The 57,671-nt window shown below is 46.5% G+C and carries 46 protein-coding genes and 1 tRNA gene (1 of these 47 running past the window's edge); 29 read left to right on the forward strand and 18 right to left on the reverse strand.

What is annotated here, in order from left to right; all coding sequences use genetic code 11:
- Window positions 1–171: 171 nt before the first annotated feature.
- Together EMM73_RS01165 and rraB are read left to right on the forward strand one after the other, a co-directional pair.
- A complete protein-coding gene (locus EMM73_RS01165) occupies window positions 172–912 on the forward strand; it encodes a 1-acylglycerol-3-phosphate O-acyltransferase (RefSeq protein WP_127684633.1) in 741 nt (246 codons plus the stop codon).
- 4 nt (window positions 913–916) lie between these two features.
- The gene (gene rraB / locus EMM73_RS01170; RefSeq protein ID WP_127684634.1) at window positions 917–1,318 is read left to right on the forward strand and encodes a ribonuclease E inhibitor RraB; all 402 of its coding nucleotides are present in this window, start codon (window positions 917–919) and stop codon (window positions 1,316–1,318) included.
- Window positions 1,319–1,639: 321 nt separating this feature from the next.
- Here rraB and EMM73_RS01175 read toward each other — a convergent pair whose 3' ends face one another.
- Entirely contained in the window at window positions 1,640–2,449 is an 810-nt protein-coding gene (locus EMM73_RS01175; RefSeq protein ID WP_127684635.1) for an isocitrate lyase/PEP mutase family protein, read from the reverse strand.
- Between the two features lie 141 nt (window positions 2,450–2,590).
- Complete coding sequence (locus EMM73_RS01180; protein WP_127684636.1) at window positions 2,591–4,993, reverse strand: TonB-dependent receptor plug domain-containing protein; 2,403 nt, start codon at window positions 4,991–4,993, stop codon at window positions 2,591–2,593.
- Window positions 4,994–5,205: 212 nt separating this feature from the next.
- Between EMM73_RS01180 and EMM73_RS01185 the strand changes: the two genes are divergently transcribed.
- Complete coding sequence (locus tag EMM73_RS01185; RefSeq protein ID WP_127684637.1) at window positions 5,206–6,495, forward strand: dicarboxylate/amino acid:cation symporter; 1,290 nt, start codon at window positions 5,206–5,208, stop codon at window positions 6,493–6,495.
- Between the two features lie 3 nt (window positions 6,496–6,498).
- On the opposite strand, the gene EMM73_RS01190 is transcribed toward EMM73_RS01185, so the two are convergent.
- The 3 genes from EMM73_RS01190 to EMM73_RS01200 all read right to left on the reverse strand — a co-directional run bounded on the left by EMM73_RS01190 (window position 6,499) and on the right by EMM73_RS01200 (window position 10,342).
- Window positions 6,499–7,662 (reverse strand): trans-sulfuration enzyme family protein, encoded by a 1,164-nt coding sequence (locus EMM73_RS01190; protein WP_127684638.1) that lies wholly within the window; start codon window positions 7,660–7,662, stop codon window positions 6,499–6,501.
- A 386-nt stretch (window positions 7,663–8,048) separates the two neighbouring features.
- Window positions 8,049–9,479: a Na+/H+ antiporter NhaC family protein gene (locus EMM73_RS01195; protein WP_127684639.1), complete on the reverse strand. Its 1,431-nt coding sequence runs from the start codon at window positions 9,477–9,479 to the stop codon at window positions 8,049–8,051.
- Between the two features lie 461 nt (window positions 9,480–9,940).
- Window positions 9,941–10,342, reverse strand: a complete 402-nt coding sequence (locus EMM73_RS01200; RefSeq protein WP_127684640.1) for a hypothetical protein — start codon at window positions 10,340–10,342, stop codon at window positions 9,941–9,943.
- A 256-nt stretch (window positions 10,343–10,598) separates the two neighbouring features.
- On the opposite strand from EMM73_RS01200, the gene EMM73_RS01205 reads away from it, so the two are divergent.
- The 8 genes from EMM73_RS01205 (at window position 10,599) to EMM73_RS01240 (ending at window position 21,632) form a co-directional block, all read left to right on the forward strand.
- Window positions 10,599–10,997 carry a BlaI/MecI/CopY family transcriptional regulator gene (locus EMM73_RS01205; protein WP_127684641.1) on the forward strand — a complete coding sequence of 133 codons (399 nt, stop codon included), beginning with the start codon at window positions 10,599–10,601 and terminating at the stop codon, window positions 10,995–10,997.
- Window positions 10,998–10,999: 2 nt separating this feature from the next.
- Window positions 11,000–12,532, forward strand: a complete 1,533-nt coding sequence (locus tag EMM73_RS01210; RefSeq protein WP_127684642.1) for a M56 family metallopeptidase — start codon at window positions 11,000–11,002, stop codon at window positions 12,530–12,532.
- Window positions 12,533–12,652: 120 nt separating this feature from the next.
- On the forward strand, window positions 12,653–13,888 hold the full coding sequence (locus EMM73_RS01215) for a serine hydrolase domain-containing protein (protein ID WP_186435087.1): 1,236 nt from the start codon (window positions 12,653–12,655) through the stop codon (window positions 13,886–13,888).
- A 158-nt stretch (window positions 13,889–14,046) separates the two neighbouring features.
- Window positions 14,047–15,105 (forward strand): HlyD family secretion protein, encoded by a 1,059-nt coding sequence (locus tag EMM73_RS01220; RefSeq protein WP_127684644.1) that lies wholly within the window; start codon window positions 14,047–14,049, stop codon window positions 15,103–15,105.
- On the forward strand, window positions 15,102–17,840 hold the full coding sequence (gene rbbA / locus EMM73_RS01225; protein ID WP_127684645.1) for a ribosome-associated ATPase/putative transporter RbbA: 2,739 nt from the start codon (window positions 15,102–15,104) through the stop codon (window positions 17,838–17,840). The genes EMM73_RS01220 and rbbA overlap by 4 nt, the downstream gene beginning before the upstream one ends.
- Before the next feature lie 2 nt (window positions 17,841–17,842).
- Window positions 17,843–18,967, forward strand: coding sequence for an ABC transporter permease (locus EMM73_RS01230; RefSeq protein ID WP_127684646.1), 1,125 nt, complete (start codon window positions 17,843–17,845; stop codon window positions 18,965–18,967).
- Window positions 18,968–19,000: 33 nt separating this feature from the next.
- The gene (locus tag EMM73_RS01235) at window positions 19,001–19,192 is read left to right on the forward strand and encodes a hypothetical protein (protein ID WP_127684647.1); all 192 of its coding nucleotides are present in this window, start codon (window positions 19,001–19,003) and stop codon (window positions 19,190–19,192) included.
- Between the two features lie 127 nt (window positions 19,193–19,319).
- On the forward strand, window positions 19,320–21,632 hold the full coding sequence (locus EMM73_RS01240; RefSeq protein ID WP_261373299.1) for a winged helix-turn-helix domain-containing protein: 2,313 nt from the start codon (window positions 19,320–19,322) through the stop codon (window positions 21,630–21,632).
- Window positions 21,633–21,713: 81 nt separating this feature from the next.
- On the opposite strand, the gene EMM73_RS01245 is transcribed toward EMM73_RS01240, so the two are convergent.
- From EMM73_RS01245 to pepA, 4 genes are all read right to left on the reverse strand, one after another.
- Window positions 21,714–22,334 (reverse strand): porin family protein, encoded by a 621-nt coding sequence (locus EMM73_RS01245; RefSeq protein WP_127684649.1) that lies wholly within the window; start codon window positions 22,332–22,334, stop codon window positions 21,714–21,716.
- 281 nt (window positions 22,335–22,615) lie between these two features.
- Window positions 22,616–25,495 carry a valine--tRNA ligase gene (locus EMM73_RS01250; RefSeq protein ID WP_127684650.1) on the reverse strand — a complete coding sequence of 960 codons (2,880 nt, stop codon included), beginning with the start codon at window positions 25,493–25,495 and terminating at the stop codon, window positions 22,616–22,618.
- Window positions 25,496–25,536: 41 nt separating this feature from the next.
- A complete protein-coding gene (locus EMM73_RS01255; RefSeq protein ID WP_127684651.1) occupies window positions 25,537–25,986 on the reverse strand; it encodes a DNA polymerase III subunit chi in 450 nt (149 codons plus the stop codon).
- 2 nt (window positions 25,987–25,988) lie between these two features.
- Complete coding sequence (gene pepA, locus EMM73_RS01260; RefSeq protein WP_008897651.1) at window positions 25,989–27,494, reverse strand: leucyl aminopeptidase; 1,506 nt, start codon at window positions 27,492–27,494, stop codon at window positions 25,989–25,991.
- Between the two features lie 203 nt (window positions 27,495–27,697).
- Between pepA and lptF the strand changes: the two genes are divergently transcribed.
- The gene (gene lptF / locus EMM73_RS01265; protein ID WP_127684652.1) at window positions 27,698–28,807 is read left to right on the forward strand and encodes an LPS export ABC transporter permease LptF; all 1,110 of its coding nucleotides are present in this window, start codon (window positions 27,698–27,700) and stop codon (window positions 28,805–28,807) included.
- A complete protein-coding gene (gene lptG, locus EMM73_RS01270; protein WP_127684653.1) occupies window positions 28,800–29,864 on the forward strand; it encodes an LPS export ABC transporter permease LptG in 1,065 nt (354 codons plus the stop codon). The genes lptF and lptG overlap by 8 nt, the downstream gene beginning before the upstream one ends.
- Window positions 29,865–29,943: 79 nt before the next feature.
- Here lptG and EMM73_RS01275 read toward each other — a convergent pair whose 3' ends face one another.
- Window positions 29,944–30,441: an RDD family protein gene (locus EMM73_RS01275; protein ID WP_127684654.1), complete on the reverse strand. Its 498-nt coding sequence runs from the start codon at window positions 30,439–30,441 to the stop codon at window positions 29,944–29,946.
- Between the two features lie 173 nt (window positions 30,442–30,614).
- On the opposite strand from EMM73_RS01275, the gene EMM73_RS01280 reads away from it, so the two are divergent.
- The 6 genes from EMM73_RS01280 (at window position 30,615) to EMM73_RS01305 (ending at window position 36,038) form a co-directional block, all read left to right on the forward strand.
- Window positions 30,615–30,701 (forward strand) — tRNA-Leu (locus tag EMM73_RS01280).
- A 699-nt stretch (window positions 30,702–31,400) separates the two neighbouring features.
- Window positions 31,401–31,844, forward strand: coding sequence for a translesion error-prone DNA polymerase V autoproteolytic subunit (gene umuD, locus EMM73_RS01285; RefSeq protein ID WP_127684655.1), 444 nt, complete (start codon window positions 31,401–31,403; stop codon window positions 31,842–31,844).
- 1 nt (window position 31,845) lies between these two features.
- Window positions 31,846–33,123: a translesion error-prone DNA polymerase V subunit UmuC gene (umuC, locus tag EMM73_RS01290; protein WP_127684656.1), complete on the forward strand. Its 1,278-nt coding sequence runs from the start codon at window positions 31,846–31,848 to the stop codon at window positions 33,121–33,123.
- A gap of 197 nt (window positions 33,124–33,320) precedes the next feature.
- Window positions 33,321–34,019, forward strand: coding sequence for a hypothetical protein (locus EMM73_RS01295; protein WP_127684657.1), 699 nt, complete (start codon window positions 33,321–33,323; stop codon window positions 34,017–34,019).
- A gap of 104 nt (window positions 34,020–34,123) precedes the next feature.
- The gene (locus EMM73_RS01300) at window positions 34,124–34,351 is read left to right on the forward strand and encodes a hypothetical protein (protein ID WP_127684658.1); all 228 of its coding nucleotides are present in this window, start codon (window positions 34,124–34,126) and stop codon (window positions 34,349–34,351) included.
- A gap of 211 nt (window positions 34,352–34,562) precedes the next feature.
- Window positions 34,563–36,038: an ATP-binding protein gene (locus EMM73_RS01305; protein ID WP_127684659.1), complete on the forward strand. Its 1,476-nt coding sequence runs from the start codon at window positions 34,563–34,565 to the stop codon at window positions 36,036–36,038.
- A 150-nt stretch (window positions 36,039–36,188) separates the two neighbouring features.
- On the opposite strand, the gene EMM73_RS01310 is transcribed toward EMM73_RS01305, so the two are convergent.
- The 4 genes from EMM73_RS01310 to EMM73_RS01325 form a co-directional block, all read right to left on the reverse strand.
- The gene (locus tag EMM73_RS01310) at window positions 36,189–37,172 is read right to left on the reverse strand and encodes a hypothetical protein (RefSeq protein WP_127684660.1); all 984 of its coding nucleotides are present in this window, start codon (window positions 37,170–37,172) and stop codon (window positions 36,189–36,191) included.
- 3 nt (window positions 37,173–37,175) lie between these two features.
- The gene (locus EMM73_RS01315) at window positions 37,176–38,339 is read right to left on the reverse strand and encodes a hypothetical protein (protein ID WP_127684661.1); all 1,164 of its coding nucleotides are present in this window, start codon (window positions 38,337–38,339) and stop codon (window positions 37,176–37,178) included.
- A gap of 329 nt (window positions 38,340–38,668) precedes the next feature.
- Entirely contained in the window at window positions 38,669–40,018 is a 1,350-nt protein-coding gene (locus EMM73_RS01320; RefSeq protein ID WP_127684662.1) for a tyrosine-type recombinase/integrase, read from the reverse strand.
- 12 nt (window positions 40,019–40,030) lie between these two features.
- Window positions 40,031–40,810 (reverse strand): site-specific integrase, encoded by a 780-nt coding sequence (locus tag EMM73_RS01325; protein WP_261373300.1) that lies wholly within the window; start codon window positions 40,808–40,810, stop codon window positions 40,031–40,033.
- Window positions 40,811–41,415: 605 nt separating this feature from the next.
- On the opposite strand from EMM73_RS01325, the gene EMM73_RS01330 reads away from it, so the two are divergent.
- The 10 genes from EMM73_RS01330 to EMM73_RS01375 all read left to right on the forward strand — a co-directional run bounded on the left by EMM73_RS01330 (window position 41,416) and on the right by EMM73_RS01375 (window position 49,091).
- Complete coding sequence (locus EMM73_RS01330; protein WP_127684663.1) at window positions 41,416–41,661, forward strand: EF-hand domain-containing protein; 246 nt, start codon at window positions 41,416–41,418, stop codon at window positions 41,659–41,661.
- A 284-nt stretch (window positions 41,662–41,945) separates the two neighbouring features.
- Window positions 41,946–42,854: an alpha/beta hydrolase gene (locus tag EMM73_RS01335; protein WP_222422567.1), complete on the forward strand. Its 909-nt coding sequence runs from the start codon at window positions 41,946–41,948 to the stop codon at window positions 42,852–42,854.
- Window positions 42,854–44,098, forward strand: a complete 1,245-nt coding sequence (gene kynU / locus EMM73_RS01340) for a kynureninase (RefSeq protein WP_127684665.1) — start codon at window positions 42,854–42,856, stop codon at window positions 44,096–44,098. Before EMM73_RS01335 ends, kynU begins: the two co-directional genes overlap by 1 nt.
- Window positions 44,099–44,586: 488 nt before the next feature.
- Window positions 44,587–45,561: a DnaJ C-terminal domain-containing protein gene (locus EMM73_RS01345; RefSeq protein WP_127684666.1), complete on the forward strand. Its 975-nt coding sequence runs from the start codon at window positions 44,587–44,589 to the stop codon at window positions 45,559–45,561.
- Window positions 45,558–45,875 carry a chaperone modulator CbpM gene (locus EMM73_RS01350; protein ID WP_127684667.1) on the forward strand — a complete coding sequence of 106 codons (318 nt, stop codon included), beginning with the start codon at window positions 45,558–45,560 and terminating at the stop codon, window positions 45,873–45,875. The genes EMM73_RS01345 and EMM73_RS01350 overlap by 4 nt, the downstream gene beginning before the upstream one ends.
- Before the next feature lie 232 nt (window positions 45,876–46,107).
- Window positions 46,108–46,371, forward strand: coding sequence for a DnaJ domain-containing protein (locus tag EMM73_RS01355; RefSeq protein WP_127684668.1), 264 nt, complete (start codon window positions 46,108–46,110; stop codon window positions 46,369–46,371).
- A gap of 242 nt (window positions 46,372–46,613) precedes the next feature.
- Entirely contained in the window at window positions 46,614–46,985 is a 372-nt protein-coding gene (locus EMM73_RS01360) for a PA2779 family protein (RefSeq protein WP_127684669.1), read from the forward strand.
- A 39-nt stretch (window positions 46,986–47,024) separates the two neighbouring features.
- Window positions 47,025–47,966, forward strand: a complete 942-nt coding sequence (locus EMM73_RS01365) for a PA2778 family cysteine peptidase (RefSeq protein ID WP_261373301.1) — start codon at window positions 47,025–47,027, stop codon at window positions 47,964–47,966.
- 404 nt (window positions 47,967–48,370) lie between these two features.
- Window positions 48,371–48,778, forward strand: coding sequence for a hypothetical protein (locus EMM73_RS01370; protein WP_127684671.1), 408 nt, complete (start codon window positions 48,371–48,373; stop codon window positions 48,776–48,778).
- A gap of 4 nt (window positions 48,779–48,782) precedes the next feature.
- Complete coding sequence (locus EMM73_RS01375) at window positions 48,783–49,091, forward strand: helix-turn-helix domain-containing protein (RefSeq protein WP_127684672.1); 309 nt, start codon at window positions 48,783–48,785, stop codon at window positions 49,089–49,091.
- A gap of 185 nt (window positions 49,092–49,276) precedes the next feature.
- Here EMM73_RS01375 and EMM73_RS01380 read toward each other — a convergent pair whose 3' ends face one another.
- The 4 genes from EMM73_RS01380 to EMM73_RS01395 form a co-directional block, all read right to left on the reverse strand.
- The gene (locus EMM73_RS01380; RefSeq protein WP_127684673.1) at window positions 49,277–52,219 is read right to left on the reverse strand and encodes a TIM-barrel domain-containing protein; all 2,943 of its coding nucleotides are present in this window, start codon (window positions 52,217–52,219) and stop codon (window positions 49,277–49,279) included.
- A gap of 35 nt (window positions 52,220–52,254) precedes the next feature.
- On the reverse strand, window positions 52,255–54,018 hold the full coding sequence (locus EMM73_RS01385) for a DUF5597 domain-containing protein (RefSeq protein ID WP_127684674.1): 1,764 nt from the start codon (window positions 54,016–54,018) through the stop codon (window positions 52,255–52,257).
- A 132-nt stretch (window positions 54,019–54,150) separates the two neighbouring features.
- Window positions 54,151–57,009 carry a TonB-dependent receptor gene (locus tag EMM73_RS01390; protein ID WP_127684675.1) on the reverse strand — a complete coding sequence of 953 codons (2,859 nt, stop codon included), beginning with the start codon at window positions 57,007–57,009 and terminating at the stop codon, window positions 54,151–54,153.
- 142 nt (window positions 57,010–57,151) lie between these two features.
- A protein-coding gene (locus EMM73_RS01395; protein WP_127684676.1) for a glycoside hydrolase family 95 protein crosses the window boundary here: on the reverse strand, window positions 57,152–57,671 show its 3' end. 1,919 nt of this gene lie beyond the right edge of the window; 520 of the gene's 2,439 nt are visible here — the last part of the coding sequence; the start codon falls outside the window, past its right edge; its stop codon occupies window positions 57,152–57,154.

The raw sequence follows: 57,671 nt of genomic DNA on the forward strand, positions 1-57,671 counted from the left end.
TCTCAGGGAGGGGAGTCCATACATCTACAGTAATTAGGGTGGGCATTGTAGGGGCGGGGTTTACCCCCGCCCGTTTACTGCAGCGTCAAGTGCGACGGGGAAACAGATCAAACCAGACAAAAACACTAATACCGTTATACTCAGGCCCTTGTAACATACAGGGGCTTTTTAGTGTTAGCTATTCTACGTTTGGTGCTGGTCGCCGTTTTTATTGTATTCAGTGCCTTAGTGGGTTTGCTGATCTGTCTGGTTCGTCCTTTTTATGTCCCGAACGTGGCATTATTTTCCTGCTGGTATGGCTGGGCGGCCTGGATCTTTGGTTTAAAAGTAGAGGTGCGTCAGGCTCCTGAAGTGACTGCTGCTATGCCTTGTGTGTTTTTAGCCAATCATCAGAATAACTATGATTTATTCACCATCAGCAAAGCCTTGCTGCCTGGTACTGTCACCATAGGTAAAAAAAGCCTGAAATGGATCCCGTTTTTTGGCCAGCTGTATTGGCTCAGCGGTAATATCCTGATCGACAGAGCCAATAAATCTAAAGCTGTAGGCACTATGCAAGGCGCTGTGGATCGTATAGTGCAGGACAAGGTATCGGTCTGGGTATTTCCTGAGGGTACCCGCAGTTATGGTCGCGGTTTATTGCCTTTTAAAACCGGCGCTTTTCATATCGCTCAACAAGCCAAAGTGCCGCTGGTGCCTATCTGCATGAGTAACACCAGCAAAGTCCGGTTAAACAAATGGAATAACGGCAGAGTCATTATTGAAATTATGCCGCCTATTTATCCTGAAGCCGCAACTCCGGCTCGTGAACTGGCTGAAACAATACGGCAACAGATGGCAGATAAGATTAAGCTGCTTGATAGCGAAGTGGCAACCGACTACACTGCCGACTCATTGACTGTCACGGGGTAATATCATGGAAAACTGGCAAGAATTTACTGAAGACACCATAGCTGCACTGATGGAAGACGGCAGCGATCCGGATGCGGAATACACCATCGAACACCATTTTTACCATGAAGATTTTGCCCGCTTAGAAAAACTGGCTGTAGAAGTCTTTAAATTAGGCTACGAAGTCACAGACGCCGAAGAAGTCGAATTTGAAGAAGGCGGCACTGCCTGGGTCTTCGACGCTATTCGTGAACAATCGCTGGACGGCGCCAGCATCACAGCAGACGCGATCAAACTGGAAGCCTTAGCGCAGAAGTTTGGTGTCGAATACGACGGCTGGGGCACCTACTTTGAAGGTGGTGAAGACGAAGACGGCGAAGACTTCGATGATGACGAAGACGACGGCGACGAAGCTCCACGCCACTAAAACCTGTTTTTACCTATTTAGATATCTACTCTGTTGGGATCAAACAAAAAGGCCAAAGCGAAAGCTCTGGCCTTTTTCTATCACCGTCGTATATTTTCATTTCGTATAAGATAGCTGCTTTAAAGTGTTTTAAGTTATTAATTGGCTCGGCTTTAATGCTTAAAGAGATAAAGATGTCTTTAAGGAAAACAGAGATGGCGGCGAAACAGCTGGTACATTGGTTAGACTTTTGGCTGGATAAACTTGAATTGCTCGTTAACAAGATTGAACTGGGCGAGTAGGATCCTTCACGAGCTGAAATCAATCAAAACCAACCTTAATCTACTTATTCGGTTGCGAAACGGCTGCACCACTTTCATACCATTGCTCCAGCTTTGAGCCAGTTAGTTGCTCCGATGGCTGCACAGTTGAACCCAGTTGTTGTGCCATTTCATTTTGTAAGCTTTGATAGCAATGTAAAAACAAGGCCGGACCGTAACTCAATCGTTTGACGCCGAATGCTGCTAATTGTGTTTTATCCGGCAGATTCGCCAACCACATCAGATTGATCGGCATTTGAATGGCCTGACATAACTGCTGTATAGCCAAGGGTTCTACCAGACATGGAATAAAGAGCCCATCAGCTCCCGCGGCTTGATACAAAGCGGCGCGTTCCATACAAAACTCAACAGCAGTTTGCCCCTCCGCCAAACGAGCCAGATAAATATCAGTTCTGGCATTAATAAATAATTCTTTACCAGCCAGTGCTTCACGGCAGCAGCGAATTTTGGCGCAAAGTAACTCCGGGCTATCATTGCCATCTTCCAAATTGATACCTGCAACACCTAAAGCCACAAGCTGTAAAACCAGTCTGGCAATCTGTTCAGGATCCTTGCTGTATCCCTGCTCAATATCAACAGACAAGGGCAACTTATTCACCCTTTGGATCCGTTTTATAGCGGCCAGAAGCTCGCTAGCAGGTAGATGTTCGCCATCTTTATATCCCAAAGACCAGGCTAAAGCTGCGCTGGATGTGCCGATGGCTTTGGCACCTTGCTGCTGCGCTAAGACGGCACTGGCCGGATCCCAGATAGTGGATAAGATCAAAGGGACATGGTGTTGGTGCAGTTGTTGAAAGTATGAGGCGGGCATGATGCTTATCCTGTTCAAAAAGAAGTCCTCATACTAAAGAGCCTTTACTGTTTTGTCTGGCCAGTTCCGGCACTGAACAGTAAATCCTGCGAATAAAAAAAGGCAGCCGAAGCTGCCTTGAAGATACTGATATTAAGCTGCTTAGAAGCGATAACTCAGGTCGGCATAATATGAGCCGCCATTAAAGCCAAAAGGCGCATTGGTGTTCGGGTAAATAAAGATCCCGTTGAAGCTGTTGATGGTCGGTTGTTTATCCGGATAGGTATCAAACAGGTTGTTGGCACCAAAACCAAAACGTAAGTCATCAGTCAGTTCGTAGTGGAAAGTGACATCTACAGTGGTTTTACCGCTGTAAGTTTTATCTCCGGTGGCGTAACCAATAGTGTAAGGACCAAAGTAGTTCAGTCGCAGGTTAGTTTGCAGCTGCTTATAATCCTGAGTCAGGCTCCAGACAGCTCCTTTGTTTGGATTGGCTTTGGTTAAGCGTACTTGTTCAACCCGATCAAAGAGTTTGCTCTCCAAACCATCCAACAAGGCAGGCACCCGAATCGCATCTATGCCGGTATCGTTATACTGAGCACTGAATGAGGTTTTCCATTCACCCCATAAGCCCGCGTCCCACTGGTAGGCAGCTACAGCTTCCAGACCTTGAGTGGTGGTATCTACTGCATTGGTGAAGAAGCGTACTGAGTTAGCTCCTGAATCGCCTAAAATAGCGGCCAGAGCAGAGCTGTCGGCCCGGCTCACGCTGCCAGTCAGTATCACACGGTCGTCCAGTTCAATACGGTAAGCATCCAGCGTAAAGCTAAAGCCATCGTCGCCCTGAAAGGTAATACCGGCACTAAAACTTAAGGCCGACTCAGCTTGTAAATCGCCTTGACCTATAGCGCGGGTCACAGCTGAAATATTGTTAAAAGTGCCGGACTCAGTTGGAGTCAATACACCGGTTTGTGGATCGGCCACAAAAAGTGTCGACAGGTTAGAGAAATACAGTTGCTGCACACTAGGGGCACGGAACGCATCGTTTGCTGTGGCGCGCACTGCCCATTGCTCAGTCAGTTGATAACGGCCTGACAATTTCCAACTGGTGTCGCTGCCAAAGTCAGAATAGTCTTCCTGGCGCAGTGCTGCACCCCAGGTGAAATCATCGGTCAGGGCGTTTTCCAGCTCCAGATAAAGCGCGGTATTGTGACGCGATTCATCCACTTCAGATGCTGGTGTAAAACCACCAAAACCCTGAATACCACCGGCTTTATTTTGATACCCATAATTGCGCCATGATAACTCTTCGCCTGCATTGATCTGATAGCTGTTGTGACGACGGCTAAGACCTGTGGATACCACTAACTCGGAGTCGTTGATAAAACTGTATCTTTTGCTGGCATCTATATTAAAGTTTTGCTCGGCATTCACCAGCTCTCCGGCATAGGCGCTGGTTGGACTTTGCGGCCCAAAAGACGCGTTCAGCGAATTATTGACATAATATTGGAAGCTGCTTTCGCCTGTGCCTGCAGACAGATCCAGACGCCAGTCGGCTACATCAAATTTAACGCCAGTAGTGATTGAGTAATCGTCTGATTCAGGCGCTATTTCCGGCAGATAACCGTCAGGGTAAATTTCCGGGATGTTACGGGCATCTTTCGCTATACGATAAAAGGCGCCAGAAGCTGACTCTCTGTGGCTTACACCACCAAAGGCATACCATTCTGTAGTGCCGTGTTCGTAACCAGCATTGATAAATAAAGACTCTTGCTTAAATGCTGCATCACCCACTTTGTGGCTTAAGCGGTTAAAGCTGGCTTCGCGCGGGTCAGGAGCGCCATTGATTGGTGCGTATTGCTCACGTGGATCTAAACCCGCTCTGTTGGTGCCGTTTTTATGTTGTTGCTCAACACTGAAGTTAACAAAACCTGTGTCAGCAAAACGAAAGCCTGAATTTACAGATGCTTTGTAGTATTCGCCATCGCCTTCATAGGTTTGGCCGCCGCTAGCTGCGACTTCACCTGAGCCTGCCTGATCCTTCAGTACTATGTTAATGACACCTGCAATGGCATCTGAACCATACTGAGCCGCGGCGCCGTCACGCAATACTTCAATGCGCTTAATAGCTGACACAGGGATAGTATTCAGATCCACGTTGGAACTACCACGGCCCATAGTGCCGTTCAGGTGAACCAAAGCTGTGCCATGCCGTCTTTTACCATTGACTAATACCAGCGTATGGTCAGGTGATAAACCACGTAAGCTGGCTGGTTTTACTGCATCTGAACCATCAGTAATAGAAGACGTTGGGAAGTTAAAGCTTGGCACCAGCATTTGCAGCGCTTTTGCGGTTTCCAGAGCTCCTGTACCTGCCAGTTGAGCCTCATCAATAATATCTATGGGTGAGCTGGTTTCAGTGGCCGAACGAACTGACAAACGGCTACCAATGACAGAAATTTTTTCTACATCAGCCTGCGCCTGCTGCGCCAGAGTGCTACCGCTGTAGGCACTGCTGATCAGTGCCAGACTAATAGCAGATGCCAATGGTTGTTTTATCGTCATATTAAATCCCTGGGTAGATAGTGCTTAAGTCAAATCATACCGAATCTTCTATGTAAATATTTCAATAATTTGTGATTTTATATTTCAAAACAGTATAAGGTGCTGTTACGGCATCTCGCTTTGCTGCTTTTAGTTCTTGCTTAGAACAGAACTGAATAGGTTAGAACAGGCACAGCCACTATACTGGCGGCCATTACAGCGTGGAATTAGCTATGAAAAACATCAATTTAAAATTGGCCCTCTGGCAGCAGGTGGTTCTTGCTCTGGTAGTGGGCGTGATCGCAGGTTTAGTCTTAGGCGGCGATGCTTTGGTATTAAAACCTCTGGGTACCGCCTATATCAATGCCATTAGAATGTTGGTGATCCCACTGGTGTTTTTTAGCCTGATTTTGAGTATCACCTCACTGGGGCAAGGCAAGGGCTTAGGTCGTATTGCCAGCAAAACTGTAGGCTTGTTTTTACTGACAGCGCTGATTGCCAGTCTGATCGGCCTTGGTGTGGGTACTGCCTTTCAATTTGAAACCGGCCAAAACTTAGTGGCGGCACAAGTGACTGAAAAAGTCATACCTCCTGTCAGTCAGGTGTTAGTGGATTTAATACCGGCCAATCCTATTGCTGCTATGGCTCAGGGCCAGGTTTTACCTGTGATGTTGTTTGCTATTTTACTTGGGCTTGCGCTGCGTAATATTGGTGAGAAGGGCGCTGCTATGCTTGCTGTGGTGCGCTCTGGCGCCGATATGATGTTTGAAGTCACTCGCTTGGTATTACTGTTTACCCCTATCGGCGTATTTGGTTTGATCGCCTGGGTGGTTGGCACTTATGGCTTAGAAATGCTGCTGCCGCTGGGCAAGTTTATTCTGGCTATTTATGTTGGTTGTTTGCTGCATATCAGCCTGACCTATGGCGGTTTTGTGCACTTTTTCAGTTCAATGAAAGTAACAGACTACTTTAAAGCTATCTTCCCAGTGCAACTGGTGGCTTTTAGTACCTGCTCCAGTTATGCCTCTTTACCTGCCAGTTACAAAGCTGTGACTGAAGATCTGAAAGTCTCCAAAGACTACGCTGGTTTTGTGTTGCCTTTAGGTTCGACCATTAATATGGATGGTTGTGGTGGTATTTATCCGGCCATAGCCGCTATTTTTATTGCCAGCTTATATGGTATTGAACTGCAGTTTATTGATTATCTGCTGATTGTAGGCACTGCTACTTTGGCGTCCTTAGGCACTGCTGGTGTACCTGGTACAGCGTTAGTGATGCTGACAGTCACTTTATCCGTGGTGGGTTTACCGCTGGAAGGCATTGCTTTTATTGCTGCCATAGACCGTATTATCGATATGGCCCGCACTACTACTAATGTTACAGGCGATACCATGGTGGCTTTAGTGATCGCAGAGCAGGAAGGCTTGCTGACAAAAGAGCTGGTTACAGATGACCTAAAAGACGACAGCGTTTTTGCAAAAGCGCTGTCGGAAACTCCTGTTAGCTGCGAAATCCGCAGCTAACTTTTAAAGCTGAGCCAGAGCCTGAGCTAAGTCCGCAATGAGATCATCGGCATCTTCCACGCCTATGCTCAGGCGAACCAGCTTGTCAGTAACCCCCGCTCTTTGTCTGTCTTCTGCTGTCATAGCGGCATGAGTAGTGCTGGCTGGATGACAAGCTAAGCTTTCGACATCACCTAAGCTCACGGCCTGCGCGAATAACTGCAGGTTATTTAAAAACACTGAGGCTTTGGTAAAACCACCTTCGATATCCACAGCCACCATGCCACCAAAACCACTGGCCGTGTCCGCTAGTGCCTGATGCCCTGGATGACTGGCGTGACCCGGGTAATACACCTTCGCCACTTTAGGATGTGCTACTAAAAAGTCAGCCACTTTGCGGGCGTTTTCGATATGAGCGTCCATCCGCAAGGTCAGAGTTTTTACGCCTCGTTGCAGTAAATAAGCTTCCTGCGGGCCTATAGGTGAACCTATATGCTTCAGTGCCACAGTACGGATTTTCTGCATCAGTTCGCTGCGTCCTGCCACTATGCCGGCAATAATATCGCCATGGCCAGACAGGTACTTAGTACCGCTGTGCATCACAATATCAGCACCTATTTCCAGTGGACGGAATAAATAAGGGGTTAAAAAGGTATTGTCACAAATCACCAGAGCACCGACTTTACGGGCCGCTTCCACCACAATACGAGTGTCTATCACTTTTAAGGTGGGGTTGGTAATAGGTTCAAATAACACCACTTTGGTATTGGGTTTTACCCGCTCTGCAAAGTCTTTATCGCTGCTGTAACGGCTTAAAGTGACGCCAGCTCTGGTTAAGGTGTTGCGTAAAAAGGCATCAGTACCGCCGTAGACCGGGTCGATAAAAGCCACTTCATCACCGGCATTGGTCAGGGCATACATAATGGCGCTGACAGCGGCCATACCGCTGGCGACTACTAAAGCTTCATCCGCTCCTTCTAATGCTGCCAGTTTCTGCTCTAAAGCTGCTGTTGTAGGGTTGGCAAAACGGCTGTAGATATAACCCGGATTCTGGCCTGAAAAACGTGCCTGACCTTCTTCGGCTGTGCCGTAACTAAAGGTGCTGGTGAAATACACCGGAGTGGCTAAAGCACCGGTACTTGGGTCTGGTTGTTGCCCGGCATGAATACTTAAAGTACGGAATTTCATAATAAACCTTGGTTATGTTTTTTATTTGTAGTGGGTTTTGTGCCGAGCTTATGTTACATGAAGCACATAGATCTCGATGAGCAAAAATTCATACTGGCCATCTGCGGCGTCAGATGAACCTGTTGACGCAGATAGCAGAAAGCGAGCGTATTCTAGGCCTGAGTAGACAGTTAAATAACTAATGGATTGGTCTTGTATAGATGAATTAGAAATAACCGGATGTCTGGAAAGTTAGCGGTCTTGAGCTATAAAAGTCTTACTATCTAAAACTATGTGGAATAACACAGTGAACAAAGTGCCAATGCTTAGCAGCTGGATAAATATGGCCTGTTGCTGAAATAAAGAAGGCACCTATAAGGTGCCTTCTTTCACGCAAATGAAACTACTTAAGCAATCAGGATAAAACCGATAAACGCCAGAGTGGCTGCTATTAAAGCGTAAGGCAACTGAGTCACAGCATGGGATACCAGATTACAACCTGAGCCTTGTGCTGCTAACACAGTAGAGTCACTGTAGAAACAGGCCTGACTACCAAAAGAGCTGGCTGATAACAGGGCACCTATTACCAATGGAATATCTGCTTCTACTGCATAAGCCAAAGGCATCACAATAGGAATAGATACAGCAAAAATGCCCCAGGAAGAGCCTGTCGCAAAAGACAGAATCGCCATAGCTAAAAATACAATAGCGGGTAACATTTGGGCCGTCATGTAAGGCGTCAGGTTTTCAATTACATACTGCGGCAGTAATAACTTGTCGCAGACATCTTTAAAGATAAAGGCAGCGATTACAGTACAAATAGCTGGCAGCATGGTTTTGAAACCATTCATCATCACTTCCATCATGTCGCTTAACGACATCAGGCGCTGATAGCTGTAGAACACCAGAGTCAGCACCAGTGTCACCAACAAGCCTTTTAAGACGTCTATGTCAAAGTAGATGGTAAAGCCAATGAGCATCAGCATAGGGACTATAAAGTTACGCAGTTTGCCTTGTTTGTTGCTGTCTTCAAATTCCTGTTCCATAGCATGGACAGCGTATTGATCACCAGCAGGCACGTTTTGGCCTTGTACATGATGATGGCTGGCCGAGGCTTCTACACTTAGTTCTGGCAGTGTATCCGCAGGTGTACCATTTTGTGCTGCCAGTTCAGCTTTCTTCATCGGGCCTATGGCTGGCATAATTTTTAAAGTGACCAGCAATACCATAGTGACAGCTAACCAGGGATACAGCATGTAAGGAATGGCTTGCATATAGACATCCACACCTTGGCCTGCCTCTGCAACCTTATTGTTTTCCAATAAACCACCAAAAAAGATAGCCCAGGTAGAGATAGGAATAATGACGCAAATAGGCGCAGCTGTAGAATCCACTATGTAAGCCAGCATCTGACGGGAGATCTTGTACTTGTCAGTGACTCTTTTCATCGCTTCACCCACGCTTAACGCATTTAGGTAGTCGTCGATAAAAATAATACAGCCTAAAACAAAGGTCATAAACATAGATGATTTAGGGCCTGTTGCCAGTTTAGAAGCTGAACGGCCAAAAGCGACAGCACCACCAGTGTGGATTAATAATCCAATCAAGGATCCAAAACCACCACAGACCAGAATCAACCAACCTATGGTTTCATCTTGCATCACGCTTTGAGAGATTTCTGCAAAGGTATTCAATAACTCAAGAGGTTGAGTTGGGAACAGCATCAGCAAACCTGCAACAGCACCCACAACCAGCGACAAAATAGGCCGCTTCAGCCAGATGGCAACTGCCATCACAACAACTGGTGGGATCAAACTAATGGCACTTGGTGAATCCATTAAAGGGTTCCTTCACAAAGCCTGGCAATGCCAGAAAAATAAAAGCCAACCGCAGTAGCATAACTCATTTGCTTACGTACGGAGTGTTTGGGGTTGAGCTGCCAGAGCCCGGGACTGAAAGTGATTGCTTATCATACCCAAGGGATTGCAATTTCATCAGATCAGGGTAAACAACAGAATGAATTTACACGGGTTAAATTCAGGCGCGCAATAATAACAAAAAAAATGTTTTGTACAATATCCCGTCGTACTTGAAGCTGCAGTGTTGTTGGCTTCGTTTACTCGCCCAAGTCACATAGGATAACTATGCTCCTCGGGTCTCGCTCGCTTGCCGCCGCGCTGCAACTCCAATTACTTAGGGCATATTTGAGTGTAAGCGAATAACTGTGAAAATGCGTGTATTGGAGGGGGGAGGTATCGGAGAAAAATCACTGCCACCACGGGCGGCAGTGCTCAAAAAATTATTTAGCCTGAGTGATCAGTTCTAACTTCTCTAACACATCGGCCTTGAAGCTTAATTGCACAGACTTTTGTGCCGCGTCCCGGGTTTTTACCAGTTGTGTTAAAGTCGGGTAGCTGGCAGACAATACCGTCATATCGTATACCCAAAAAGTTTTACCCTCTTTTTCTGTTTTGCTGGCTGGTTCACCCAGTTTTTCAGCAATAGCAGCCTGAGTAGATTTACCTTCAGTTAAACCTAAAGCAGTGCGCACTGAGGTATTTAAAGCAGCAGTTTTGGCGCTGTCTTTGGTTTCTTTCAAAGTGCTGCCTACACCATCTTTTACCGCATTTAACCAGTCAGCCTGAGCTGGAACTGCGGTCACTACGAAGGCAACGAATAAGGCGCTAAACTTTAATTTCATGCTGTCTCTTCCATTTGAGAATGAATCAGGGAACCTGCAACGCTTCTGTAACGCAGGCGGCGCGGATGGTATAGCAGATTGAGCTTTACTCCAAGTTTCTCACCAGAACTTTACAATTATTTGCGATGGATTAATGAGAAAACAGAGCACATTCAAGAAAATAAATACAAAAACTAAAGAATTAGTTGCAGTATGAAAAATGCTCAGCTAGATTAAAACTAATTCTTTAGTAGATAATCTTGATTGGGTAACAGGCATGGCCAGAACAAAATCTCTTGAGCTTACCAGTGCAGAGCAAAAAATTATGCAGGTGTTATGGCAACATGGCCCCAGTTCAGTCAAAGACATCACAGCAGAGCTCTGCAAAGAGTCAGCTGTGGCTTACACCACAGTGCAAACCTTATGTCGTATTCTGTTTGATAAAGGTCATGTCGACTGTGAGAAACAAGGCAAAGCATTTATTTATCAAGCCACTACAGTGCAGCAGGAAGCCCGCAGTCAGGCGTTAAGTACACTGCTGCAGCGTTTCTTTGGTGGCTCCCCGGCTTTGCTGGCTCAGCATCTGATAGAGCAGCAGGAGTTAACGCCAGAGCTTGCTGATGAGTTACAGGCGCAAATTGATGCTCACTCAGCCAAGGCGACACAAGGAGACTGATCATGCTGGAATTAAGCTGGTTGTTGTTTTATCTGGTGTTACATCTGCTATTGGCCCTGGTGACAGTGCCATGGCTGTATTGGCTAGGCCAAAGCGCGTGGCGGCCTGCGCCGTATTGGATGTTGCGTTTGTGGACTGCAGTGGCGGTGCTGTTGTTTGTGTTACCAGCCATTCTATTAATTGAAGGCGCAGACGAAGTTGCGCCGCAGCCATGGTTTAGCACTGATATCGCTGTTTTACAGCAGGAGCTTCATTTAGCTGAAGCCACAGCAGCTGCAGAAACTGAACCCACTTTCACTCAGCGCTGGGCTTTAGCACCACAGCTGTTTTATTTGTTTGTTCCACCAGCCTGGTGGTTATTGCTGGTACCTTTGGGCTGCTGCTGGCAAATAGGGCGATTCAGCCTGAGTTACAGATCAAGCCGTAAGTTATGGCTAGAGGCAAAACCTCTGAACTTGCCAAATTTCACCAACCACAAGCCAGCACTGTATCGGCACTTTGCCATAGATAGCGCTATGCTGGTGGGACTACGTCAGCCCCGAATTATTCTTCCTGCATTATGGTTACAGACTTTGTCTGAAGAGCAATTGCAGCATGTGATTGCTCATGAGCGTATGCATTGGCATCGGAGCGATTTGGCGGCTTTTTATCTGCAACAATTTTGTGCAGTGTTGTACTGGTGGAGCCCGCTCTGGGGTTTAATCTGTCGGCAACTGAATAAATACCGCGAATTAAGTTGTGATGCTGGTGTAACGGCGCAATTAACGCAGCCACATAGGTACGCCCAAACCTTGCTTGATTGCAGTAAAACCCATCAGGCCGCGCAGCCGCTGTTACTCGCTATGCCATGGCAACAGCAACCTTTGTTAGCGCAGCGGATCCGTCTGGTACTGCAAGGCTCTGCAGGCAAGATCACACCACAAAGTTGTGCTTTGCTGATTGCGTTGTCTTTGTCAGTCGCAGCCACTCTGGTTTTGGCACAACGTACTCAGGTCGCCCGGTTGCCCGCAGAATATGCTCAGGTTAGCCTGACTGAATTGAATCAGCTGGAACAGTTGCTGGAGAAAGTACGACAGCGGAATTTGGCTGCAGTTCGTCAACTGCTTGCTTTAGGTTATCCGTTAAATGCTGCGATGCCGGGTGAGGGCACAGCGTTAATGTTGGCGGTGCGCTCCGGCGATAAAGCAATGGTCGAACTGTTACTTACTGCTGGTGCTGATGTGAACCAAAGTAGCAGACGTGATGGCAACCCGCTGATTATCGCTGCGCAGTATGGCAATTTGGAGTTAGCTAAGCTGCTGGTTCAGGCTGGGGCTGATGTGAATGCCATAGTGTTGGCTGACGAAACGCCACTGATTAACGCCAGTTATAGAGGTGATCTGGCGATGGTGCGGTATCTGGTGCAGCAAGGCGCTCACGTCAATCTGAAGGTGGAAGCGACCATGATGGATGGCAGTGAACTGCGATCTCCACTCAGTCGCGCTTCTGCTGCAGAAGTCAGAGCCTATCTGCAGCGGCAGGGGGCTACACCTTAAGGTAAGACTGCTGCTTCTTTTTTAAATTTAATAGGTATGACCTTCGGATCCGGGCTTTTCAGCCTGTGGGCGAAGCTTTGCCTGAAATCATGGAAACGACATAACCAAAGGACAATACCAATGAAAAAACGAGTAGTCAGTGTGGCTGTGCTTCTGTTGGCAGGCGCTGTGGTGGCCTGGGACATGTTATCTGGCTGGACACCTCTTGCTGCAGAGGCTGCGCACCAAAGCAAAGTCTATCAAGCATCATTTCAAGCCACTGCAGAACAAGCCATGGCGGAATTGAGGCAAAGTCAGCAGCAAGGTCAGTTTCCGGCGTTAACTGCAGCAGTGGCCTGGCGTGGCCAGGTGTTATGGGCTGGTGCTGCGGGTTATGCCGATATTGCCAGCCAAAAATCAGCCAGTATTGACAGTCAGTTTCGGATTGGCAGCACCTCAAAGGCGGTGACAGCTGCTGCTTTAGCCAGAGCAGTGGCAGCTGGGCAGGTTGATTTGGATGCGCCCATTAGTCGCTATAAAACCGATTTACCCAATTCGCAGTGGCAGGACTTAACCTTAAGGCAATTGATGTCGCATACCGCAGGTTTTCCCGGCTACGACGGCAACACCGACTGGATTGGTGCAGTCCGCACCTGGGTCAAATGGGGCGAATTTCATGATGTGCATGACGCTCTGGACTTATTTGACGAAAGCAAACTGCTATATCCGGCAGGCAGCAATTTTCATTACAGCTCCTTTGACGTCAACTTAGCCAGTGCTGTACTGCAAAGTGCGGTAAAAACGCCGTTTTTACAGTATCTGGATGCACAAGTCAGCAAGCCACTTGGATTGTCTTCTTTGGCTGCTTCCGAGCAGCCATCGCCCCATCAGGTCAGCTTTTATATGACCCATGACGGTTATGCCAAAAAACACAGAGAGGTGAATTTAAGTCAGAAGTGGGCTGGCGGTGGTCTGGCCGCCAGTTCAGTCGATTTAGCCCTGTTAGGCTCAGCCTGGTTTAACTCTGATTTTATCCCTGCTGCAATACAGCAGCAGTTTTGGACACCACAAAAACTTAAGAATGGCGAAGTAAACGAGCAGTTTTATGCTTTGGGTTGGCGCAACTTTTCGCAAAACCATCTGTTTTGTGACAAAGGCAATGCGCTTAGTCGTACCGTCAGTTTTGTCCACCATGGCGGGGTGTCAGATGGCGCCCAAAGTTGGCTGGTGATCTATCCGGAATTGCAACTAGTAGTCGCGATGAATACCAATACAGTGAAAGAAAACTACTGTGATTTTGCCAAACACGCAGCTTCTATCACCCGACAATTTTTACAACAGATAGCGCCAGACTGGTTATCGTCTGCCACGCTATAGAAAATAGAGAAGAAGTTTCACTTTAACTGCTTAATCCTCGTTGTTTTGCCCTAAATCAAAGAACTTTGCTGAAAAGAAGCATAGAGTGGTTTAGGGCTAAGCAGCTTCTGTTGCCTTTACAGGCCTAACGGGAAATAACAGCTAAGGTGAAATGGACTATGACTGGACTACAAACAAAAGTACTAGTGGCTGCAGGAGCTGTCAGCGCTGCTCTGCTGTTGTATTACATGAACTTTACCGGTGCTGACACTGACCACTTGTTGAAAAGTAACGGCCGTATTGAAGCCACTGAAATTGCAGTAGCCAGTAAAACGGCGGGACGGATCAAAGAGCTGTTGGTAGATGAAGGCGATTTTGTTGAAGCCGGCCAATTGGTTGCAACCGTAGAATCTGAATCTTTAGTGGCGCAGTTGCATCAGGCAGAAGCTCAATTACGTCAGGCGCAAAGTGCCACTGTGACAGCAGACAGTCACTTGCTACAACGTAAAAGTGAAAAAGCAGCTCTGGAAGCCGTATTAATTCAGCGTAATGCCGAGCTGAGCGCCGCAAGAAGCAGAGCCAGCCGCACTGGCACTTTGGCTGAAACTGGCTCTGTGTCTAAACAATTAGCCGAAGATAACGATACCTTAGTCACCAGCGCCAAAACAGCGGTCAGTTCAGCCAAGGCCCAGATTGACGCCGCTGTGGCTGGTATTGCTTCAGCCGAAGCACAAATTAACTCAGCAGCATCTGCTGTGGACGCCGCCCGCGCTACTGTAGCCCGGGTGCAGTCTGAGCTGACCGACAATCAACTGAAAGCCCCGAGATCGGGCCGAATTCAGTACCGTATTGCTCAAACCGGTGAAATTGTTGCCGCAGGTGGCAAAGTATTAAGTCTGATTGATGTGACAGACGTGCATATGACGTTTTTCTTGCCTTCAACTTTAGCCGGTCGTATTGAAGTAGGCGCGGAAGTACGGGTGGTACTGGATGCTCTGCCAAATGTGTCGATACCGGCTGAAGTGTCTTATGTGGCCGATGTGGCGCAGTTCACCCCGAAAACGGTTGAGACCGCCAGTGAACGCGAAAAACTGATGTTCAGAGTCAAAGCCAAAATAAACCCTGAATTGCTGCTCAAGCATAAAACCAAAGTGAAAACTGGTTTACCTGGTGTGGCTTATCTACGACTGGATAGCTCGTTGCCCTGGCCTGATTCTGTACCGGAGCTGGTGCAGTGACTTGCAACTCAAAACAGGCTGAGCTGGTCGCACAGCTGCAGCAGGTGCAGCTTAACTACGGCAAAACCAAAGCACTGGATAGCATCTCGCTGGATATTCCAGCCGGTGTGATGGTGGGTTTGATTGGGCCTGATGGGGTAGGTAAGTCCAGCTTATTGTCTTTGTTATCTGGTGCCCGGGCTATTCAGCAAGGCAAAGTGCAGGTGCTGGGGGGTGACATGGCCAGCAGCACACACCGCGATGCGGTCTGTGCCGATATTGCCTATATGCCGCAGGGCTTGGGCAAGAACCTGTATCTGACTTTATCGGTGGAAGAAAACCTGCAGTTTTTCGCCCGCTTATTTGGCCACAATGCCAAAGAGCGGCGCCGTCGTATTGATGAACTGACCAAAGCTACAGGCTTGTATAAATTTTTACAGCGCCCCGCCGGTAAGTTATCAGGTGGTATGAAGCAAAAACTCGGTTTGTGCTGTGCATTAATTCACGATCCTAAATTACTGATCCTTGACGAACCTACCACAGGTGTTGACCCGCTGGCGCGCAGTCAGTTCTGGCAGTTGATCCAGCAGATCCGCCGAAACTCGCCGCAAATGAGTGTGATAGTGGCCACTGCCTATATGGATGAAGCCGAACATTTTGACTGGCTGATTGCGATGAATGCAGGCCAGGTGCTGGCTAGCGGTAGCCCGGCTGAATTGCATCAGCAAACCGGTACTTCCACTTTGGAAGCCGCTTTTATTCAGTTGCTGCCAGAATCGGCCAAACAAGGTTACCAAGCCGTAGTGGTGCCGCCTTTGGTCGATGGCGACCAGAGTATTGCGATTGAGGCTGCGGCTTTGAGCATGCAGTTCGGTGATTTTAAGGCGGTAGATAACGTTAGTTTTCAAATCAAAAAAGGCGAGATTTTTGGTTTTCTCGGCTCCAATGGTTGTGGTAAATCCACCACCATGAAAATGCTGACGGGCTTGCTGCCTGCCACTTCAGGCCAGGCCTTGTTATTTGGCCAGAATTTAAACCCAGATGATATTTCAACCCGCAAAAGAGTGGGCTATATGTCGCAGGCCTTTTCCTTATACTCCGAACTGACTGTGCTGCAAAACCTGGAATTACACGCCAGGTTGTTTCATGTGCCTACAGAGCAAATCAGCGAGCGAATTGCTGAAATGCTGCAGCGGTTTGGCCTGCAGCAAGTGTCGACCTTATTACCGGATAATCTGCCGCTGGGTATACGGCAGCGTTTATCACTGGCTGTGGCTATGGTGCATAAGCCTGAGCTGCTGATTCTGGATGAGCCCACTTCTGGGGTGGATCCAATAGCCCGCGACAACTTCTGGCAGCTGATGATTGATTTGGCACGGCAGGATCAGGTGACCATTTTTATCTCCACCCACTTTATGAACGAAGCTGAGCGCTGCGACCGCATATCTCTGATGCATGCGGGGAAAGTGTTAGTCAGTGACACGCCGGCGCAGATTGTGGCTAATCAGCAGGCCGACACTCTGGAACAGGCCTTTATTCGTTATCTGGAACAGGCCGGAGCCAGAGACAACAGCACTGATGCTGAAATCAATTTAGCCTCAGCCAGCAGCGCAGAGCAGGTTAAAAAAAGTTTTAGCTGGCAACGGCTTTGGAGTTTTACCCAGCGTGAAACCATAGAGTTGCGGCGCGATCCTATCCGCTCGGCCTTAGCGCTACTGGGCAGCTTGGTGCTGATGTTGTTTATTGGTTACGGCATTACCATGGACGTGGAGGATTTAACCTTTGCAGTTCTTGATCAGGACCAGTCGGTGCTGAGCCAAAACTATGTGCTGAATTTATCCGGTTCGCGTTATTTTATTGAAAAGCCGCCGCTCAAAAGCCAGCAGGATATTGATCAGCGTATGCGCAGCGGCGATATCAGTCTGGCGATAGAAATCCCCCATGGTTTTGGCCGCGACTTGTCGCGTGGACAGCAAGTCTCTGTGGCGGCTTGGGTGGATGGTTCTATGCCCAACAGAGCTGAAACTATTAAAGGCTATGTGCAGGGCATGCATTTGCACTGGCTGAGAATGCAGGCGACAGAGACGCTGGGCACAGATGCCAGCAGCCTGAGCTCTGCCCTTGAAACCCGGTTTCGTTATAACCCTGATGTAAAAAGCCTGGTGGCTATGGTGCCCGCTGTGATCCCTATGCTGTTGCTGATGATACCGGCAGTGCTGACTGCATTGTCGGTGGTGCGGGAAAAGGAGCTGGGCTCCATTATTAATTTGTATGTCACACCTGTCAGCCGGCTGGAGTTTTTATTGGGTAAACAACTGCCTTATATAGCTCTGGCTTTTATTAATTTTTTACTGATGTTAGTCACAGCCATACTGCTATTTAAAGTGCCGCTGACCGGCAGTTTTTGGGCCCTGAGTTTAAGCGCTTTGGTCTTTGTATTGTTTTCGACTGGTTTTGGTTTGTTTGCTTCTACCTTTACCAAAAGTCAGATTGCCGCCATTTTGGTAGCTGTGCTTGGCACTATTATTCCAGCAGTGCAGTTTGCCGGCATGATCACTCCAGTGTCAGCTTTAGAAGGAGCGGGCCGCCTTATTGGCGAAATTCATCCGGCCAGCTTTTTCCTGACCATCAGTAGAGGTGTGTTCAGTAAAGCACTGCAGCTGTCTGATATTTATCCTGCTTTACTGCAAATGGCGCTGGCTGTACCTGTGATAATTCTTGCTTCAGCGCTGTTGCTGAAAAAACAGGAGCGCTGAGCATGCAGCATAAACTGGCGAATATCTATCGGCTGGGCGTAAAGGAGCTGTGGAGTTTATGGCGCGACCCTATGATGTTGCTGCTGATTTTGTATTCCTTCAGCGCCAGCATTTATATAGCTGGTACTTCTATGCCTGAAACTTTGCATAAAGCACCTATAGCAGTGGTGGATGAGGATCAGTCCGGTTTATCCGGCCGTATTATTTCGGCTTTTTATATGCCGTATTTTATGCCACCTGAGCTGATTAGCTTGTCAGAAGTGGATGCGGCGCTGGATGCAGGCATCTACAGCTTTGTGCTGACTATTCCGCCAGGTTTTGAGCGGGACTTGCTGGCGGGGCGATCACCGAAAATCCAGTTGAGTGTGGATGCGACCCGCATCAGTCAGGCTTTTAGTGGTAGTGGCTATATAGAGCAGATCGTCAGCAGCGAAATCAGTGAATTTAGCCAAAGACACAGGCTGAATACTGTGTTGCCGGTCGATTTAGTACTCAGGGCCAGCTTTAACCCTAATTTAACTGCCAGCTGGTTCGGCTCTTTGATGGAAGTCATTAATAGCGTCACCATGATTTCCATTATTCTGACCGGCGCTGCGCTTATTCGCGAACGTGAACATGGCACTATCGAACATTTGCTGGTGATGCCTGTGACGCCTGGCGAGATTATGTTATCGAAAATTCTGTCTATGGGACTGGTGGTATTGGTGGCTACCGGCTTTTCGTTAACTGTGATGATTAAAACTGTGCTGGCTGTGCCTGTGGAAGGCTCGGTATTGCTGTTTTTATTGATCACAGCCCTACAACTGTTTGCGACTACCTCTATGGGCATTTTTATGGCAACAGTGGCTCGTTCTATGCCGCAATTTGGCTTGTTGCTTATTCTGGTGTTGTTGCCGCTACAACTCTTATCCGGCGGTATGACCCCCAGAGAAAGCATGCCTGACGCTATTCAAACCATGATGCTGGCCGCACCTAATACCCACTTTGTTGCTGCGTCTCAGGCCATTTTGTACCGTGGTGCAGGCATTGATGTGGTCTGGCCGCAAATGCTGGCATTGCTGCTGATAGGCGCTTTGTTATTTCGTTTTTCACTGCAACGTTTCAGAAAATCACTAAGTACTATGTAAAGTGCTATGTAAAGGGCCATGTAGGAGATAACTATGGGATGGATAGTACGGGCTTTATTCTTTGTTAGCGGTGTCATTGCCAGTTGGTTTGTCTCAGTGGAGGCCACTAATTACATTGTTTATCAATTGGTGATAGCTGTATGTCTGGTGACACTATGTGTAGCGGCTTTGGTTTATGTACCTCTGTGGTGGCGACGCTTCAGGATAGCAGCTAAGGATAAGTAACGGGATTCCCTCGCTGAGCTACTTCTGTTTTTTGCTGGTATTTCATTTACATTTACTGCATATTTGCAACCCAAAATAGCAGGCTGCACTGTATTGTCTGCCTTGTTGTCAAAAGGTTGTATTGCTAATGATGTTGTTAGGCCCATGGACGATTGACGTCGCCAGATTTGCACTAGTTGATGTGCAGCAAGAGCGCGAACTTGAACCTTTGTTATTCCGCTTATTGCAGCATTTTTTAGCCCACCCGCAGCGGGTTATTGCCAGACAAGAGTTAGCTGATCAGGTCTGGCAACAAGCTTATGTCGACGACAATGCCATTAACAGAGCCATCTCCGACCTGCGAAAAGTGCTGCAGCATCCATTGCTTGACGCCGCTGTGCTAAAAACTCATCACCGTAAGGGCTATAGCTTGCAGTGGAATACTGCATTGCAACAGCAGTTTGCGTTAAACCAGGCTAAAGCTGCTATTGAAGCTGGACCTGACTTTGTAACTGAAGATGCGACCAGCCTGCAGCAGGCAGAACCTCAGCTTCAGCCCCTTGTCGGGCAAGCTCAGCCAACACCACTCTCTGCTGTGGCTGAAGCTGTAGTACATGCCCCAGCCAAAACCAGCTTATGGTCGCGCCGCTTTTTGTGGCTGCTGATCCTGCCTTGTCTGGCGTTTGGTGCTTATCTGCTGCTGACAGAGGCGAAACCCTCTGCGGATAAAGCCGGATCTGTTGTCGCCACTGCAATCCCAACTGCAGCTGCTCAAGCCTCTGATTGGCAGAAGCCGCAACAACTGAGTTGGGCTCAGGGCATGGCATCTACGCCTTTACTCAGCTCAGATAAAAGGTTATTAGCCTATTCGCAACTCAATTCGCCACAACAAGCCAAAGTCATAGTGCAGTTATTCAGCAACACGCTGAAGGCAACAGCTGACCACTCAGCTTCTGAGGCTGTCAGTCTGGAACTGGCCGATCACCACTTGCAGGTGCAAAACTGGCAACCGGGTCGCGCTGTGCTGTTGGTGCAGGCTCAGCACAGACAAAGCGGAAACTGTAGCTACAGGCTGTACGACTTCAGCGCTTATCCTGCTTATCAGCAACAGCAGCTGGACGCAAAATGTAGCTCAGGCTCTAAAGTGCGTGCTGTGCTGGCGGCAGATGGACAGATGCTGTATCGCCCTGAACTGGAACCAGAGCAAAACTCAGTGCATCTGGTTCAGGAAGAGCTGGCGACAGGCCAACAGCAGGTGCTGGTGAATAGTCGCGGTACTGCCATGGGCTTATTGGACTTCACTTTGTCACCTGATGGCCGTCAGCTGGCTTATGCCCGGCTGGATAGCAGTAAAACTGGCTTGCTTTACCTCTACGATTTGACCACACAAGAACAACGGCAACTGGCTAGCTTTGGGCAGACTGGCATGGTCTTGCAGCTGGCCTTTAACCCGGCAGGCGATTATTTGTATGGGCTGAATGGGCTGGAATTGGTCCGTATCAGGTTGGCGGATTTACGGGTGCAAAAACAACAGCTTCCTGCAGGCTTTGAAGCTGGTGAGTTGAATTTTCTGGATGACCAGAGTGCTGTGGTGTCCGAAGTCAGCGTCAGGCTGGCTGGACGCAGCGGCTCTATGCAAGTGGTGCAGCTGGATCATCTGTTTGACGAGCAGCAGCGCAAGCTCAGCTGGTTTTGGCGGGGCAAAGGTTCAGTCGCGGCTGTAACGCCTAATCCGGTTAAGCCTGACAGTTTTGCTTTTGCTTTATTGCAGGACAGGGGCTGGCAAATCTGGTTGCGTGAAGCTGGTCAGGACAAACAACTGACAGAACTGCAGTCCTCTGTTGACCCTATCAACCATATCAACTGGTCACCGGACGGAAAGCAGCTGGTGTTTAGTCATAAAAAAATCCTCTGGTTGTATCAGCTGGAGCAACAAAAGCTCACTCAACTCTTGCCGCAGGCTGAATTTCTATTTCCGGTGTTTGATCCCAGCGGTGACAGTCTGGTGGTGCAACGGGATTTGAATAAACAGCAACAAATCTGGCGGGTGCAATTGCCCTCTGGCCAGCTGCAGCGCCTGGGCTTAAACCAGGGCTCAGTGCCGCAGTTTGACCAGGGCCAGCTGTATTATTATCGCGGTAACCAATTAATGCGTTATGTTGATGGTGGCAAAGGTGACCAGGTGCTGAGCAGAGATGCCGGCAGTCTGTTAAGCAGCTACAGACTGAGTCAGGGCTGGGTCTATTATTATGTGCATGATAAAGCGGAGTTTCGCCGTTTTCCGCTGCACCAGCCTGATGCTGTGGAAAAAGTCACGTTGCAGCAGCTGCAATTGCAGGGCAAAGGTATGCCCATGACCTTTACCATGCAGCCCAGCGAGCCGCAGCCACTCTTCGTCAATATGATGATATATCCCCAGCTACATTTATACCTGCTGCGCTGGCCTGCTTTTGCGGATTAGCAGTACCTCAGATGGATAGAGGTGGGGAGACTTAGCTCTGTAGCAAGATGAGAGTACAGAGCTAAAATCTGCTTAAAGACCTTACCAGAATAGAGGCACACTAAGGCCTATACCAAAATGATGTTGATCTTCCTGGCGCTGATAATGGGTATACAGACTGATGCTACTGCTTAATTGATAGTTCAGTTGTACTTCGTAGTACCAGCCACGGCGTGAAAACTCGTCCTGAGCGTTGTCATACTGATAGCCCAGGCTGGATATCAGCGAAAAGTCCTGTGCTGGTGTCCACTCTGATTTATAGCCAAAGGCATAAAACTGATGCGACTGTGCAAAAACTCCCTGATACTTTTCCTCGCCTACTCTGAACTCCAGACCTCCCAGATAATCGCATTGGCAGAGTTCTAAGCCAACAAACTGATACTGTGCTGCCAGTTGCAGCCGGCGGTATTCTTGTTGCTGGTTATTGCTTTGTGCTTCAGCTTGTTTTGACATCAGCGCAAATTGCCAGGACGATGAATACTGAGTCTGCGCCTGCACGGCATAGCCATTTAAATCCTGGATTAACTTGTCATCTGTCATCCGAAAAGCGCCGAATTCCAGTTTGCTGTGGTGAAATCCGCTTTGGCTATCTTCTGCGGCCAGAGCTGGAGTAGTGATAGCAAAAGCCAATGTAGTGGCAATAACAAGGGGGTATAAACGCATGATGTTTTCCTTTTTCTAAAATGCAAAATGGTCGCAGTTGGACTGCTTCTGTGTGTTGGATTGCACTTTAAGGAGCGGACTGCAAAAAGTCTCTTATCAGCAGCTGAGGAAGTTATAATCTAAGAAACTAATATTTAAGTCATTGATTTTATTTGTTTATGTGAGTTCTTATTTAGTTGTGAGCTTAAGGTTTTTCCAAAGGGTTGGGCCAAGGCGGCGAACAAAAGCCAATAAAAAAGGCGACAGTGAAGTCGCCTTTTAAGTGGTGTTGCAGTCAGTCGTTAAATCGCAGCTATTTGTTCCTGCTGGGCTTTTAACTTGCTGATAGCTTCTAGAGCTTCTGCCAGTTTTTCACGCTCTTTCGCAAGTACTGCTTCAGGCGCTTTGGCGACAAAACCTTGGTTCGCCAGTTTGCTGGCTACACGGTCATGTTCCTGCTGGGCTTTTTCCATCAACTTTGCAATACGCGACAGTTCGGCTTCTTTGTCGATAAGACCTGCCATAGGGATCAGAATATCCATCTTACCCAACAGCTGAGCTGCACAAGCTGGTGCTGTGTCGCCATCGGCCAGTACAGTGATGGCTTCTAACTTTGCCATATTTTGCAGGAAGGCCATATTGCTTTGCAAACGACGGCTATCATCAGCTGTCAGGTTACGCACCAGTACAGACAATGGTTTGCTTGGTGCTATATCCATTTCGCCACGCACGTTACGGATAGCGACGATAAAGCTCTTCACCCATTCCAGATCAGCGGTGGCGGTTTCATTCACCAGCGCCTGATTAAATTCAGGGTAAGCCTGCAGCATTATGCTGTCGCCTGGCTTCACATCGGTACGGATCATTGGCGCCACTAGCTGCCAAATTTCTTCAGTGATAAATGGCATGATGGGGTGCATCAAACGCAGCAAAGATTCCAGCACTGTCAGTAAAGTATGACGAGTACCACGTTGCTGAGCTTCGGTGCCTTTAAATAATACAGGTTTGGTCAGCTCTAAGTACCAGTCACAGAACTGGTTCCAGGTGAACTCGTACAATGTATTGGCTGCCATATCAAAACGGTAGCTGTCTAAATAGCCACGGAACTGAGTGATAGTTTGCTGGTACTGGCTGATGATCCAGTGATCGGCCAGGGACAGTTCCATCTCGCCGCTAGTTTTGCCATCAACAGCAAGACCGCAATCTTTCTGTTCGGTCATCATGGTGACGTAACGGCTGGCGTTCCACAGCTTGTTGCAGAAGTTACGGTAACCGTCTAAACGTTTCATATCCCAGCTGATATCACGGCCAGTAGAGGCTAAAGCAGCTAAGGTGAAACGCAGCGCATCTGTACCGCTGGCTTCAATACCTTCAGGGAATTGCTTTTTGGTCTGGTTGCCAATTTTTTCGGCCAGCTGTGGTTGCATCATATTGCTGGTGCGTTTCACCAACAGGTCGTCCAGACTGATGCCGTCAATCATATCCAGCGGGTCAATCACGTTGCCCTTGGATTTTGACATCTTGTCGCCGTTTTCATCACGAATAAGACCAGTCACATACACAGTCTTAAACGGCACTTGCGGCTTGCCATCTTCATCTTTGATGAAATGCATCGTCATCATAATCATCCGGGCTACCCAGAAGAAAATAATGTCAAAACCAGTGACTAATACGTCAGTTGGGTGGAAGGTTTTTAAATCTTCAGTGTTTTCAGGCCAGCCTAAAGTAGAGAAAGTCCACAGTGCTGAGCTGAACCAGGTGTCCAGTACATCGTTGTCCTGACGCAATTTCACGTCATCTGCTAAAGCGTGTTTAGCACGTACTTCAGCTTCATCACGACCTACATAGACTTTACCTGCTTCGTCGTACCAGGCAGGGATACGGTGACCCCACCACAGCTGACGGCTGATACACCAGTCCTGAATGTCACGCATCCAGCTGTAGTACATGTTTTCGTACTGCTTAGGTACAAACTGAATGTCGCCGTTTTCCACAGCTTCAATGGCCGTTTTCGCCATAGGTGCTACACGCACATACCATTGGTCAGTTAATAAAGGCTCAATCACCACACCAGAACGGTCGCCGTACGGCAGGGTGTTGTTGTGATCTTCTACTTTGTCTAAAAGGCCAGCTGCATCAAAAGCTGCCACTATGGCTTTACGGGCGGCGTAACGCTCTAGACCCTGGAATTCAGCCGGGATCATGGCGTTGTGTGCAGGGTTTGCTTCGCCATTAGTGAAGAAACACTCGCCTTCGCTGCGGATAGTAGCGTCAGCTGTCATCACGTTAATCATGGGCAACTGATGACGTTTACCTACTTCGTAGTCGTTAAAGTCATGAGCTGGCGTGATTTTTACGCAGCCTGTGCCTTTGTCTTTATCTGCATGTTCATCGGCCAGGATGGGAATACGGCGGTTCACCAGCGGCAGCAGCACTTCTTTACCAATCAGGGACTGGTAGCGCTCATCGTCCGGGTTGACTGCAACACCTGTATCGCCCAGCATAGTTTCAGGACGGGTAGTGGCTACTACTATGTAGTTTTTGCCATCAGCAGTAGTGACACCATCGGCCAGCGGGTAACGCAAGTTCCACAAATGACCTTTTTGTTCTTTGTTTTCTACTTCTAAATCAGAAATGGCCGTGTGCAGCTTCGGATCCCAGTTCACCAGGCGTTTGCCACGGTAAATCAGGTCGTCCTGATACAGGCGTACAAAAACTTCCTGTACTGCATTCGACAGGCCAGCGTCCATAGTAAAACGCTCTTTGTCCCAGTCGACTGAGTTGCCTAAACGGCGCATTTGTTCAGTAATGGTGCCACCTGATTCGGCTTTCCATTCCCATACTTTTTCGATAAAAGCCTCACGGCCCATGGCGTGACGGTCTGGTTTGCCTTCAGCAGCCAGTTTACGCTCCACCACCATTTGTGTAGCTATACCAGCGTGGTCAGTCCCTACTTGCCATAAGGTGTTTTTACCCTGCATACGCTTGTAGCGGGTTAAGGCATCCATAATGGTTTGCTGGAACGCATGGCCCATATGCAGGCTACCGGTCACGTTTGGTGGTGGGATCATGATGCAATAGGCACCATTGCTGTTATCGCCACTTGGCTTGAAATAGCCTTTGCTTTCCCATGCCTGATACATGGCTTGTTCAACTTGACTCGGATTAAATGTCTTTTCCATCTTCGTTACCTGAAACTCTCACTAAAAACGCAGGCCGGCCATCAGAGCTGCACTGTTTGCGGGGTTAACCCCGACTGGCGATAAAATTTGAACCGTTCACGTGCCTGAACCTTAAGCTGTTCTTCGGCAGGAACAAATTCGATAATCTGTTGAAAACGCTGACTAAAAGGTGGCACTGTTGCCGACAGATTAATTAAAACCGGTCTGGCATTGCCTGGCGGCAGCCAGCTGATTTCTACCGGAGCGCCTCGTGCCGGGCCTTCGCCCGCCAGATTGTGTGGTACAAATCGCTCTGGATCAAAGCGCCATAATACCTCATCCAGCAGTTCAGCGTCCGCCTGATTTTGGCAGAACACAAAAACCCGCTGTCCGGCCTGATACAAATCGGCGCAGAGTTTGGCGGCAACATGAAAAAAAGCTGGCTCTGACGCCAGCTGTGATTCAGCTTCTGCTGCCTGGTCGGGCAGCAGATAAAAACTGACTTGAGGCACTGTTATCCCTCGATGTCGGTTCCGACACGGTTAATTAAAAACTGGGTCAACATAGCCACAGGGCGGCCTGTTGCACCTTTGTCTTTACCACCACTGCGCCATGCAGTACCGGCAATATCCAAATGCGCCCAGTTGTATTTACGGGTGAAGCGCGACAGGAAACAAGCGGCGGTAATAGTACCGGCGGCACGGCCACCTAAGTTACTGAAATCCGCAAACGGGCTTTCCAGCTGATCCTGATAGTCATCCCACAACGGTAAACGCCAGGCTCTGTCACCACTTTGATCCGAAGCATTTAAAATTTCATGCGCCAGCGGGTTATGGTTACTTAATAAACCTGAGGCATGTTTACCTAAAGCAATAACACAAGCACCTGTTAAGGTTGCGACGTCAATCACCACGTCCGGGTCAAAACGCTCGACATAAGTTAAGGCGTCACACAGCACTAAACGGCCTTCGGCGTCTGTGTTTAATACTTCAACCGTCTGGCCCGACATGGTGGTTAAAATATCACCAGGGCGATAAGCGCGGCCATCCGGCATGTTTTCAGCGCCAGCCAGTACAGCCACCATATTAATAGGCAAGCCTAAACTAACTACGGCATGCATAGTGCCCAGTACTGAAGCTGCGCCACACATGTCGTATTTCATTTCGTCCATCGCATCGCTTGGCTTGATGCTGATACCGCCTGTATCAAAGGTTAAACCTTTGCCGACCAATACCACTGGCGCGCTGTTATCCATAGCGCCGTTGTATTTAATCACTGCCATTTTGGCTTCGTTTTCCGAGCCACGGCCAACAGCCACGTAAGAGTGCATACCCAAAGCTGTCATTTCAGCTATGCCCAGCACTTCCACCGACACTTTGTCGTGTTGCGCTAAGGCCACTGCCTGATCGGCCAAATAAGCCGGAGTACAGATGTTAGGCGGCATATTCGACACGTCTTTACAGACCTTGATACCAGCAGCTACAGCTAAACCATGCTCAACGGCTTTTTCGCCTATGGTTAAGTCGCGACGGGTGGGTACGTTAAAGACAATTTTACGCAGCGGGCGACGGGTTTCGTCTTTGCGGCTTTTCAGCTTGTCGAATACGTATAAGCAGTCTTGGGTTGTTTCCACCGCATGACGTACTTTCCAGTAGGTGTCACGGCCTTTGACATGCAGCTCAGATAAGAAACACACAGCTTCCATTGAGCCGGTTTCATTGAGAGTGCTGATAGTTTTGGAAATGATTTGGCGGTACTGACGTTCATCCAGTTCTCGCTCCTTACCACAACCCACCAACAGCACACGCTCACTTAATACGTTTGGTACATGGTGCAATAACAACATCTGACCGGGTTTGCCCTCTAAATCGCCCCGGCGTAATAAATTGCTGATGTAGCCTTCGCTGATTTTATCCAGCTGTTCGGCAACCGCTGACAGGCGGCGCGGCTCATATACGCCGACAACGATACATGCACTTCGCTGTTTTTCCGGACTACCGCTTTTTACGCTGAACTCCATGCTCACTCCTGATTCTAAGACTTCCGGCCACTATACCAAGTTAGTTCGGTGTTACAGTGGACTTCTTTCTGGTGATATTTTGTCCTGCTTTATAAAAAAGCTCGGATTTATCGCCACTTTAGTCAATAATAATTGCTGTAAACATCCAGTTTACTTAAAAATCGTCAGGGTTCCAGCAAAAAGACAGGTTTTAGGGGGCATTTTTGATTGTTTTTCGTTATCTGATTGGTGAAGTGTTTAAATCCCAATTGGCGGTCTTCCTGATCCTGATCACAATTATCATGAGCCAGCGCTTTGTGAAAATTCTGGCAGACGCATCAGACGGTGATATTCCTGGGCAGTTGGTGCTGACTGTTCTGGCATTAAAACTGCCGCAACTGGCTGTGATTATTATTCCTTTAAGCGCTTTTTTAGGCGTTTTGATCGCTTATGGCCGAATTTACGCCGACAGCGAAATGACGGTATTGCACGCTACCGGCATCAGCGAATGGTATGTCACACGCTTAACTCTGATGTTGTCTGTAGTAATGGCGCTTGGGGCAGGTTTCGTCACTTTGTATTTAAGCCCCTGGTCAACAGAACGTGAATACCAAATTTTAGAACAGGCCGAAGCTGATTCGGGCTTGAGCAGTTTAATTCCGGGGCGTTTCCAGCAAACTTCCAATGAGAAAGCCGTGGTTTTTGTGCATGACATCAGTCGCGACGGTGGAGAGCTGGAAAAAGTGTTTTTAGCCCAAACTTCATCAGAGCCAGGCGGCCAAACCTCCATTGTCTATGCGCAATCTGGTTACGTGAAAGAAGATGCCAGCGGTGCTCAGTTACTGGAGTTAAACAATGGTCGCCGTTATGCTGGTGAAACCCGTTCTCCTGGTTATGAAGTGGTGGAATTTGGTCAATACCAAATTCAAATTCGTGAGCAGCAGGTAGAACAAAAACGCCGTAAGTTATCCAGTTTACCAACAGCAGAGTTGCGTAAACAAACAGGCCCTGAAGCAGCTGCTGAATGGCACTGGCGTATCGCTATACCGTTGTCTATTCCTATTTTAATGCTGATAGCAGTACCGCTAAGCAAAGTAAATCCACGTCAGGGTAAATTTGGTCGCTTGTTACCTGCTTTGGCTTTGTACCTGCTGTATTACATTTTGCTGATTGCCAGCCGCTCAGCTATTGAAGACGGTAAAATTCCGGAGCAATTGGGCATGTGGTGGATCCACGCGCTTGGCCTGACCTTCGGTACTGTGCTGCTGGTGAAACACCGCACTGCAGGCCAAAAGCTAAAAGCATTACTTACAGGGCGCTCTTCTCATGTTTAAGATCCTCGACCTGTATATAGGCCGCACCATTTTGACCACAGTGTTGATGACTGTGACTGTGCTGATGATTTTATCCGGCATGTTCAGGTTTATCGACCAGCTGCGTCTAGTCGGGCGTGGTGATTACGATATGTTGTCGGCTGGCTTGTTTACTTTGTTCAGTGTACCTGGCGATTTGATTTTGTTTTTCCCTATGGCGGCTTTAATAGGTGGCTTAGTTGGTTTGGGTATGTTGGCTAGTAACAGCGAGTTGGTGGTGATGCAGGCGGCGGGTTTATCCCGGTTGAATATCATCAACTCTGTGATGAAAACTTCGTTACTGATGATGCTGATTGTGATGCTGGTGGCTGAGTTTGGTGCGCCAGTAGCGGAAAAAACTGCTCGTGAATTGCGAACCAAAGCCATTTCAGGCGGAGATTTAATTTCCGCTCGTCAGGGGGTATGGGCCAAAGACGGTGACAATTTCATTAACATCAAGCAAGTGGATGACTTTGGTAATCTGACGGATTTAACCATCTATGAGTTTGATACCGACTTAAAGTTACAGGCTATTGTCAGTGCTAAAACCGCAGTATTTGTCAGTAACGCCTGGCGTTTGACAGATGTCAGCCGACTGAACTTTCGTGACGACAGAGTGGAGAAACACCAGTGGCAAGAGCAGCGCTGGCGTTCGACTTTAACGCCGGACAAATTAGGTGTGGTGTCGATTAAACCTGAGTTGTTATCGCTCAAAGGCTTAACCGACTACATCGACTATCTGGAGAGTAACCAGCAGGACAGCAGCAAGTTTGAACTGGCCTTCTGGCGCAAAGCGACTCAGCCTTTAACTATTGTTGCTATGTTACTGGTGGCTTTGTCATTTATCTTTGGCCCACTGCGCAGTGTGACCATGGCCGCTCGGATTTTGATGGGTATTTTGACTGGTTTCGCCTTTTATATGAGCGACCAGGTATTTGGCCCCGTAGCTTTGGTGTACCAGCTACCGCCTGTCCTCGGTGCAATTTTGCCGTCGGCTGTGTTTATAGGGCTGGCAATGTATTTATTGCAGAAGAAATAGCTTGGATTCGTCAGGGTCAGGCCTTGAATCTTGAATCACAGATTCAAGATTCAAGGCCTGACCCTTTATGACCCCACCATTATCCCGCTTTACGATGTAAATTCAGTTCTTTGCTCTCATCTTTGGTCAGCTTCACCACCATAGTTTTGCTGATTTGATCCTGCAGTGCTAAGCCTTGGCCCCAGCGGATCCACAACCAGAAGTTACCCAAGCCAAAAAAAGACACCACTAAACGCAGCAATCCTTGCTTTAGCGTAATGGGGGAACCATCAGGCTGGATCAACAAAATACGCCAGGCTCGCATGCCGAGGGTTTGCCCTGCTTTCACCCAGAAATACACATAAAACCAGACAAAAACCAGCAGCGAATACAACTGAAACCAAAACGCATGTTTCTGAATAAAATCAGCCTGATCCTGATAAGCTGCCAGCGAAACCAAACCCAGCTTATCCAGAATAGTTACAAGCAGCAACGCCAAACCCATAGCCAGCATCCAAAGCGCGGCTAAAATTAATACATCATAAAGAATGGCAGCGAAACGACGAAACAAACCCGCCTTTGGAGATCCGTGATACATCAGTCTGTCCTGACTTTTGTTGATTCAATGAATGGCGCTAAGTGTATCACGCAGCTTTGTTTTTTCGAAACTGCTGCAAAAATGCGCAACCAGACGGCCAACTGAAACTTTTGCTTGCGCCGCGCCATTCGCTTTGTATAATGCAAGCGTTTACTTCTATACGACCCCTCAATGCCTGGGTGGCGAAATCGGTAGACGCAGCGGATTCAAAATCCGCCGGGGGAAACTCCGTGTCGGTTCGAGTCCGACCCCAGGCACCAATATTCTTCGATTCTTTATATTTCATCAAAATCGCGGAAATCCCAATAAAATCAACAATTTAATGTCTCTTTCATTTGCTTCAGACTATCCAAAATGGCTATTTTTTCAGTCTAAATTTTTACCTTTATTTTGTTGCAAATAGGTTGGCCCGGTCCATCCCCGGTCCGCCATGTGTAATTTATGTGTAGTCCAAAACTGGTTTTGACCAGCCAACAAGCAGTATCACCAAACTTATTTTGATTAGTCTGACCGGAGTTTTTCCGGTACCGGACCTGGACCATCTGTGCCGACATCTGGTCATCAGCCGTATTTTATCCGCTAAGTTATTCCAAAGATCACTGATAGCCGCAAGGCTGATGGCATTGAGGTCGATGGGGTTGCGCTCTGCCGCAGAAAAAGCTTTATGTAATCAGCCTCTGATGGATGCGTTCTTCTTGTGTGCAAATGCAAGAATGTTATTCGCAATCTTGTTTAAAAGTTGTCAAAAATTATCAAATTGCTCGTCTAATTGATAAATTTAGAAAAATCTGCATAATGCTTAATTAGTGTAGGCCGTCAGCGTTAGCCTTTGTCTTCTGGCAGGAAGGGGCAAAGTGAATGTTGGCGGCCCTCGCTTTCTCTAAAGCATTACAACCGCCATTGACATTCCGTAAAAATCAGCGATCATTAACTGTGTTTATATACAGTATTTTGGTGCTATGACAATTCAGTTTATCGGGTTCGCAGAACCTACCACCCACTACAGTATTCCTCTATACCAGAGCAAAATCCCTGCTGGCTTCCCTTCGCCTGCTCAGGACTATGTAGAGCAAACTCTGGACTTGAACGAGCTTTGCATTAAACGACCAGCCGCCACCTACTTTGTGCGGGTAGAGGGCGATTCAATGATTGAGGCTGGTATTCATCCTGACGATATTCTGGTGGTAGATCGCTCCGTAACACCGCAGCACGGCGATATAGTTATTGCTCAGGTCAATGGTGAGTTTACTGTGAAAGAGTTGGCTTTGACTCCTACAGTACAGTTGATCCCGCGCAATAAAGCTTACCCACCTATCACCTTTACTGATGATGCTGAGTTAGCGCTCTTTGGGGTAGTCACCAACATTGTCAGGCAAATGACCCGTTCCAAACGAGCCCAGTAGCATGAGTCGTGTATTTGCTTTGGTGGACTGCAATAACTTCTATGCGTCATGCGAAAAGCTGTTCCGCCCTGACTTGGCTAATCGTGCTGTGGTGGTGCTTTCCAACAATGATGGTTGTGTCGTGGCTAGGTCAAAAGAGGCCAAGGCAATGGGCATCAAAATGGGTGTTCCGGTATTTCAAATCAGGGAGCTGTTAGAGAAAAACAATGTGGTGGCTTTCTCTTCCAACTATGCACTCTATGCCGACATGTCGGCTCGGGTGATGCGTACTTTAGAAGAAATGGCTCCGGCTGTTGAAGTGTATAGCATCGACGAGGCTTTTCTGGATTTATCAGGGGTAGCAAGCGCAGTCAACCTAACAGAATTTGGTCATCAAATTCGCCAGCGTGTTCAGCAGTGGATTGGTATTAGTGTTTGTGTCGGGATAGCACCAACGAAGACCTTGGCAAAGCTGGCAAACCATGGCGCTAAGTCGTGGCCTAAAACGGGTGGCGTGGTGGATTTAACCAGTAAGGAGCGGCAACGCAAGCTGATGGCCTTATTGCCTGTCAATGAAGTGTGGGGTATTGGTGCCAGGCTTACTAAGCGGCTGGAGGAGATGGGTATTCACACGGTGCTGGATTTAGCCGATGCACCCACCAAGCTGATACGCCAGCAATTTTCAGTAGTGGTCGAGCGTACTGTGATGGAGCTAAACGGTGAATCCTGTATTGAGCTTGAAGACATACCACCCACCAAGAAAGAAATTGTAAGCTCAAGAGCCTTTGGTGAACGGGTCTCTGAACTGGCTGCAATGCACGAAGCTGTATCTGAATACGTGCATAGAGCCTGTAAAAAGCTAAGGCAAGAGCGCTGCCAGGCAAAGCGTATCAGCGTCTTTTTAAGAACCAGCCCTTTTAGTGATCATCACCTAGACCCTTACTACTCAAACAGCCGAAGTGCAGAATTAAGCTACCCATCCGACGATACCCGCGATTTTCTCCATGTGGCGAGTAAGCTACTGGATGCCATTTGGAAAGATGGTTTTCGATATGCCAAGGCTGGCGTAATGTTATCTGACTTCTACGCCAATGGCGTTTGCCAGCAAGACTTATTCGCCAAGAGTGACACTGTGCGGGGTAACTCTGTATTGATGGGGCTAATGGACCAAATCAACGAGCAAATGCCCAACTCGCTATACTTTGCTAGCAAAGGCACCAAACAGTCCTGGGGGATGAAGCGTGAGCTACTATCGCCTGCTTTTACTACCAGTTGGAATGCTCTGCCGAAGGTTAGGTAGATTTTGGTTTGGTTGATGTCATTAGCTGATATCTCAGCAAAGTTACTTGGAACTATCAATTTGATCCTACTTTAAAAAGGAATGAACTACTTAACTATTAACTAAAATAGGTATTTTTTGAGGTTGTTTAAGAGCTGATTTTATATGATATTAGTGATTTCTTTGGATAGTCACTGGCAGGTTTTAAAAGGAGTAATATGAGCGCAAAGGGAACTGATGTTGCAGCCATTATAGGAAAAGGCCTTTTGGGGGCTATTCCTTTTGTCGGGCCTTTAGCTGCTGAGATTGTTGGTGCGGTCATCCCAAACCAAAGAATTGATAGAATCGAATCTCTGCTAAAGTTGCTTGAAGAAAAAATATCAGAAGAAGCTAAGCCCAAGTTCGAACAAAATATTTACTATCCAGAATCTATTGATTTGATTGAAGATGCCTTTATTCAAGCTTCGCGAGCACTATCACGCGAGAGAAAGGAATATATTGCATCTTTATTGAAGAATAGCTTAACTGAAGATGAAGTGAAGCATATCGAGTATAAGCGATTACTATCGATACTTGGTGAGCTTAATGATTTGGAGGTCCTCATTCTGATATCTAAATCAATGCATCGTGGTCAACTAGGATATCAAGAGTTTTGGGATGCACATGAAGCTGTGTTAATGCCACCAACCGCCCATTTGGGGGCAGAGCAGGATGAGATCGACAAGCATACAATTTATCAATCAAATGAATTACATTTGTCTAATCTTGGTTTGCTCAAGACAAAGTTCAAAAAAACGAAACGAGGTGAGATGCCTGAATTCGATGAAAAAACGGGAATGGTCAAGGCTCAAGGCTATGAAATTACGAGTCTAGGTAGGTTGTTACTCAGAAGCATTGATCAGGCTGTCGAAATATAGAAGTTAACTTTTGTTAGCCTAAAAAGATTTATAAGGCTAGTAACGTTGTTTGAGATAATTAAGTGGTGCAGGATGCAGCTGCAATCCTAAAGGGAACTTACTAAATGCCGAATCATCATTCTGCCTTAAGGACATTACGCGAGGCAGGCCACAAAGATACTGTTGAGTATATCCAGACCCTTGAAGCACACAATCAGTTGCTGCAAGACGAATTAGAACGAGTGCTGACATTACTTGCTGAGCAAGCAGCTCTGAATCAGCAATCTAATGTTGCTGAGAGAGCTGATGCAGTTCTTAAATACACCCGAGAGTACTTAAGTCGTCAGCACTGACTAAACGCACTTTAATGCAGATTTCAGTGCCGAAAACGCACGTTAATGACAGTTGTAGCCAGAACGCACGTTAATCAGCGATTTTGTGCTGAAATGAGCCAAAAAACGCACGTTAATAACTATTAACGTGCAGAATTGCAGTTAAAGGTGGCTGTCAAAAGTCTATACAGAATTGAAACTGCTATGTCATTTAAAATTTAAAGGATTAAATTTGAAAGCAATAAACATTCTATCTCTAGTGCAAGCTTTTAACTCTTTAAATAAAAATAATTACATGAATTTTTCTGCTCATCATGGCATTGGAATTAAAGATGACGAAGTTGTCGATTTAACGCAATTGGTAACAGCATTAAATCACATAGGTAGTGTTAGTGTTTTTGACAGTTTTTACGTTGGATATAAGATACCTCAAATTGGAAAAGAATTTGACCTCTTAAGAATTGGTAAAAACTATGCAGTTAATATAGAGCTTAAGAGAAATAGTTCGGAAGAAAAAATTCTAAAACAATTGCGTAGGAATTATTACTATTTAGGTTCAATAGGTAAGCCAGTATATTGCTTCTGTTTCATCGCGGGGACTGGAAATACCTATTATTATAATGATAAACATGAAATAAGGCTTGTAAATTTAGCTGATTTGCACACTGTTTTAGAAAAACAGATTGACCTTTATTTTGCAGATATAGACAATTTTTTCGATCCTTCTAATTACTTAGTGTCACCTTTTAATTCAACGGAACGATTTGTACTTGGACAGTACTTTCTTACGCATCAACAAGAGGAGATTAGGCTGGAGTTAATTAATATAGCTGGGGATGAATCAAAGCCAAGATTTATTTCGATAACAGGAAGTGCAGGAACGGGCAAGACCTTGTTAGTATATGATTTTGTGAAGGAAATGGTCTTGTCTCGGAAAAAAGTTCTGGTAATTCATTGTGGGAAATTAAACAGTGGACATTATATACTAAATTCAAAATATAACTGGGGGATCGCCTCAGCAAAAAACTGCCTTAGTTATATTTTATCTAGTTATAGTGTTATAGTGATAGATGAAGCTCAAAGAATATATCCTAATCAATTAGAAAAAATAGTTGGCGCTGTTCAGTCAAGCTCTGGGATGTGTGTATTATCTTATGACAAAGCGCAGACGCTTTCTAGTTGGGAGGAGAGAAGAAATATAGATGATTATGTACAAAAAATTGTTACTCTGAAAAAGTACGAGCTAACAGATAAAATAAGAACAAATAAAGCTTTGTCATCGTTCATTAAGGCGTTATTTAACAGAGGGTATAATTCACCAAAAATCGATAGCGAAAATGTTATACTGAATTACTTTAATAATATAGAGTCTGCTAAATCTTTTCTTATGCATCTCAGAAATCAATCTTGGACCGTTCTTCGATTCACGCCATCTCGGTATACAAGTTCGTACCATGATAATTATTCTGATCCATTAAACCCGAATTCGCATGAAGTTATAGGGCAAGAATTCGACAATGTTGCAGTGGTTATTGATTCATTGTTTTCATATGATATTAATGGTGATTTAATATATGCTGGTGGTTCATATTACCATCCAGTGAAAATGCTGTTTCAGAATATTACAAGAACTAGAAAGAAATTAAATATAGTGATAGTTCAAAACGAGCATATTTTGGATAGATGTATGTCAGTATTAAGTGGTTAGTATTTTTAATAGTCAAACTCTGTAGGTCACTTGATGTCTTTAGCATGTGCGAAAATACAGTGGTTCATAGTAATAGTGCTATCTTAAGGGGGAGCACTTTAATAAGCGTTATATAAAAGTGCTTTTCCTCTAAATTGCAGGCGGGGAAATCTAGTTTAAGTATCTTAATTTTAGCTCTTCTTTGTAGTAATCAGCTTCAATTATTTTTGTCAAAATTTCTAGTATATCAAATTCTAAGTGGTCACAAAACAAGCTGATATCGATATCATCTTTAAACCTGTAATAATTATGTACAAGCATGTTTCTGAAATCATATATTGCTACATGCTTTTCCGCTGAATTGTAATTACGCCCTGTTGATGGATGCAATTTAGAATTAGCTGCAAGAATTATATTCGTAATGTCTTTATTTCCATCGTTGAACTCATATACGGCATTTATTAGTTTTGATTCTTTAAAATAATCTGGAAGCTTTTCCCTTATTATACCTAGGTGTTTTCTAGTATCTTTAAACTCCATCATTTTTGCCTGGAGTGCTAGATCCATGGAAAGCTCCATAACTTGATAAATATGCATGAATCGAGCGTACAAATTTATCTCATCTTGGAGTATGTTTGAGTATAAATCTTTAACAAAACCCTTAAAGTGTCTATAGTTGAACCGTTTTTTTAGAGTGAGTTCGGGTGGCACTCTCAGTGATAAATTGTTTTTATACTTTGAGTGCTCTGACTCTAATGGATATATTCCATGTTTAGATAAGTCTAATACATAATCGTATGCATCTATGTCATTGTTTTTTAGATTATCTCTATACCAAATGAAAAAATATGTTCTCTCGTCTAAAGTTTGATCTTTAAATTTATTAAAAATATGACCAGCGTAATTAATGAAATGAGGGTTATCGCTGAAGTCATGGTCAATTGATATTAAAGATATTGCTGGTATAAGCCAACCGGCTCTAACATCTCTTGATGGTTTATTCAGTCTAATATATAGGCTAGATATATCTTTTTCATCAGGCTCGAATTTTGTCAGCTTAATCACGTCATAGTCATTTGAGGATGCCACTGAACTTTTTTGATATCTATTTGGTACTGTTTCTATATTTAGATTCATATATAAAGGTGCTATCATTTCTTACACCTCTGCCATCGCCCTTTTCTTGGCGTTATCAAGCGATTCTTTAATGTTCATAAAAGATCGTCCTTCCTTATCGAATAAGTTTTTGAAGAAAAGCCTGAAAAATATGCGTTGGCCATTACCAATTTTCTTCGCTCTATCTTTAACGTCATCCAAATGCTTATTTAAAAGCAGAAGATCATCCTCTTCGATTGTTAATTTTTCTATTATATCATTTGCATCATTGAAGTTTGATATTGATTCTGACTCAATTAATTCTGATATTGCAGCTCCAAAACCAGTTATGGGCTGGCTTCTGTTAAATATTTTAGTTAAATTTTTACCAAATGGATTAGATGTTGTCTGGAATTGTTCGTCTACATCGTCAGGATAAGTCCAATTAGCAATAAAACCCTGGAATCGACTAGTCATGGAGTGATATAACTTTATAAACTCTATAAATTCCATGTTGTTCTCTTGCTCTTCAGACATGAATTTTATTGTTTTAACATTTTGAAGTATATCAAAACGATCAATAGGTAGTTCATTCTTTTCAAGGAACGAATTGTAGCCATCGATTAAATCTGAGAAATTAAAATCATTAATAGTTTTTATCGAATCGTTATCAGTTTCTTTAATTATGTTTATTTCACCAATACTGGCATCTAAATATCTTGAGTATAATATTTCGAGTTGATGACGTAAAGTCATCTGTGTTTGACCAGTATTTAAAGTGAGCATTCTATAAAGTATTCCTGTGTCCGAAATAGATAAATACAGCTCCACGCGAATTAAATATTTTTCATTTAACTGGTCAAAGTATTCTGTGTTTTCGTTATAGACTTCTATTATTGAGTACGTACGTTGAAGTCCGTCTAGTATTTTTATATTTTCGTAGTCGTTTAATGATTTTGTTAAATAACCTTCTGGATCTAACTTTTCTTGATGCTGCTGATCTTTTGTTGAAGAAGCGAGAACAATAGGAGGTATTATGCAACCATTTTTTATATCCTCCTTCAATAGGCTATATATGCTTCCACTCTTTTTAACTCTTTTGCGTTGGAAAGGATTGTTTTTGAGTATTTGCTCTGAAATTTCAACATAGCTCTTTATATCTATTAGGAATTGAATGTTTTTTGCATTCACTTTTTTATCATCAAGAGTGTTTGTTATCTGAATCATTTTTACACCATACGTTTATTTATGAAATGTTTTTGCGTAAATTTAATATAACTATCACTTGCAACTATTAAATATTTAATATTGCTTAAGAAGGGGCGAATTCTCGTTCAAAATTTTAAAAATTTATTTCTTATCTGATAGCTCAATATTTGGTAAATGCGAACTTGTTGATGATTGAAATACCATAACTGCCGCTTCTGTCTATCTTTACTATGCTTTTACTACTATCTCAGATATTGTGTCGATAGCTACTTTTTTCACTATGATTATTCATACCCTGGACGAGGCGTATAAATGTTAAAATTCACCTTGGACTTGGACAGACTAATCTATACAAACTTCCGCTTTTCAAAATTGTCTGCAAGCCAACCATAGTCCCTGATATTAGCCTCTCTAGCCTTTTGGCTAATATTGCGCTGCTTCAATGAATCAGGCTCTTCTTTCTCATACGCAACACCGCTAAACTCTTGCCGGAACATGGTAGGCAACAGATGGCTGTAGTTGCGATCAATCATTTCAATGCTGGTGCCGCATTGTTTTGCTAACGCAGCGATATCGCCTTTGTTTTTGAGGTTCCAAGTGATGTAGGAGTGGCGAAGCGAATACAGCGTTCGTTCGCTTAAATTCTTAACAGCCTCTTCAACCTCTTCTGCTACAACAACCTTTTCGTCTTCATCGTCCTTTTCGTTTTCTTTACCCTGATCTAACTTTTTCACTATTTCGGAGAATTTTCGACTAAGCCCTTTAGGTTTACTACCGTCAGAAAGCCTGAAAACTAGGTCATTGGCTTTTCTATCTGGGAATCGAGCTACCAAGTCGGCAAGGTTGGCTACAAAATCGCTGCGCACTACAACCTCTCTGGGTCCCGTGTAAAGGGTTGTCTTTCCCTTTGTAACCGTAACGGTAATCTCGGGAACGCCATTAATAAGTGTGAATGAAATATCTCGCCACCGGACGTTTTCAATCTCCGTACCTGGGCGCATACCCGTAGCTACTGCAAAGTCGATATAGTCGTAAAGTAATTCAAGTAGCATTCGACTGGTTTTATTCTTAGTGCGTTGTTGTTCTTTACTGATTAGTTCAGATATTTTACGGAACTCTTTCCATGTAAACACACCACGCCGCTCTTGGCGTTTACCATCGGTCTCGAAGGTTGGAATATGGTACTTGGTAATCTGGCCAGAACTTAGTGCCTTGTCATAGACCTTAGAAAGAATAGCATTGTGGTTTTGCAGTGATGAACTAGACATCTGTTTGCCAAACTGTTCCCGTCGCCATGCATGGAATTCGTCCATTTTGGCTTGGTTAATCTGGTCGATACGCGTGTCCTTGAAATGCTCCATATGGTATTTTTTCAGGATTCCAATGTAGTTACTTTTGGTCTTTGACGATTTGTTGGCCTTTTTAGCTTCTGCAATGTCTCTTTCAAGGTCTTTGATTACCAGATTAGCAAGGGCTGTAAAAGTTTGAGCACCGGAACGAATACCAAGCTGGTGTTCAGTCCGGCGTTTGTAGTATTTATCTGTAGCTTTGATTTTGGCGGCTTCAACGTCTGATTCGCCAGTGGAGAAGGTGATATGTTCTTTACCAACCTTAAAGCGGGCGTACCACCTTTTTGAATTAGGCTGGGTGAATATAAACAGGCCATCAATAATGGTTATTTTCTGTAGATACCCCACCAACCACTCCTTTTAAATAAATCCTCGTCGTTTGTAGTTTTTTGCCCAACGATCGATTTGGTTTTGTAGCACTTCGTCATAATCCACTTCTGAAAACTGTTTAGTTAACAGCTTCTTGGTTTCAAGCGCTACACCCGACAGTTCACGGCCAAACATTCTGGGAATGACATGGCTGTAATGCTGCTCAATCATCTGGATACCCGTACCACATTGACGGGCTAACACATCAATACTGACATTTTGAGCCATAAGCTCCCATGTAATATAGCTGTGACGTAACGAATATAAACTTCTTTCCCCCTGTTGGGAATTCTTTAATTGAGTTAATTCAAGGGCTTTTTCAAAGTTGCGAGCTATTTCTTTGACTGCTGAACCATCGGGTAGTACAAACATTCGGCCGTCTTTTTTTCTGTTAGGAAAACGGTTACTTAAGCGTTGGAGTACCTTCACAATGGCCTCTTTGCAGACAACTTCGCGAGTGCCTGTGTATTTGGTGGTTTTACCCTTACGTACAGTGACATAAAAGCGGCAGCGTTCTGTATCACGCTCGATGTGCATGTCTGCCCATGTAAGGTTATCAATTTCAGAGCCTGGCCTCATGCCGGTCAGAATGGCAAAGTCCATATAGTCCAAAAGTAACTCTCGAATTTGCCGAGTTTTCTCTCTGCGACCCTCATGCCTAAATTCTTCGACTTTTTCCCTTACTCTGATGTACTCATCAATGCTAAAAGCTGCGCGCCGTTGGCCCTCAGCCCCTTTGTTTTCTAAAGCGGGGACTTGGCTAGCCAGCATCCATTTATGCTTCACTGCATAGTCGAATAGCATTTGAAGAGCTGAGTTATGGTTTTGTATGGTGGATTTTGCTGGAATACGGCCAAGTGACTGTATGCGCCAACTATCAAATCCGCCGGGGGAAACTCCGTGTCGGTTCGAGTCCGACCCCAGGCACCAATACGCTTTTGTCGGAATCAAAGTCCTCAATATCACTAAAACCAAATGATCGGCATTGATCCTGCGTTATATCTCATTGTTTTTATAGCCAATGGCCAAAGGTTCGCAGTCCAAACTCTATCAGCATTGGGATGGCAGTAATTTATTCTGCCCCGGTCTGCCACTGGTATTTAAAGTTCCCGACTGCGATTGTGGTTTAGCACTCACCACAGTAGAACTGAATCATTCAACAAAACAGGCAGTCTAAGCCGGCAGATACTTGGTGCTAAAAATTGTTGAAGCAGAGGTGTATCAGCGTTAATTTGGTATAGGGGAATAATTAAGACTTATGTTCTCTCTGACTTTGACTGCAGGGTGTTGTAAAGTACGCATAATATTTAATAGCCCTCATACAGCGGCTACTGTTTTTTATACAGGCGATTTTATTAAAAAGCGAGGTCATACCAGTGAGCAGAGAGACATTGTCTGAGCAACAGATTGCTGAAATTAAAAGTAACTTCGATTTTTTTGACCGCGACGGCAATGGCCGCATCGAGTTAACTGAGTTTATCGAACTGCTTACGGCACTTGCTCCGAAAACCAAGGCCAGCCATGTTGAAGAGGGTTTTAAGCTAATTGATACCAATAATAATGGTTATATCGATTTCACCGAGTTTTTAGACTGGTGGCAAGACTGCTGGTGGGAATACTAAAACCTGTTCTCTGTTATTTTTAGCTGGATTCACAGAGCGAATTGAGCTGTTGGTGATGAAAGGTTCATCCAGACGCATAAACTCTTTTTTGCTCTGATCCAAGACGCAGCTCCTTTGTATTCAATACATACCTCAAGCTTTTGCCGCTTAAAACCGAATGCGCAGCATAAAGCGGTTTCAAATTGTTAATCCTTTGATATTCTTAGGTCTTTAATCAAGAGCATCGCATCCTTATGTCTGCTGAGTTTTCCTCACTTTCTGAAAGTTTTTCAAAGAAAAGCACTGTGTTGTGGTTACTATGGATAGCCGGTATTGGGCTACTGAGTGCCTGTGCTGCTCTGCCACCTGCACAGCTGGCGACTGATGCCAAGCCTTCAGCAGCATTGACTGCTGCGCCGCTCTACAATGTTAGTTTTAACAGCGTGCTGGCGCTGCCTGTAAAAAATCAGGGCATGAAATTGGCTTATGGCACAGCGGCTTTGCAGTTTGGTTTGTTGTCTTTACCTGCAACTCAGTCAGGCACTAAACCGCCTTTGGTTATTTTTGTGCATGGTGGCTGCTGGTTGAATGCTTATGATGTCGCGCACAGCAAGGCGTTGAGTCAGGCGCTGACTGAAGCAGGTTATGCAGTATGGTCGCTGGAGTATCGCAGGGTGGGCGACGAAGGCGGCGGCTGGCCTGGCAGTTTTAACGATATAGTGCAGGGCATCAACTATGCTCAGGCGCAGTTTGAACAGTATGGCGTGGATGTTAACCGTATTGCCTTAATGGGCCATTCTGCGGGTGGTCAGTTGGCCCTTTTAGCGGGTAAAGAGCTAGCTGGTGAAAAGCTAGCAGGTGACAAAAAACCTGCACCAATACAAGCTGTGATTGGTCTGGCCGCTATCACCGATATGGCCAGTTATGCCAAAGGCAGCAATAGTTGCCAAAGTGTCACAGCTAAGTTTATCGGTGCATCGCCAGAGCAAGCACCTGCGTTATACCAAGATGCCAGCCCTAGTCTGCACAAAGCACACCCAAATACCCTACTATTGCAGGGCAGTGCCGATTCGATTGTGCCTGCAACTCAAGCGACTGACAGTGGCATACCGTATCTTATGGTGGAAAAGGCGGGTCATTTTGACTGGATCCATCCACAAAGCGCTGCGTATCCGCAGTTAATTTTGACCCTACAGGAGTTACTCCCACTGTGATGGCACCTTTAACCCTCGAACAGCTGCAGCACTATGATCAGCAGGATCTATTGGCTCATAAAAGAGCAGAATTTACCTTGCCTGAGCAGAGTATTTATTTTGATGGTAATTCGTTAGGCGCCATGCCGAGCTGCGTATTGCAGCGGACTCAGGACGTGCTGGCCCGGCAATGGAGTCAGGATCTCATTCAAAGCTGGAATAGCAATCAGTGGATTGATTTACCGTTAAAAGTAGGAGAACAGATTGGCCGTTTAATCGGCGCTGGTAGTGGCCAGGTGATTTGCTGTGACTCTACCTCGGTGAATTTATTTAAAGTGCTGAGTTGTGCGCTGCTGATGCAGCCAGAGCGTTCTGTGGTATTAACCCAGCAAGGTAATTTTCCAACCGATCTGTATATGGTGCAGGGGCTTAGCACGTTGGTAGGTGAAAAACGCTGTCAGCTGTTGGAGGTGCCAGAGCATGAACTGGTGCAGGCGCTGAATAGCGATGTTGCTGTGTTAATGCTGACTCAGGTTGATTTTCGCAGCGGTCGTTTACTGGATATACAGCGTTTAACCCAGAGTGCGCACGACCAAGGCGTGTTAGTTATTTTGGACTTGGCGCACAGTGCCGGTGCTTTACCTGTGGAGCTGGACGCCTGGCAGGTTGATTTTGCCGTAGGCTGTGGTTACAAGTACCTGAATGGTGGGCCTGGTGCTCCGGCTTTTTTATATGCGGCTAAACGGCATCACGCTCAAATTAATCAGCCACTAAGCGGCTGGATGGGGCATAAAGCTCCCTTTAGTTTTAGCCCTCAGTACCAGAAGTCTGATGGCATAGAACAGTTTTTAACTGGCACTCCTGCGGTGATTTCTATGAGTGTACTGGATGCTGCCTTAGGGGTGTTCAGCGATGTCAGCATGCAACAAATTCGCGAAAAATCACTGGGTTTGACCAGCTGTTTCCATCAGTTGGTGCAGCAACAAGCGGCGCTAGCCGAATTAACTTTAATAACGCCCTTAAAGCCGGAACAGCGCGGTAGTCAGCTGGCTTATCAGCATCCTCAAGCCTATGCCTTATGTCAGGCGCTGATTAAACGCGGTGTGATTGCAGATTTCAGGGCGCCTGATATTTTGCGTTTGGGTTTTACCCCGCTGTATTTGCGTTATGTCGATTTATGGCATGCCGTTGAGATATTGACCGATATTGTTGCAAGCCAAGAGTATCTAAAGCCTGAATACGCCATTAAACACAAAGTCACCTAAAGGCTTGTGCCAGATTGCTTTAACTGCATCGTTCCTGCCGGCCTTGTTCCCCGTGGAGGAGCATGCAACTTCAAGTTTCTTGGGTATAACCCCTTCGTCCTTGAAGTTGCCGCTTTGTTGACTGCGCCATCTGGCCCCAGTCACATAGGTTGACTATGCTCCCAGGGGGGCACTGGCTTGTCGCCTCGCCGAAACCTCAAATAATTTGGGTATATAGTTCACTCACTGCCTAGTAGTTAGCCTTGTGACCTAAGTTGCTCATGGCCTTTTAAGATGTTTAAGTCGTGGGCAGGCGATTGAATCGACAGCAGAAGCTGTTGAAGCTTTGATATTTATGCTTTGATATTTGTGCTTTGATGTTTGGGATAGCCAAACAACTACTGCTCTTTAGCTAACTCCGTTATTCCACTGAGCTCGCCAGCGCACAGATAGGCTCTTTATCGCTCTGCTAGGCTCATGCTGCGAAATTCTCAGATGGGATAAGCTTGGTGGAATTTATTGATTACTACAGCGTGCTTGGCGTTGCACCAACTGCAGACGACAAAGCTATTAAAACGGCCTACCGCAAACTCGGGCGCAAGTATCACCCTGATGTCAGTAAATTGCCGGACACTGCAGAAAAATTTAAGCGGGTTGCTGAAGCTTATGAGGTATTGCACAGCGCGGAGAAACGTGCCGAATATGATGCATTATGTGCAGCGCGCAGCCGTGGTTTTAACGGCCAGCCAGGCCAGACGAATTCAGGCTTTTATGCTGACAACAATGCGGCTTCCAATCAGGAATTTGCTGATTTTTTTAATGCTATTTTTGGCGAGGCTGGCTCACGTAGTCGGCAACAACATCGACAGCAACCGGGCTTTGACGAGAGCAATCCAATCAAAGGTGCAGATGTTGAGCTTGAGTGGCCCATTATGCTGGAAGACACCCTGGCGGATACCTCTAAGCAGATTGAATTTGTTATGCCACATGCTGGTCACCAGACAGGGCCGCTGGGGACTCAGCAATCGATAAAAAAATCGCTGAAGGTTAAAATTCCGGCCGGCATTCAGGATGGTGAGCGCATTCGGTTAAAAGGGCAGGGTTCTCCTGCTGCTGACAATGTTCCTAGTGGTGATTTGTATTTAACCATCCGCTTATTACCTCACCCACTGTTTGATGTTGAAGCCGACAATTTATTACTTACCGTGCCGCTGGCGCCCTGGGAAGCGGCGTTGGGGACAAAAATAACACTGCCTACGCTGAGCGGAAAAATTCAGTTGTCGATCCCTGCCAATAGCCAGGCGGGCCAACGTTTGCGGCTGAAAGGAAAAGGCCTGGTGGGGAAACAATCGACCGGAGACTTGATTGCGATTTTAAAAATTGTGATGCCAGCCACGCTGAATGACAGCAGTAACACACTGTGGGCTCAACTTGCTGACAGCGCCTGCTTCGATCCACGCCGCGAATGGAGTAACTTAGCATGACGACCTTATCAGCAATTCACTCCGGCAATGCTCAGCTCAGTTTTGAAGAACTCTGCCTGACAACTCAGATTAATAAAGAAACCATGCTCGAATTGATCCAGCACGATATCGCGATTCCCATAGCGGGTAATCAGCCGCAGCACTGGCTATTTCATCTGACTTGCGTAACCAAAGTAAAAAAAGCGGCCCGTCTGAATCATGATTTAGGTATGGATTGGGCTGACCTGTATTTAGTGCTTAATCTATTGGATGAAATTGACCAACTGAGCACTGAAAATACCCAGTTAAAACAACAGCTGGCAAGGTTTCTCTAACCATATTGGAACTCTGTTGCCACTATTCAGAGTAGATAGAGCCTCCCTTAATAGACCCGATAGTTATAGACCGGACTGAGCTTTACGATCAATAAAAACGACAGCTAAAGCAGGCAACACAAAACTATGGCGCTCCAGCTGTTCTGTTATTTAGTCTGCGTGCCAACGTACAGAATGGCACCTTATACGGCTGTTAGGCTGGCTGTAGGAATTCGTTAGATGGGATCAGACAATGGAGTTTAATGATTATTACACTGTACTTGGCGTCGTTGCAACGACAGATGCCAAAGCTATAAAAGCGGCCTATCGCAAACTTGGTCGCAAATATCACCCTGATGTCAGCACATTGCCGAATACTGCAGAGATATTTAGACGTGTTGCTGAAGCCTATGCTGTCTTACACAGCACTGAGAAACGAGCCAAATATGATGCATATTGTGCCGCGCGTCGCCATGGTTTTATACGCTTAGTCCGGACACACGCTAGTGGGCGTTGATGCGGTCTGCAAAGCGAATTTTTATCAGAGGGTGCTGGTTTGTTGAGACTTTTTTGGCGAGGCAAGCTCCGCGTAATAGGTTACGCATTGCTTTTCTAATAAGCGTTGCTCCATAAGCTTTGTTGCGCATCCCTGACGTATGCTTTACTGTGCACCCTAGATGAATGTTAAATGGTCAGCTTTCTGAGATTTATCTAAAACAGTTTTTTTCAATAAAAACAATAAATTAAGGATAAGTGAAGATGAATAAGTTTTTAAAAGCCAGCATCCTTTGCCCTATGTTAGTTCTTGGTATGAGCCAGGCAACTGCTGCTGTATTCAGTTCTGAGCAGGTCATTGCTAATCAACAGTTCAATTTCAATAAGCAGCAAGTATTGTCTTATGTCGACAGTACCGAAGTGCAGAATAAACTCATTGAGCTGGGCGTAAGTCCTGCTGATGCCAAACAACGTATAGCTAGTATGACTGCCGAAGAGCTTAGTGCGCTGAATACTCAGATGAACGAAATGCCAGCAGGCGGTATTGTTGGTGTTGTGGTGACTGTACTGGTGGTTGTGGTGGTCACGGATTTAATGGGTCTTACTGACGTTTACCCTTTTATCAACCCAATTTAATTCGTGATTTTGATGGTTTTGCTACGACAGGCCTGCCTTTTGGCGGGCTTGTTGCTTTTACTGACCGGCTGTCAAACGCCGCCACAAACCAAGCTGCTGCTGGCTGAGCCTCCAGCTATTGCTCGTCAGCATCTTATCCCGCTGGTACCATTTTATCCGCAGCAAGAGTATTTTTGCGGCCCAACTACCTTAGCTGAAGTGGCTGGTTTTTATGGGCTTGAAAAAGACCCTGCCATTATAGCGCCCACTACCTTTATTTCGGGTTTGCAAGGCACTCTGCAAATTGAAATGTCGGCTGCCACACGGCAACTTGGGCTGGTTGCTTATGCGCAGCGCGGTACCATGCAGCAACTGTTAAGTCTGGTTGCTGAAAATATTCCAATCATAGTGCTACAAAATAACTCTCTGGCCTGGCTGCCGCAGTGGCATTATGCCGTGGTAATTGGTTACGACCTGCAAAGCAAAGAAGTGATTTTGCATACCGGAGTGACTGAAGCGCACCGGCTGAACTTTTCTACCTTTGAGCGCACCTGGGCACGGGGTAACTATTGGCTGCTGGCTATGTTGCCTGCGGATAAAAGCAGTGCCCAGTTTGATGCTTTTATTTACACCAAAGCCAGCCAGGATTTATTGAGCACTCAACAGCTTGATAGCGGTATTACCGCGCTTAACACTGCGACAAAGCAATGGCCTGATTATTGGTTACCTTATTTTTTGCTGGGTAATCATTATTTCTCAAGCCAGCCTTTGGTTGCGGCACACTGGTTTGAAAAAGGCCTGGCTTTTGCGCAGCAGGAAATATCTTATCTGAACAATTACGCTGTGCTGCTGAGTGAACAAGGTTGCCAGGCTAAAGCAACCACACTGATTGAAGCTGCTTTGAAAATAGCTCCGAATGATAGCAATCTGCTGGACAGTCAAAAAAATATAAATGCCGCGCCAGCTTCAGCGACTGGCGTTGTCTTCGAATGCCCGCTCTAAAGAACGGATCAGATTCGGGCGATCAGCATTGATTATGCCGCTATGCACAACGACCCCATGTTTGAGCGGTTACAGAACCTGATGGCCAGCCTGAAAAACTACGAAACACAGCGTCAGATTTTTTAGCTGCAAAAGCTTTCTGCCGGACGCTTTTTAGCGGCTGATTGTTATAAGAGCTCACCATAACCCCCTCTGGTTTAAATTATGCTTTGACTATTCTGTTCCCCTAACCAAGCCGCACTACTGCTGTAGATTAGCTGAGAGATTTCTTGTTAACTTATTGATTTTTAATAAGTGTCATATTAATGTCAGCTGACAGATGTTGGACTGTCACAGCAAAGTCGTCAGAAGTTTTGGCCTGTCGTGCTGTACTTGAGCCGAACTTAATGAACGGAGAAACTTCCATGAATATTCAAGCTGACCGTGCTGTCGCATTTTTTGATTTGGCTGACGATTGTATACGTGTTGAATCCTCTTTCCTGACGGGAATGGAGCAAGTGTTTGTTAATGACGAACTGATCTCGAAAAAGCTAAGCTGGCGTTTTAAGTCTGTGCATACCTTTGAATGGAAAGGACAGACTATTGAAATCAAGATCCGCCTTAGCGGTAGGTTGCTCAGCTCTGTGGTGATTGAGTTTTGGGTCAATAGCGAAATGAAAGACAGTGACGAGTGGGATCTTAAGCGGGTTATGCAGCAAGCTAAGCAGTTAAAAGCTCAGCAGTCCTGGTGGAAGATGTTACTGACTATCTTTGTGTTTGGTATGGCGGGTGCCGCTGTAGGTTATAGCCTGGCTTCACTGTTTAAAGGATGATGCTATGCAGCTTAACTTCGTGTTTATTCGCCAACTGCGAATAGAAAAAGGCTGGACCCAGCAACACTTAGCAGATATTTGTGCTGTGAGTTTACGTACTATTCAACGGGTGGAAGTGCAGGGCATAGCCTCACTTGAAACCAGTAAAGCCCTGGCTGCGGCTTTTGAGGTGGATCGTGAATTATTGTTGGGGGAAGCCGGGTTGCCGGTTCCTGCGGTGGCTGGCAAAAAACCTCTGCCATTCTGGCTGCTGTGCATTACTTTTTTAGCCGGCACAGTTTTTGGTGCATTTTTGCTGAGTTTATTGCGTTAGCAGGGCTGTTTTGTTTTGATATAAAGCAGAGAGCAGGTCAGTAGCTATTCACTTGGAATGCCCAGAGATGTGCTGAACCAGTTGATACCAAACCGTGCTTTTCCCAATTCTTGTAAGCAGGAGGAACATCGCATCAATGATGTTCCTCCTGTGACTGACAGTAAAAGTGTACGACTGTGCAGTACTTATCTGCTGACCACCAGCTCGTCGCCGCTATACTCAATGGTCTGCGTTATTGGGCCTGTCAGGGATTTTGCCATACCCTCCGCAGCGCCTATCCAGCGGATATTCATGCTGATTTTTTGCTGCATGCCGTCAAATTCGCCCTGGCGTTTGCCAATGGTCAGAATGCCTTTGGCATCGTCGTAACTCAGCTCTATGGTGCTGTATTTGCCTTTTTCGTAGTCGTAGCTGCGGCCATCGTCGTTATACAGGCTGTAGTGGCCGTTGGCACCTGTGTATATATTCAGCGTGATGGGGGCATCGGGTTTGTCGTTGACAAACTGAATGTCTTCGCCTGTTGGCACTATCGAACCTGCTTTGACGTACAAAGGCATCTTCTCTAGAGGCGCTGCGGCCTGAATATGCTGGCCACCGCTGAGTTTTTCCCCGCTATAAAAATCATACCAGTCGGCGCCTTGCGGCAGATACAGAGCACGGTTTCGGGCCTGGTATTCGTAGACAGGGCTGACTAAAAAGGCTGGACCAAACATATACTGATCGTTCAGATTAATAGCGGTTTTGTCGGCCGGGAAATCCATCACTAAACCACGCATCAGGGTGTTGTCGGTCAGGTGCATTTTGCCTGCTTCGCTGTAGATATAAGGCAGTAACTGGTAACGCAGTTTGGTGTAATACACCAGACTGTTGTAAACCTCGCTGCCTTCATCGGCCAGGTTATAAATTTCGCGGTACGGGTTTTGGCCGTGCGAGCGGAAGATAGGCACAAAAGCGCCAAACTGGAACCAGCGTAAGTTCAGCTCTTGCCATGGGCCCTGATCTTCCGGCTGTAAACCTGAGTAATGACCGACAGCGCTGCCGTCTTTTTTCCAGCGGTACTTATCTTCGGGCGTAAAGCCACCGATATCGAAAGTCCAGTTCGGCATACCGGCTAAACCTACGCCTATGCCTGCTGCTATTTGTTCTTTTAAATTCGACCAGCGTGGCACTATATCACCACTCCAGATGGCGGCACCGGCGCGTTGTTGTCCGGCAAAACCTGAGCGGGTTAAGATAAAGGCGCGTTTATCCGGATCGGTCTGGCGCTCGCCTAAATACACGCCTTCGGCATTGGCCAGGCCATAAGAGTTAAAGTATGCAGTGCCTGAACCAATGGAGAGCGGCGTCATATTTTCTTTGCGTTTACTGATGCTTAAGTTGGAATGCATATCCGGCTCTGATGCATCCAGCCACCAGGCATCAATGCCTAAGACATTTAAATTCTCTGCAATTTGGCGCCAGAAAATTTGCTGGGACTCTTTTGGATAAGGGTCGTAGAAACCGTTCAGGTAGCCAGGGCCTATCCAGTCCAGATTCTTTTCTTTTTCCACGTTGTTACTGAGCATATAGCCTTTGGCGTCCAGCTCTTTGTAGTTGTCTGTGCTGGCATAAAACTTAGGCCAAACCGAAATCATGATATTGGCATTGAGCGCATGCACCTCATCGACCATTTTTTTCGGATCAGGAAAATGCTTCAGATCGAATTTGTGACTGCCCCAGGCATCCTGTGGCCAGTAGGACCAGTCCAGTACTATGTTATCCAGAGGAATTTTGCGTTTACGGTATTCTTTCACCACATCCACCAGCTGTTGCTGATTGGTGTAGCGCTCGCGACTTTGCCAAAAACCATAGACCCATTTGGGCAATAACACGGCTTTGCCTGTTAAGCTGCGGTAACCGCTGATAATGTCGTCAGCTTTGTCTCCGGCAATGTAATAGTAGTCAATGGCTTTGCCGCTTTCAGAGGCAAAGGTCAGCGAATACTGCTCGTCTTTTGGTAGTGGCTTGCTGTGTTCAAGGAAAACATAACCACCTTGCGAATCCCATTCAAGTTCAATGTTTTGCGCCACATCAGCGCTAAACTCCGCTTGAGTCATGTGGTACCAGGGGTTCCAGTTCATTCGCCAGCGATCCAGCAATAGCTTGCCGCCAATACTGAGTTTGGCATAACCACTGTTATACAGTCTGAACTTGTGCATGCCGGCTTGAGCTGTGCTGATTGAGCCTTTCCAAACCACACGCGGTTGTTTCAGCTCGCCCAGCTCTTTTGGAAAAGGGAATTCGCGTACATTGTTGTTGGCTAAATACTGGTAGTTAGGGCCTTGTTCTATGCGGCTTAACAGCAGTTTATCGCCATCGTAATACTCTGCCGTCAGCCCACCCGGATTGCCGTTGGCGTCAAACAGCTTAAAGTGGTCAAAAAACGGCTGAGCGCCTTTGGTATCACCAAACTGAGTAATAGAAGCATTGTCCCACAACACGCCGTAATTGCGGGTAGACACCACCAATGGTATCGAAATCACCAGGTTATGGGTGGTGAGTTCAACATGTTCGCCAGCGTAGTTGACCTGACCATTTTGATGCTGGCCCAAACCAAAAAAGCCCTCGTCTGTGTCTTTGTTCCATTGTTGCTGCAGTGCATAGGAGTCGGCCGCAGCTTGCACCGGATCTTTGGTTACAGGGCCAAATTCACGTTTGGCTTCAGCTAAGGTAACCTGGCCATTTTTATCGATAAAGTGCACAGCGCCATCCACTAAAGACACTACGGCTGTCAGTTGGCTGGTTTTCAACAGCAGCTGTTCACCTTGTTGCTCCAGGCTGAATTTGCCTTGTGGTTTGGCTGTCACCATTAAACTATTGGCCACAGCGCTCAAGGTGCTGTGGGGTAGTGCTGTGACCCGGATAATACGGTCGCTCATCACCTCCAGCCGCAGTAATTGGGTTTGCTGCTGTGGCAGTTCAATCAGCACACCATGTTCGGTGCTTTGGTAGCTGCCGAGCTGTTTTACCACACCAGTAGTGACAGCTTGATCTGTGGCAGCGGGGGAGCAGGCTTGTAAGAGGGCAAGCGGCAGTGCCGCCAGTGCCGCCAGTGCAAACCTGAAGACAGATCCTTTATGTTTTCTCATTAAACTCTCCATATAATTCTCATTTAATCAATACATTAGTGCTGATAGGTGCTCAGGGTCACCTTCAGCAGATGTGGTTTGGAGGTAAAGTTCAGCCCCCAGTCGGTTTGGTCACCATTCCAAACCCGCTCAAATACCCATTTGCCCTGCTCGAAATGGCCTTCTTCTACTCTGGCAATAAAGGGGCTGGCCGCCAATTCGTCTGATGCAGAAAAACTGACGCGGGCCCGCAGTGCAGTGAGCAAATACTCGTTGTCTGATAGTTTGGCGATCAGCACACCGCCTGAAGCCGGGCTATTGCCGACAGGCGGGTCAATCCAAAACATCCTGCGGCCATAGGTGATTTCAACATTCCATAAGCCCAAATCCAGGCGCTGGGTAAAAAGCTCCGGATCAGTTTTGATGTCGTCAGGCTGCTGCTCTGTGGCATTGGCATTCCAGATCTTTTGTTGTTCAGCAAAGGAATCATGAGGTTCAGCCAGACCCCAGACTTCAGATTCAAAGCTCAGCTTGGCCCAGATCTCTGCAAAGGGCCGCACCAACTGATACAACTCAGCAAAAGGCGCTATGGTGTTTTCGTCCATAGTTTTAGCACCAAGCGGATAGTTGGCGTAGTCAGTGTCATCCATACCAAAAGGTGAAAAGCCTATGCCCTGATGCCCCAGCGTACTGAAGAAATAACGGGCATAGGGCTGGTCGTTGCCAATCTCGGCAACAAAAAGCGGGTTGTTTGGCCTGGAGTACAGATCCAGTACTTTGTCGACTGTTTTATGGTCGCGGAAATAGATATCAGGGCTAATCATATCTACGCTTGGCGCGGCAATTCGCCACAGATCCAGCACATTGTCGGTAGGACCACCCATCGAGTAGCCATCGCCCGGATGAAAGGGGTTACGTAAGGCCACATTCACATTCATCGGCAGGTTTTTAATGGCTTTGCCCGCCTGAGCCAGCTCTTCGCAAAACCTGGCTATATGGTAAGCATGAAAGTGTTCATCGGCGTCTTTGGCAAATACCTGCTGCCAGGTGCCGGCTTTGAGCCCAAGCTTTTCAGTTAACTCAGTGGGTACTTGTTGTTGGAACTGTGCTTCGGCCATAGCCGAAAAATCACGTTTTGAGCCATAGGTGCCGACTTCATTCTCAATTTGCACCATAATCACAGTGTGCTGCGGGTCATGCTGTTGCAGATACTGCATCAAGCGGACAAAGGCCTTTTTATCGGCCTGCAGTGTGTTTTTCCCCAAGGGCGATAAGGAGTTTAAAACGCTGCCGTCTTGTTTCACCACCCGAGGAAATCTTTTGTTATCGGTTTTTACCCAGGCTGGCGCGTAGTGGGGCGCATTGTTTTTCCAGGTTGCAAACCAGAGCAGGTTTAAACGCAGATCACGTTCGCGCGCCTGCTGCAATAAAACATCCAGATAGCTGAAATCAAACTCACCCTCTTTTGGTTCTATTTGTTCCCATGCGACCGGGATACTTAAAGTATTGGCCGACATCTGCTCTACCACAGGCCAGACTTTATCTAACACGGCTGGATAATTGGCTGAATTATTGGCCTGAGCGCCCAAAATTAAATAAGCTTTACCGTCCACCCAAAAGCTGTGTTTACCATTTTTTGTAATAACCTGTGGCAAGGGGGTAGCCACTGATGTGACTGTTTCTGTGTCAGCTTCAACCGCCTGAACTGCCTGTACTTGTTGTCCTTGGCCTGGTCCGGCACAGCCTGATATCAGGCTAAAAGCCACCAAGGATAACAGCCACTGTCGGTACAACAACGAAATACTCGATCGACTTGTCATGCAAAATACCCTTCATACTCTGTTGTAAAGCAGCCGGACAACGTTGAAGTCTCGGCTGCGCTTCAGAACTAAATAAGCTCTGCTCACCCCTTCAGGCTGCAGAGCCCAGCATGCTATGGCTCAGGCTATGGCTTAAAAGCTACCCCGCAGGGATAAGGCATAACGTCTGTCACTGGCGTGATAAGCGCTATAGTGATCACCGGAAGCCACCTGGCTCATAATATTTTTGTTGATGGTATTGCTCAGATTGTTTGCTTCTAAGGCAATGCTGTAGTGCTCGTTGATATCGTAGGAAATGGATGAATCCAGATAGCCTGCAGCGGCGTTGTAAACCGGCAGCTTCCATAACACTCCGGCGGTGTCGCCATTAAAGCCGTTGGCACCAATAGAGGTCAGGTATTTATTCCGCCAGTTGTAAGCCAGACGGAAATGAAAGCCATTTTTCTCGTACATACCCACTAGGTTGTAGGAGTTTTTCGAGATGCCAATATAGGGCATTTTGCCGTAACTACCGCCGTCTGTATCCACAGGCTGAGTCGTTAACTCTGTGTCGGTGGAACTGTCGATATAGGTATAGTTGGCTGACACACCAAAGCCATCAAAAGGCGCTGGCAGAGTGTTAAAAAAGTGGTTTAGGCTGATCTCAGCACCTTTTAACTTGGCTGAGCCTGCATTCACCGGCCGCTCCACCCGGTAATCATAGGGCTGGTAGCCGTCAGCCGCATAAGATTCCAATACAGTTTCTGTGGCTTTGTAACCATCAATATCTTTGGAGAATAAAGCCAGATAGGCCGAGTTACCTTCTTCGTAATACCACTCCAGCGACAGGTCGAATTGGGTCGACTCCATAGGGTTCAGGTAAGGGTTGTAATTCGAGCTGGATGTCAGGTCATAATCATCTGCAGTCAGCGTATCCTTATCCTTACTTTCCTCTTTCACACTGGCGCTTAAACTCAGGTTCGCCGCAAGATCGCTGAAATCCGGCCGTGCCATAGCTTCAGCCGCAGCAAATCGGAGCAGCAGCTGCTCTGTCAGCTCAACTTTCAGGTTAAAGCTGGGCAGCACATTGGAGTAGTCATTTTCCGCCACTATGGGGCTGTAAGCACCTTCGCCAAAAAACTCTGACGTGCTGGGGAAGGTCAGATAACCGTTACCGCCGTTTTCTGTTTTAACATAGCGCACACCAAAATTACCACTGATCGGATAGCGCATATTGTCCAGGCTGTAGTCGGCCATGGCATAAACGGCATAGGTTTTTTCTGACTGATTGTTTTTGTACTGATCGGCATCCAGACTGCGCTGCACCCAATACGCCCATTCACTGCCACTGCCATACACAAACTTGTCGTTTAAGCGGGCATAACTGTTCGGGTAATCCAGAGCGTAACTGACCACAGGCGCATAGACGTTGGCAGGGGAGCTGGTTTTACCATTAAAAAAGTTATCGAAGGTGTTTAAATGCAAGTCCTCGATAGCCGGAACTTTATCCCCTGACACTATGTTCAGCCAGCCCGGTGCCAGTGGGCTCCAGTTGTAGCCTGTGTCTGCGTTATCGGATGAGGTATCACTAAAACGTGCACCAAATTTAACGGCTTTTAATAGCTCGCCACTGAGAAAATACTTGGTATCGGCCTGTACAGCCAGCATGTCGGCTTTGCGTTTATACAGCTGATCCATGGTGAAGTTCCAGGTGTAGTTGGCAGCATTCGCCAGATAAGCGCTGTCAGAATCTATAGAGGGCAGGCTGCCGGTTAAATCGACATCGATGTAAGGCACCAGTACTTCTGTCGCGACTGTGGAGTCAAAACCTGAAGCATCAGATTTGACATATTGGGTCGAAGCAGAAAACTCCAGTTGCTCGTTGCTGAAGTAATACTTCAGTGAAAAGTCCTGAGTTTTGGCCTGTTGCGTCGACACCCGCACATCTGAACCCATGGGAATATTGTTCGGTTGATACAATCTGCCTTTTCGCAGTAACCCCTTGCTGTCAAATTTTGCATTTTCGTCAATTTGAATAGCTAAAGCGTCATTACCAACAAAGATGGCGTCTTCATTCCAGGTCATGTCGTAGTCGCTGCTGAAGTAGGTAAATACCAGTTGCTGATTTTCAGCAGGCTCCCATTGCAGTGCCAGGTATTGCCCCTCCCGCTCGCGGTTAAATTCCATAGTGCGCCAGTCGGCACCGCGCGGTACATAAAGCTTTTCGCCTTCATGCCCTGCTAAGTCGGTGCGGGTAAAAAATGGTCGGATATACATGGAGTCGTTGCGGGTCGATAGCTCAGAAAAGGCCAGATCAGTCAGCAGGCCAATCTTGCCTATAGGCGAATCCCAGTTGTTACTGTACAAAAAGGAGTAGGCAGGTTTGGTTTCTTTTATTAAATCACCGTAGTTAGCCGTGGTGCTGAACGCCAGTTTTTGGCCGTCATGATAAAAGGGCAGGCTAGTCTCCAAATCGACAGTACCACCTAAGCCACCTTCAATCTGGTCGGCTGTTGGGCTTTTGTAGACATTGACCGCATTGAGTAACTCAGGCGGCACGTCGCCAAAACTTAAGGTCCTGCCGCCATTGGCGCTAAAAGTGCTGCGGCCGTTTAATTCACTGCGTACCTGCGTCAAACCCCGCACTGCCACGCCATTACCTTCAACCGAAAAATGCTCCGGATCGTCTTTTGACATATAGCGGTCGATACTGACGCCAGCAACCCGTTGCAGAGTTTCTGTCACACTGCGATCGGGCAAAGCGCCCATATCGTCAGCGCTGATGCCATCCATGATTTTATTGGCATTCATTTTGGTTTCCTGAGCCGAGATAATACTAGATCTCATGCCTTTGACTTCAATGATTTCAATAGCATCAGTTTTTTCTTCCGCTTCTTCCTTGTCCTGCGCATAAGCGGAACCGGTTACAAATATGCCCAAACCAGTAAGCAAAGCTAAGGTAATTTTTGAAGGGCGAAATGTTAGTTTATTCGGGTATTCCTTGTCTTTCATCTGTCTGTCCTCTTGTTATTTTAGTTGAGTGCAGAGTGTCTCCATTCAAGTCGAAAGTTTTTACAACAGGTGCGATACAACATAATTCTCAGGCAGCTATAAATTGAATGTCTTGTCTCTGAACTTATGGTTTTACTTATATTTAAATGCGGCTGAGTCGATACAACTGACCAGCTACAGCATCAAATCTCAGGGTGCCATCCTGTTTAATCAGCGGCACCGACTTACCTTCTGTATCAGTCACCTGATAGTGCAGGGCAGAGTTTTGAATTCTTAATCTCAGCGACTGATTATTTTTACTCTGCAGCTGCGCCGTTTTTAACTCTGAGTTTTGCCACTGCAGATCCAGTGTCACGGCGCCTCTGGCCCGCAAACCTGTGATCTGACCTTGAGGCCAACTGGCGGGTAGAGCAGGCAATAAGTGAATAGTCTGCTGATGGCTTTGCAGCAGCATTTCGGCTATTCCTGCTGTTGCGCCCAGGTTACCGTCAATCTGAAAAGGTGGATGGGTATCCCATAAGTTGCTCAGCGTGCTGTGTTTCAGCAGTTCGGCCAGCATCTGATGCGCCTGATTGCCATCAAGCAAGCGCGCCCAAAAATTGATTTTCCAGGCCTTACTCCAGCCGGTATGGCCTTCGCCTCTGGCATTCAGGGAAACCCGG

It is taken from the genome of Rheinheimera sediminis (assembly GCF_004005375.1).
Lineage (GTDB): Bacteria > Pseudomonadota > Gammaproteobacteria > Enterobacterales > Alteromonadaceae > Pararheinheimera.

Bases quoted from the DNA above. Each gene is read 5' to 3' on its own strand.
- lptG (WP_127684653.1), top strand. From the start codon at position 28,800: ATGTTTAAGATCCTCGACCTGTATATAGGCCGCACCATTTTGACCACA.
- umuD (WP_127684655.1), top strand. From the start codon at position 31,401: ATGACAATTCAGTTTATCGGGTTCGCAGAACCTACCACCCACTACAGT.
- EMM73_RS01315 (WP_127684661.1), bottom strand. From the start codon at position 38,339: ATGATTCAGATAACAAACACTCTTGATGATAAAAAAGTGAATGCAAAA.
- pepA (WP_008897651.1), bottom strand. From the start codon at position 27,494: ATGGAGTTCAGCGTAAAAAGCGGTAGTCCGGAAAAACAGCGAAGTGCA.
- EMM73_RS01295 (WP_127684657.1), top strand. From the start codon at position 33,321: ATGAGCGCAAAGGGAACTGATGTTGCAGCCATTATAGGAAAAGGCCTT.
- EMM73_RS01385 (WP_127684674.1), bottom strand. From the start codon at position 54,018: ATGACAAGTCGATCGAGTATTTCGTTGTTGTACCGACAGTGGCTGTTA.
- EMM73_RS01390 (WP_127684675.1), bottom strand. From the start codon at position 57,009: ATGAAAGACAAGGAATACCCGAATAAACTAACATTTCGCCCTTCAAAA.
- EMM73_RS01350 (WP_127684667.1), top strand. From the start codon at position 45,558: ATGACGACCTTATCAGCAATTCACTCCGGCAATGCTCAGCTCAGTTTT.
- EMM73_RS01240 (WP_261373299.1), top strand. From the start codon at position 19,320: ATGATGTTGTTAGGCCCATGGACGATTGACGTCGCCAGATTTGCACTA.
- EMM73_RS01210 (WP_127684642.1), top strand. From the start codon at position 11,000: ATGCTGGAATTAAGCTGGTTGTTGTTTTATCTGGTGTTACATCTGCTA.
- EMM73_RS01245 (WP_127684649.1), bottom strand. From the start codon at position 22,334: ATGCGTTTATACCCCCTTGTTATTGCCACTACATTGGCTTTTGCTATC.
- EMM73_RS01175 (WP_127684635.1), bottom strand. From the start codon at position 2,449: ATGCCCGCCTCATACTTTCAACAACTGCACCAACACCATGTCCCTTTG.
- EMM73_RS01300 (WP_127684658.1), top strand. From the start codon at position 34,124: ATGCCGAATCATCATTCTGCCTTAAGGACATTACGCGAGGCAGGCCAC.
- EMM73_RS01380 (WP_127684673.1), bottom strand. From the start codon at position 52,219: ATGAGAAAACATAAAGGATCTGTCTTCAGGTTTGCACTGGCGGCACTG.
- kynU (WP_127684665.1), top strand. From the start codon at position 42,854: ATGGCACCTTTAACCCTCGAACAGCTGCAGCACTATGATCAGCAGGAT.
- EMM73_RS01370 (WP_127684671.1), top strand. From the start codon at position 48,371: ATGAATATTCAAGCTGACCGTGCTGTCGCATTTTTTGATTTGGCTGAC.
- EMM73_RS01250 (WP_127684650.1), bottom strand. From the start codon at position 25,495: ATGGAAAAGACATTTAATCCGAGTCAAGTTGAACAAGCCATGTATCAG.
- EMM73_RS01310 (WP_127684660.1), bottom strand. From the start codon at position 37,172: ATGATAGCACCTTTATATATGAATCTAAATATAGAAACAGTACCAAAT.
- EMM73_RS01205 (WP_127684641.1), top strand. From the start codon at position 10,599: ATGGCCAGAACAAAATCTCTTGAGCTTACCAGTGCAGAGCAAAAAATT.
- EMM73_RS01190 (WP_127684638.1), bottom strand. From the start codon at position 7,662: ATGAAATTCCGTACTTTAAGTATTCATGCCGGGCAACAACCAGACCCA.
- EMM73_RS01200 (WP_127684640.1), bottom strand. From the start codon at position 10,342: ATGAAATTAAAGTTTAGCGCCTTATTCGTTGCCTTCGTAGTGACCGCA.
- EMM73_RS01185 (WP_127684637.1), top strand. From the start codon at position 5,206: ATGAAAAACATCAATTTAAAATTGGCCCTCTGGCAGCAGGTGGTTCTT.
- EMM73_RS01180 (WP_127684636.1), bottom strand. From the start codon at position 4,993: ATGACGATAAAACAACCATTGGCATCTGCTATTAGTCTGGCACTGATC.
- EMM73_RS01235 (WP_127684647.1), top strand. From the start codon at position 19,001: ATGGGATGGATAGTACGGGCTTTATTCTTTGTTAGCGGTGTCATTGCC.
- EMM73_RS01220 (WP_127684644.1), top strand. From the start codon at position 14,047: ATGACTGGACTACAAACAAAAGTACTAGTGGCTGCAGGAGCTGTCAGC.
- EMM73_RS01230 (WP_127684646.1), top strand. From the start codon at position 17,843: ATGCAGCATAAACTGGCGAATATCTATCGGCTGGGCGTAAAGGAGCTG.
- umuC (WP_127684656.1), top strand. From the start codon at position 31,846: ATGAGTCGTGTATTTGCTTTGGTGGACTGCAATAACTTCTATGCGTCA.
- EMM73_RS01355 (WP_127684668.1), top strand. From the start codon at position 46,108: ATGGAGTTTAATGATTATTACACTGTACTTGGCGTCGTTGCAACGACA.
- EMM73_RS01375 (WP_127684672.1), top strand. From the start codon at position 48,783: ATGCAGCTTAACTTCGTGTTTATTCGCCAACTGCGAATAGAAAAAGGC.
- EMM73_RS01215 (WP_186435087.1), top strand. From the start codon at position 12,653: ATGAAAAAACGAGTAGTCAGTGTGGCTGTGCTTCTGTTGGCAGGCGCT.
- EMM73_RS01325 (WP_261373300.1), bottom strand. From the start codon at position 40,810: ATGCTGGCTAGCCAAGTCCCCGCTTTAGAAAACAAAGGGGCTGAGGGC.
- EMM73_RS01195 (WP_127684639.1), bottom strand. From the start codon at position 9,479: ATGGATTCACCAAGTGCCATTAGTTTGATCCCACCAGTTGTTGTGATG.
- EMM73_RS01275 (WP_127684654.1), bottom strand. From the start codon at position 30,441: ATGTATCACGGATCTCCAAAGGCGGGTTTGTTTCGTCGTTTCGCTGCC.
- rraB (WP_127684634.1), top strand. From the start codon at position 917: ATGGAAAACTGGCAAGAATTTACTGAAGACACCATAGCTGCACTGATG.
- EMM73_RS01360 (WP_127684669.1), top strand. From the start codon at position 46,614: ATGAATAAGTTTTTAAAAGCCAGCATCCTTTGCCCTATGTTAGTTCTT.